Origin of the sequence: Paenibacillus sp. FSL W7-1287, assembly GCF_038004245.1 — a bacterium.
Taxonomy (GTDB): domain Bacteria; phylum Bacillota; class Bacilli; order Paenibacillales; family Paenibacillaceae; genus Pristimantibacillus; species Pristimantibacillus camelliae.
This window is the reverse complement of sequence record NZ_JBBORD010000001.1, coordinates 2195001-2252671: the sequence shown is the minus strand read 5'-3', so window position 1 is coordinate 2252671 and position 57671 is coordinate 2195001. Positions and strand designations below refer to the sequence as shown.

Sequence of the window (57671 nt, the reverse complement as noted above, 5' to 3'; positions counted from 1 at the left end):
TAATAAGGAGTACACATTATGTCACAGCAAATATTATTTGATCTTGATGATACTTTAATCTACTGCAATCGTTATTTCTTTCGTACAATTGATAGATTTGCTCATCAGCTAGTTAACAGGTTTAACGATCCAAGCGTTACACTCGATGCGGTTAAAGCGAAGCAGAGCGAATTTGACAGTGAGCTGATCGGACAGTCTGGCTTCAAGAGTGAGCACTTTCCACAATCATTCATTGAAACTTACGTTCATTTTGCAGATCTTCTTGGAGTAGCTGTTTCATCTTCCGAAAAGGATTCGCTATGGAAGCTCGGCATGGAGGTTTATGCTCATGAGACGGAGCCTTATCCGTATATGGAGGAAACATTGCAGCAGCTTCAGCATCAGGGCCATGAGCTCCACCTCTACACCGGCGGTGAGCATAGCATTCAACTCCGTAAAATCCATGACATGGATCTAAAGCGTTACTTCGACGACCGAATTTATATCCGACAGGTTAAAAATATATCTGCACTAGATGAGCTGCTTACAGAGCATGCTTTCGAACGCTCAAGAACTTGGATGATTGGTAATTCTATTCGTAATGATATCGTTCCTGCTCTTCATGCAGGCATTCATGCGATCCATGTCGAGGTACCTGATGAATGGAACTATAACATTATACAAGTTGATGTTAAGCCAAAGGGACAATATTTCTCCGTTCAATCGTTGCAGCAAATTCCATCTACATTCGTTCCCGCTATATAAAAAGCTATCCAGAGCAAGCGCACTTACGTGTGCTCACTGGATAGCTTTTTCGCTTTATGCCCATGTAATTGTTTTTCCGCGAAGATTAGCGACTTAACACTCAATCAACGTCATTGATATCTTCAGCAGTCTGCTCACGATCGAAGCGGTTCGATAGCAAGCGTTCCCGTATTGCGATCAGTCAGCAGAAGCTCAGCCTGAATGGTATCACCGTTGTCCCGCTTTAACGATAGAGGAGGTGTTTTCCCTTGATGCACAAGTGACTGAATATGCTGTGAAGACAGCTCTGCACCATACGCATCTCTCCAAATTACAAAGCCGCAGCCTTGCTTGTAGTGTGAGCATCCATATCCCTTTTTCCCCATAATAAGATGTCCACCACAGCCTTGACGTGGACATGGCGCAATGCTCATTACTGTCTGTCTAGCTGTTGCTTCCTCTAGTCGCTGACTGTTAGGCATGCTGCTTGTACGAATGCTTTCAGCAGCTGCGTTCACACGTTGCTTACTCTCATCAGCCGTTTTTCGAGTAGAACGTGTCCGCTTCTCAGCGTCAGCCCCCTTTGCCGCAGAAGCCTCTGTCTTCGCTTTGCTACTACTTGTCCGAGCTCGAGACGTTTTACCCTTTTGTTGCTTTTCAAATTCAAATCGAACAGCGGGCTGAACTTTCACTTTATCAACGATCATCGTTGCGAATTTCTTGACATTCTCCATAAATTGCTCACTAGAGGCTCTGCCCCTCGCAATATCATTCAATCGTTTTTCCCAGATCCCAGTCATCTCTGGTGAGGTTAGCAGCTCAATACCTGCTCCACGTATCAGCTCAATCGCTGCTGTCCCTTTGCTTGTAATCGTAATTCTTTTCCCTTGCATCGTAATATAGCCTACTTGCTTCAAACGCTCGATCGTAGCTGCTCGAGTTGCCGGCGTGCCGAGACCACAATCCTTCATCGCCTCTCTCGCTTCATCATCCTCGATTTGCTTTCCGGCGCTTTCCATTGCCTTTAGCAAGGTACCCTCTGTATACGACTTAGGAGGCTTCGTTTCTTTTTCCTTTGCAGCAGCCTGACGGCAATGAACCGGAGCGTTAGCATCAAGCTCGAAGCCTTCCTGCTGCTCAACAACGTCTTCCTCTTCTTCCGCACCCTTTTTCTTTCGTTTATTGTTAGTTTCCTGCTGGTCACCGTATATCATCTTCCAACCTAGATCGACTAATTGCTTTATATTCGTCTTGAATAAATGCTCTTCTACCTTGGTAAGTACAACATGGCTAATATACTGAGCAGGTGGATAATATTGCGATAAGAACCGCTTCACAATTAAATCATACAGCTTCTGCTCGTCAGACGACAGAGAGCTCGCTCGTTTAGCTGTCGGCAATATCGCGTGATGATCCTCGACCTTGGCCGGGTTACAAATGCTTTTATTGCCAGCATGGACAAAGGAACGATTGGCTCCTGCCACCCACTCACCATATTGCGTCCCTTGCAGGGCATGAAGTGCTTTATGCATCTCGGCAATATTTTGCTCGTTCACGTAGTTTGAATTCGTTCTCGGGTAAGTGATTACCTTATGCTTCTCATATAGACTTTGCGCAATATCTAATGTCTTCTTTGCTGAGAAATTCAATTTGCTATTCGCTTCACGCTGCAGAAGCGTTAAGTCATATAGGCGATGAGGATATTCCTTCACTTCCTTCGCCTCATATTGGTCAATGCTTCCTTGCTTGCCTTTAACCTGACTAGCAATAAGCTCCGCCTTGGCTTGATCGGTCATTCGATCTCCTTGCCATAAGCCCTTATAGGTCGTTTCACCTTGCTTAAAGCTAGCCTCAACAACATAATATTTTAACGAGTCGAACTTCGCGATCTCCGCCTCTCGATCATAGATCAATGCTAACACGGGCGTCTGAACGCGACCTACCGACAGCAGCTCATTATGCTTGGTTGTAAATGCGCGCGTTCCATTCATGCCAATTAACCAGTCTGCTTCACTTCGTGCAGATGCTGCCTTCGTTAAATTATCATACTCATGACCTGGCTTTAGCTCAGCAAAGCCTTTACGAATCGTTTCCACCGTTAAATCTGAAATCCATAGCCGTTCAACTGGCTGCTTAAGCTGCAAGTAGCGCTGAATCAGCGAGAAGATATATTGACCTTCCCGCCCAGCATCACAAGCATTCACTAAAGCGTTGCAACGGCTTGCCAGCTCCTTAATGACCTTCAGCTGATCGGCTGTTCGTTTATTCGCAATAAGCTTAAACTGCGATGGAATAATTGGGAGATGGACAATGCTCCATTTCTTATAACGGTCATCGTAGGCATCTGGTTCAGCAAGCCCAACTAAGTGCCCAATCGCCCACGTAATAATATAATGCTCACCTTCAATATAGGTTCGCATATTTTTTGCTTTAGGCTCGATAGCAGCAGCAATATTGCGGCCCATATCCGGCTTTTCGGCAATAATTAACGTTTTCATACAAACTCCTTTTATAATTAATGCCATTAATTATTTATGTAGTTAGTAATCGTTTGAAATATGCTGGTCACGCCTTTCGACCAGTTTGGATCCTCTGCATACTTTCTATTAATCCATACGATAGGCTCAATATCTTCAGGTCGATCCTTACTTAAATTAACTAGTGTTCTAGCTGCGATCGCTGTAGAGTCTTCAATTGTTGTATTATAATCCTTCCAGCTATGAAACACATTAAAAGGGTTGTTAGCAATTTCTTCCGCTTGCTCGTGCTCACGATGAACAAAGCCTTGCTCTTGTCCAGTAATGGCAAACAAAAGCACCACCGAAAGATTGAACTCCTTGGCGGTCGCGATAATCGTGCTAAAGTATGGTTCATCCGCAAGCTTTGATTCTCTAGATTCCAAGAACGACTTTAGCTTATCGATGTCTATCTGTTCATACTGATACAATGCAGGTAGCTCATTGAAAGGCAAGCTTTCTTGTTCTATTGTCGAGGTTTGTTCCACGATGGGAATAGAATCGGCCTCTTTCGGCTGCTCAACTGGCTTAACGAAATAGGCTATAAGTACAATCAAAAGGCAACCAACCGCATACAGTAGTGATTTTCGTAATCGCTTAGATTGGTACAGCTGCTGTAGCTGCTTGGTAAGCTTGTCCAGCCAGGTCCGCTCAGCAATGACCTCGTCGATGCCATGGTCCAGTCTCCATTCTCGCCATAGCTGCCGAGCTTCAACATCCTGCGAGGCGAGCTGTTCACATGCATGATCAATATCATCCAAGCTTACAGGCCGCTGCTCGCGAACTACCACTTGCTTAATCAGCTCATTACACAGTTTTTGTCTTAACTCCTGCTCGAAGGGCGGTAGCTGACGTTCGATAATTTTTACGATGGCATCTGCAACAATCTCTGCATGCTTCTCTTTCGGCAGATGCACATATTTATGCTTGACATATCCACGAATACGATCAACAGAATCTAGCGATAATACATCCCGTTGCTCCACAGGGTTCGCCTCACTTTTCCATTAATGCCGTGCTATAGATTACAAGCCATGCTATGTCATTTCAAGCCATACTATATCACATCTGAGCTGCTGCCTGCTTGATTTGCTGTTGAACTGCCTCAGATAGGATAAACGACTTGATTTGCTCTTTTTCTAGAAACGTAAGCTGATATTCACAGTCACAGCCAATATCCTGAGGCACCATTTGAGCAATGATACCTCCATGATTGCAAATGACTAAAATCGTAAAATCTGTGAGATCTTTAGGTACCGTCGCACTATCCGTAGTTAGCTGAGGCTTCAACGTAATATCGATCCATTGATGGTCACGGCACTCGATGCTCATATGCAAGCTAGAAAACTTCATTTCCTCAATATGATCCGATCCATATCTTATCACATGTATTCACCTTCTATTACTCGCTAGTTAATTCTATTCTATCATAATTGACGAAACCATAATAGAATGAAGGCTTTGTTAAACATTCAAAAATAAATATTAGCTGCAGCACAGGCACATGCCCAATACACGGACATCCTGCATGCATAGGCTAAATGGTAAATAAATGAGAAAGTGGTGAAAGCATGCCCACAAATTATTTAGTTCCACCAGCTACACTTCAACAATATGTTGGTCAAATGGTTCAATTTCAAGCAGGAAATCAGCATTATACAGGTCTGCTAACGAATTTTGATACGGGATCAGGAATGGCAACCTTCCTAATTTATGCACCTAACGGTCAACAATATACGATGCAGTTCCATAACAGCGATATTATCGGTATCGGACCAGCAACATATAATCCTACTCAGCCGGGTCAAGGTCCGCAGCACCCTCAACACCCTCAGCATCCGCAGCATCCACAATATCCCGGCGGAGTTATGCAATTTCCTTGGTGGTTGCTTGGAAGAGCTTATACGAACCAATTCGGACACATTATCATTACACCAGAGCAAGAGGAATAGTAGCAAAAGGACCCATAGTATAGACACCTTAAACAAGGTTCTATACGATGGGTCCTAGCTTTTCACTACGTTAACCATACATCACTCGTCTATGGGAGCATTGAGCTGCCCATTAAATATTTATCTACCTCGCGTGCAGCCTGTCTGCCTTCATTTATTGCCCATACGACAAGACTTTGGCCTCTGCGAACATCTCCTGCAGCGAACACACCTTCAATACTCGTACGATATTCACCATAGCGCGCTTTTATATTCGAACGCGTATCCGTAGCAAGACTCATTTCATCAATGATTGCAGCTTCTGGCCCCTCAAAGCCGATAGCAACAAGTGCTAGATCAACTGGCCACACTTCCTCCGTGCCTTCGATCTCCTTATACACTTTACGTCCTTCTTCATCGATGTAACGTTCGATTCGAACGGTGTGAAGCTCTGTAATGTTCCCTTGCTCATCTCCAACAAATTTCTTTGTTAAGATGGAGAATTGACGTGGGTCTTCACCGAATATCGCCTTGGCTTCCTCATGTGCATAATCCAAAGTATACACATTAGGGAACTGTGGCCACGGATTAGAGATCGCATCACGTGTAGCAGGAGCTTTAGCTACTGTACCGAATTGAACAACTGACTTACAGCCGTGTCGCAGCGCTGTTGCCACACAATCCGTTCCAGTATCCCCGCCACCGATGACAATGACATTTTTGTCCTTAGCACTAATGTAGTTACCATCCTCAAGATTAGAGTCCAGATAGCTTTTTATTGTACTGTTTAGATAATCCATTGCAGGGTAGATACCGTTCAATTGAGAGCCCTCGATTTCGATTGAACGTGCTTTGGTCGCACCTAGAGCTAGTACAACAGCATCATACTGCTTGAGCAGCTGGGCTGCAGCAATATCCTTCCCGATTTCGGTATTCGTAATAAATTCAATGCCCTCTTGCTTTAACAGATGAACACGGCGATCCACAACATGCTTCTCCAGCTTCATCGTAGGAATCCCATACGTTAGCAACCCACCAATGCGATCCGCACGCTCATAAACGGTTACGGTATGACCAGCCTTGTTCAGCTGAGCAGCTGTAGCAAGACCAGCCGGTCCAGAACCTACAACCGCAACCTTCTTTCCTGTACGAGCCTTTGGAGGCTGAGGGACAATCCAACCTTCAGCAAAGCCGCGTTCAATAATTGCTTCCTCGATAGATTTAATCGTTACAGCATCACCGATCAAGCCCACCGTACACGAGCCTTCACAAGGTGCTGGGCACACTTTACCAGTGAATTCAGGAAAGTTATTCGTTTTGTGTAGGCGATCCAGTGCTTCCTTCCACTGACCGCGGTAAACAAGATGGTTCCATTCAGGAATTAAGTTGTTTAACGGACATCCTGATACCGTACCGCCAAGCTCAATCCCAGTGTGGCAATAAGGCGTACCACAATCCATACAACGAGCGCCTTGTGTTTGTAGCTGTTGCTCTGATAAATGCTTATGGAATTCTCTCCAATCGTTTACACGTTGAAGAGGGTTACGATCACTAGGTACTTCTCTCTCGAAATCTAAAAATCCAGTAGGCAATGACATGACTATGTTCCTCCATTTACAAAAAGAAGATTAGCTAATTAAAGCTAAAACGGTCGAATGTATACATCCTCAAATGAGGCAATGGCTTCGTAAGTTATACCAATATGCTACCATTCGAGCTGTACTTTCCGTAATGGATTATCACCATAATCATTTGCACTATTTGCACTAATTTATTCAGGCGACTTAACGAGATAATTTGTACTAAAACACATATTTATAGTAATGTGACAATAGCTGAACTCGACCACATCCCAATGATATCAGTACTTATCAACGATTTTAACAATGTCCACAATCAAATCTGAACATATATTATACCTATTCACTTGTAATATTCGCACGATTTCTAAACTCCATCAATCGAGTTTAAATTGCATAAAAGAGCTTATCGATTGCCAAGCAAGCACAATCAATAAACTCTTTAGATTTACATTAACTATTCACTTATTAAGGATTATATAGCTTCACTACATTTGTATAGTTCATCGTTCGCTTTGGCCATGACAGTTTGGATAACTCGTCCTGCAGCTTGCTCCCTACGAGCGATAAATTACTTTCAATTATTCTTTTGCCTTCTTCCTTCGACGTAGCACGAGGATCATCTCCCCAAATCCCTACCATCGTCTCATCTGACAGTTCTTCAAGATCAACAAGCTCTGGATATAGTCCTAGCATTAGCGATGTTTCATTAAATGCTGCATGATCGGTCATTATCCCTTCATTGCCTTTTCCACCGAGCTGCCAAAGCTCAAATAGCTTCAAGTCAAACTGCTTCTCGAATTTAGGTATAAACTTCCTAAAGATATTCGTGGAAGGACCATGTCCATGCGCTACGACAATCTTGAAACCAGCACGTGACAAATTCTTTAGCGTTGCTTCCAAAATATTAATAAATAATTCATCTTCGATATAATAAGCTGAACCATCTAATTGTTGAAGGTTTTCTCGCTCAAAGCTATGAACATCCATCCCAATATAGTCGAATTCCTCTTGACTAATCTTCGTATCTGGACCAAGGAACAACGTCGGCAATACAATGCCGCCTATTCGTTCAGCCAATGCCTTGAAGAATCCTTTTGATTGTAAACTATCTGACCCTAACGGAAGATGCAATCCATGCCATTCCAATGTACCAAGTGGAAGGTACGCTATAGGACAATGATTCAATCGTTCAAGAAATTCATCGGGTCTCATTTCTTCATACAGAACATTATTCTTTTGCACAAGCGAACCCTCCAAACCGATGATGGTTGTAAGAGATACCTCTCTCCGTTCATCTAGCATACATGAACTTAATGAGATCGTGGAAAGGAAAAATTTACTTTAGCTCCTTACTTTACACGATCATAGACGCATATCGTAAAGCTGTATTTATTTTTTTCATCACTCTCTACGAATTCAGAGCTAGTAAGCGTAAATTCCTGCTCGTCAAATTCAGGGAAGTACGCATCCGCATGTGCAATATCAACCTCTACCTTCGTTAAGTAAAGACGATCAGCGATAGGTAAAAACAGCTCATAGATTTCTCCCCCGCCTGTAATCATTAACTCTTCATCCCCATACTTTTGCAATGCCTCTTCTATAGTATGGACAATCTCACAGCCTTCAATATGCAGATCCTGTTGTCTCGTTAGTATGACATTGCGTCGGTTTGGCAGCGGTCTTCCTAGCGACTCATAAGTTTTTCGTCCCATCACGACTGTTTTATTAAGCGTGGTGCGCTTAAAATGCGCGAGCTCCTTAGGTAGATGCCACAGCATTTGATTATTGGCACCGATTGCTCGCTCCCTGCTCATCGCAGCAATTAATGAAATGGTCATGTTACTCCTCCTAGACTGCTACAGGCGCTTTAATCGTCGGATGCGGGTCATAGCCCTCTATCGACAGGTCCTCAAGCTCGATATCAAATACAGAGGTCTTGTCCGTATTCAACACAAGCTTAGGCAATGCACGCGGCTCTCTCGACAGCTGAGTTTGTATCTGCTCAACATGATTCAAATAAATATGTGCGTCACCAAGTGTATGAATAAAATCCCCAACCTCAAGTCCACATTCATGTGCTATTAAATGCGTTAGAAGCGCATAGCTTGCAATATTGAATGGTATGCCAAGGAAGATATCACCACTGCGCTGGTAAAGCTGACAGCTTAGCTTGCCGCCCGATACATAAAACTGGAACATCGTATGGCAGGGTGGCAACGCCATGCTCGGTATATCCTCAGGATTCCAAGCGGAAACAATCATTCTACGTGAGTCTGGATTGTTTTTAATGGTATGAATAACATCTGCAAGCTGATCGATCACATCGTTTTGTGTTGTGCGCCATGCACGCCATTGCTTCCCATATACGTCGCCAAGCTCGCCATATTTCGCTGCAAACTCATCCTCATTCAGCACTCTTTCCTTAAATATAGCAAGCTGCTCCTCATAGCTGCGAGCAAACTGCTCGTCGCTTTGTGAGCGTAGACCAAAGTTCGTCATGTCAGGACCATTGTATTCACTGGATTCCACCCAGCGCTTAAATGCCCATTCATTCCAAATGTTATTATTATTTTGAAGCAAATATTTAATGTTCGTATCGCCTTTAATAAACCAAAGCAACTCACTTGCTACAAGCTTAAAAGGAACACGCTTTGTCGTTAATAAAGGAAAGCCTTCTGCTAGCGGAAAACGCATCTGATAGCCAAACATAGAGATCGTGCCTGTTCCCGTTCGATCTTCCTTGCGCTCTCCTTTCTCCAAGCAATCTTTTAACAGCTGGAGATAGGCCTGTTCACTAGTTTGCACATTATTCACTCCTAAATTTGTTTCATTTTTCGAGTTATTTCATTCGAAACATTATACCATATCACGACATAGAATCCTATCATCATCGCAACATCGAGAATAACTGTATACATTGCGGAGCTGCTAACGATATCGACGCTGCAGCTCATTCGATCTGCTGTAAACTACACGAAGTATTGGAGGTACATATCAATGAATAAACAACAATCATCTCGACTTTTTATCGCGGTACCCGTGTCTCAACGCGTAACGAATACGCTGTCTGATTGGGTACAAGGACATCAGCAAAAGCTTCCCTTTCGGAAATGGACACATCCCGCTGATTATCATATCACTCTGCAGTTTCTAGGCGAGACTTCACCACCCGTCATCAATAAGCTTATCGAAACGCTTCAGCATGTAACATTTGAACCATTTTCACTATCGCTTGGCCAAATTGGCGTCTTCGGTCAAAAAGCCTCTCCGCGTATCTTGTGGGCTTCCGTTGTTGATTCCACTCAAGCTCTAAAGGAGCTTCAGCGACAAATTGTAAAGAGAACAGAATTAGTAGGCTTCGAAACAGAAAAACGAGAATTTAGAGCTCATTTGACCCTTGCACGAGACTATCGAGGTGATCGCAGCTTTCAGCTATCTGACATTTCCGATCAGCCTGATGCTAGCTCGTGGGAGGTGAATCATTTTACCGTCATGAAGTCGAATGTAAAAAGCACGCCGATGTACGAAGTGGTGCACACCTTCCATGTCTAAGCTTCATAAAAAATTCATGCTGAAATCATGTTTTATACAATGTTTTCAGCATATTCACTAGTTCCTTCTTCATATGGTTAATTAGTAACGATGAAAGGAGATTTCTATGAGCGATCAAGTTCGATATTTTGAAGTATTTGCGGGCCCTTTCGATCCATGTCCTCCGATTGGGTTCAAAAGCTTCCAGGTTCCGCCAAATCAATTTATTACGTTCCAGCCACCGAATCTTCCACAATTTCAGCCTTATGAAGCGTTAAAGCTTGGCACACTATGGCAGCCGTTGTACAGCCCATATGGCAGTCAGTAAAGGAGTTGATCAATTACGATGAGCATTCAGCTTGACGAAGCCTATTACAGCCTGCTTCACGAATTGCAGGCCATTGACTTTGTCTTAGTCGAACTACAATTATACCTCGATACCCACCCGAACGATGCCGCAGCACTCCAGCAATTTAACCAGTTTGTCGAATTACGCAAACGTGTAGCCCACCACTACGAGACAACATACGAACCATTACTACAATTCGGACGCAGTAATATGCCGGTAAGCAGCTGGCAATGGATTGAAGCACCTTGGCCTTGGCAGGTTTAAAGTTAATTTGACTGGAGGTTAACTATGTGGATTTATGAAAAAAAGCTGCAATATCCTGTTAGAGTTAGCAAATGCGACCCTATGATGGCAAAGCTGCTCATGGAGCAATATGGAGGGGCTGATGGTGAGCTCGCAGCTGCCCTTCGCTATCTTAATCAGCGATACACCATCCCTGACAAAGTAATCGGGTTACTTACCGACATTGGTACCGAAGAATTTGCCCATTTGGAAATGATTGCAACGATGATCTACAAGTTAACGAAGGACGCTACACCGGATCAATTAAAAGCAGCCGGCCTAGGCCCGCATTTTGCTGCACATGACAGTGCATTATTTTACACCAATGCCAACGGTGTACCGTGGACTGCCTCTTATATTCAAGCCAAAGGTGATCCGATTGCGGATTTATATGAGGATATTGCTGCTGAGGAAAAAGCAAGGGCTACCTACCAGTGGTTGATTGATTTAACAGATGATGTCGATCTGCAAGATAGCTTAAAGTTTTTGCGGGAGCGTGAGGTTGTACACTCCCTTCGTTTTCGTGAAGCGGTGGAAATTCTTAAAGAAAAGCAATCAGAGAAAAGGTTCTATTAACATTATTATTTCAGGTGCTTATTCAGCTTTATTATCATTGTTGTTATTGTTATCTTTTTAGAGAGTATAAAATATTATGTGTAAATGAATAAATGCAAAAGGAAGACCTTTTCTTGTAGAATTGAGTTACCACACAAAATTCACAGAGAGAGGTCTTCCCTATGAATCATTTTACAACAGATTTAGTCCAAGCTCTAGTTACAAAACAAGATGTGACTGAAATTTTTCGTATTCACCTCGAAAGAGCGATGAATCACTTGTTAACAACCGAGTTAACCGCCTTCCTAGATTACGAAAAGTATGATCGTGCAGGCTTCAATACAGGCAATTCTCGTAACGGCAGCTATACACGTACGCTCCATACGGAATACGGCGATCTGCACCTTCAAATCCCTCGTGATCGTAATGGAGAGTTCAAGCAGCAGACCGTAGCGCCCTACAAGCGATCCAACGACACGTTAGAATCGTTTGTCATTCATATGTTCCAAAAGGGCGTAACCATGACTGAAATCGCTGATCTGATCGAGAAAATGTATGGGCATCATTACACACCACAAACCATATCTAACATGACGCAAGTGATGGTAGAGCATGTTGATGCGTTCCTAAAGCGCCCATTAGCCCAGCGCTATGTCTGTGTCTATTTGGATGCAACCTACATTGCTGTAAAGCGTGAGACTGTTTCGAAAGAAGCCGTTTACCTAGCTGTAGGCATTCGTGAAGACGGTTCTAAGGAGGTGCTTAGCTATGCCATCGCTCCAACTGAGTCTGCCTACGTATGGAAAGAGCTTCTGCAAGACCTTCGAGAAAGAGGCACAGAAGAAGTGCTACTCTTTATTTCTGATGGGTTAAAAGGTATGGTTGATGCCATTTTCGAGGTCTTTCCAAGTGCCAAATACCAAACCTGCTGTGTTCATCTTGCTCGCAATCTTGCTCATAAAGTGCGTGTGTCTGATCGTGCTGAGATCTGTGATGATTTCAAAACAATATACCGCGCAAAGGATGAGCAAGCTGGTCGTGAAGCGCTAGAACGTTTCTGTGATAAGTGGAAAACTGCTTATCCTAAAGCAACGAAAGCTTTAGTGGAGAATCCGTATATCTTCACGTTTTACAGCTTTCCACAGTCGATTTGGAGAAGCATTTACTCTACGAATCTTATTGAATCTTTTAACAAGCAGATCAAGAAATACACGAAACGGAAAGAACAATTTCCTCACGAAGAAGCACTAGAGAAATTTTTAGTTTCACAGTTCGAAGGCTATAACCAACGCTTTGCTACAAGATGTCATATTGGCTTTGACCAAGCTCGTGCAGAACTACAAGCCATGTTCAAAAGCAACACGTAATTCAACTGCTACAAGTAAAGGTTATTTTTATTTACACAAAATTCTTGACGCTACCTCTTTTTATCTATTAAGCTCCATCATTGGAGCTTTTTTATTTGTCGGATTGTTAAATAATGAGCATTACTCACCCAAGCAGCTCATATGGTCAAGCCGTATACTTTATCATATTAGCTTTGTCAGTAAAATATGAATAGAAGCAACCCATTGAAGCTGAGGTTACTGTTGAACTCAGTTAAGTTCAGCACTTCATAGAAAGTTTATCTTATCTATCAATAAAAAATCGTTTGTCTCATCACAAACGATTTACTATAAGATCTATTTATTTACTGTTATTCCTCACTTGCATCCGCTTGTTTACGCTCCTGCCTTCTCTTTCTTCTTGCCTCGTGACGCTCTGGTGCGCTAGCAAACAGCTTTTTCTCGAGCTTTGTTTCTGGCTCAATCTCTGCGATCGGAGTTGGTTTTCCGTCCTCGCCAAGCGCTACAAACGTAAAAAACGCTTGAACATTTTGCTTCTTATCTCCACTATTCAAATTCTCACTCGTTACGGTTACATAGATTTCCATAGAGCTGCGATGTGTCCAAGATACGAACGCCTTAACCTCAATTACTTCACCGATCATAATCGGAGCTAGGAAGTCAATACTGTCCATTGAGGCGGTTACTGATCTTGTACGCGCATGACGCATAGCTGCTATCGCTGCAGCCTTGTCCATATATTCCATTAATCTACCGCCGAACATCGTATCATAATGGTTCGTGTCTGACGGAAAAATAAGCTGGGTCATTAGCGTAAAGGAGTCAGAAGGCTTCTTTTTTTCATTAAGCATGAATACGTTCACCTCTTCATTGTATTTATGTATTTTCATTTTCATGAGGATAGGTTCGTCTTAACGTAATAAAAAGGCTTCAGGCCGTCTATGCAATGCATAAACAGCCTGAAACCAATAGAATCAACCGATTGGACTAGCTAGTCGATTGAATTATCTTTTTTTAGCAACCGCATGGATCGGATGTCCAAGTAGCATTTCAGCTGCATCTAGAACGATCTCGCCAAGCGTTGGATGCGCATGGATAGTAAGAGCGATATCTTCAACCGTAGCACCCATTTCGATTGCAAGAGCAAGCTCAGCAATCATATTTGAAGCTTCGATACCAACGATTTGTGCACCTAGCAATAAACCAGTGTCAGCATCGCCGATTAATTTAACAAAGCCTTCTGTAGCGTTCAAGCTCATTGCACGGCCGTTAGCACCATAGTTGAATTTACCAACTGTAATGTTAAGACCTTGAGCTTTTGCTTCAGCCTCGCCAATACCAACGCTGCCGATCTCTGGATCAGAGAAGCAAACAGCAGGAATTGCTTTATAGTCAACAGCAGAAGCTTCACCAGCGATATGCTCAGCAGCAACGCGGCCTTCATACATCGCTTTGTGTGCAAGTGCAAGACCAGGAACGATATCACCAATTGCATAGATATGCTTATGGTTTGTACGTCCGAACTCATCAACCTTAACAAGACCACGATCAGTCATCTCGATGCCGATTAGGTCAAGACCTAGCTCACCGTCAGTGTTAGGACGACGACCAACTGTTACTAGCAGGTAATCTGCAGTAACAGATTCTTCTTTATCGCCAACAGTATATGTTACTGTTACATCTTTATCTGTTTGAGTAGCGGATTTAGCTTGCGCTCCAGTAATAAGGTTAGCACCTTTACCTTTGAATTTCTTAGCAACAACTGCAGAAACGTCGCTATCGAAACCAGGAAGAATTTGGTCAGAGCCTTCGATCACTGTTACTTGTGTACCGTAGTTAGAGAACATTTGGCTAAGCTCGATACCGATATAGCCACCACCGATAACTACGATGCTTTTTGGAATTTCAGGTAGAGACAATGCACCTGTAGAGGATACGATGCGTCCGCCAAATGGGAATGCTTTAAGCTCAATTGGACGAGAGCCTGTAGCAATGATACAGTTTTTGAAACGATAACGAGGAGCTTCTGCATCGTTAAATACGCGAGCTTCGTTTTCGTTAATAAACATTACTTCGCCGTTGAAATATTCAACTTTGTTCGCTTTAAGCAAACCAGCTACACCGCCAGTAAGATTAGAAACGATTTTGTTTTTGAACTCTTGTACTTTGTTCCAGTCTACTTTTGGTTTGCTGATTTCAATACCGAAAGTTTCTGCATGCAATGCATTCTCATATTGATGAGAAGCAGAGATCAAAGCTTTAGAAGGGATACATCCAACGTTAAGACATACACCACCAACATTTGCTTTATCTACACAAAGTACTTTTTGACCAAGCTGTGCTGCACGAATTGCTGCAACATAACCACCAGGACCAGCACCAATGACTAATGTATCAATATCGAGAGAAGCGTCTCCTACTACCATATGTTACACCTCCATAATGAATAGCTCAGGCTGTGCCAAAAGCTTTTTAATGTGGTTCATGAAGTTTTGTGCTGTCGCGCCATCGATTAGACGGTGGTCAAAGCTTAGAGAAAGCGCCATAACTGGTGCTGCTACTAGCTCGCCATTGCGTACAACAGCTTTTTCAGAGATACGACCTGTACCAAGAATAGCAACCTCTGGGAAGTTAATAACAGGAGTAAAGAACATACCACCAGCAGAGCCGATGTTAGAAATTGTAATTGTGCTGCCTCTTAGCTCGTTAGCAGCAAGCTTACCATCACGACCACGAACAGCTAGATCTTTAATTTTGTCTGCAATGGCAAACAAGTTTTTACGATCTGCATCTTCAACTACAGGAACAATCAAGCCATTCTCTGTATCTGTCGCAATACCGATATTGTAGTATTTACGGTAAACAATCTCTTGGTTTGCTTCATCAAGCGTAGAGTTCATAATTGGGAACTCACGGCATGCAGATACAAGAGCTTTTACGATAAATGGCAGATACGTAAGCTTAGAGCCACGTTGTTCTGCATATGGTTTGTATTTTGTACGTAGAGCAACTAGCTCAGTTACGTCTACTTCATCCATAATGGTTACATGAGGTGCAGTGTATACAGATTTAGACATTGCGCCTGCAATAATTTTACGGATACCTTTGAATGGAACGCGTTCTTCTGGACGATATGCATCGCCAGATGCAACTGGAGCTGCCGCTGCTGCAGGTGCTGCTGCTTCTTGAGCTGCTGGTGCCGCTGCTGCAGGTGCTGCACCGTTAAAGCCAGCAATATCTTCACGAGTTACACGGCCATTTTTGCCAGTGCCTGATACTTGTGTAATATCAACGCCTTGCTCACGAGCGAATTTGCGTACGCTTGGTGTTGCAAGCACTACTGCAGATTCAGCCACTGGAGCTGCCGCTGCTTCTTGAGCACTAGATGCTGCCGGAGCTGGCGCTTCTTCCTTAGCCTCTTCAGCTGGAGCACCAAAGCCTTCAGGAATTTCACCTTCAGCTTCAATAATCGCAACAACCTCGCCAACTTTTTTAACGTCTCCGTCCTTCATTAGAACTTCAACAACTTTACCATTAACAGGACATGGAACTTCAACGACTGCTTTATCGTTTTGAACTTCCATAATAATGTCATCATCGGTTACGGCTTGACCTGGAGCGATCAATACCTTAACAATTTCACCTTCGTGAAGACCTTCACCTAGTTCTGGGAATCGGTATTCGAATTTAGCCACCGATATTTACCTCCTTGTAGTACAGCCTGCGAAGCGCAGGCTGTCACAGTTCATTCAATTTCAGTATGTCATTGCTCTTAGAAGTTTATTACTTTATTAACTGCATCAATAATACGAGCTGGAGTTGGAAGCCATTGATCCTCGATTTGTGCGAAAGGATAAACAGTATCCGGGCCAGCAACACGTAGAACTGGTGCTTCAAGATGTAGAATTGCATGCTCGTTGATTTGTGCAATAATTTCTGCAGCTGCACCAGAAGTTTTTTGAGCTTCTTGAACAACGATGCAACGATTTGTTTTTTGGATTGATGCAACGATCGTATCGATATCAAGCGGTAGCAACGTGCGAAGGTCGATAATTTCAACATTTACACCTTGTTTTTCTAGTTCATCAGCAGCTTTTTTAGCTGTATGAACCATCATACCGTAAGCAAGAATAGTTACATCCTTACCTTCTTTTACAACGTTTGCTTTACCAATCTCAACTGTATATTCACCTTCAGGAACTTCATCACGGAATGCGCGATATAGGTTAAGATGCTCCATGAAGAATACTGGGTCGTTATCACGAATTGCTGAGATCATTAGACCTTTAGCATCGTATGGGTTAGAAGGAATAACAACTTTAATACCAGGTGTTTGCAATGCTAACCCTTCAAGAGAGTCTGTATGAAGCTCAGCTGCTTTTACTCCACCGCCGAATGGTGTACGGAATACGATTGGAGAATTGTAGCGTCCGCCTGAACGGTAACGCATACGAGCTGCTTGAACGAACATTTGGTCAAGCGCTTCAAAGATAAATCCAACGAATTGAATTTCCGCAATTGGACGGAATCCTTGAATACCCATACCAACTGCCATACCAGCAATTGCTGATTCTGCTAGCGGAGTATCGAATACACGATCTTCGCCAAATTCTTTTTGTAAACCTTCAGTTACACGGAATACACCGCCAACATGACCAACGTCTTCGCCGAAGATGACAACATTAGGATCACGTGTAAGTTCAATGCGCATCGCATCGCGAATTGCTTCTAACATATTCATTTGTGCCATTGTCGATTAATCCTCCCTATTACTCGAAATCAGCTTTTTGAGCTTCCAAGTGCTGTGGTGTAGTTTCGAACATAGAATCAATAAGACCAGCAACCGTCATTTTTTCTGTTTGCTCAGCTTTTTTGATATGTTCTGCAACAGCTGCTTTTGCTTCTTCTTTTACGCGAGCTGTATCTTCTTCAGTCCATAGACCTTTTTTCTCAAGGAATTTGCCGAAGCGAGTAAGTGGATCAAGCAATGCTTTTTCTGCTTCTTCTTCTTTCGTACGATATTTCGTCGTATCATCTGCAAGAGAGTGCGGACGATAGCGGTAAGTAATTAGCTCAAGCAAAGTTGCTCCTTCACCTTCGTAGCCGCGTTTTGCAGCATCTTGTACTGCCTTAATAACTGCAAGTACGTCCATACCGTCAATTTGCTGACCAACAATACCAGCTGCAACAGCTTTATGTGCAACAGAGAGAGCAGCAGTTTGTTTGGAGTAAGGTGTTGTGATTGCATAGCCGTTGTTTTGTACAACGAAAATTGCAGGTAATTTGAACGCGCCTGCAAAGTTCAATGCTTCGTAGAAATCACCTTCAGAAGAACCGCCGTCACCTGTATAGGTAATTGCAACGCGTTTCTCGCCTTTTTTCTTGAATGCCATCGCAACGCCCATTGCATGAAGCACTTGCGCGCCGATAATAATTTGTGGCATAAGCACGTTTACGTCTTCAGGAATTTGACCACCATGTTGATGACCACGAGAATATAGGAATGCTTGGTAAAGCGGTAGACCGTGCCAAACGATTTGTGGCATATCACGGTAACCTGGGCAAATAAAATCTTCTTTATTAAGTGCAAACTCACTACCAATCATGGAAGCTTCTTGACCAGATACTGGCGCATAGAAACCTAGACGACCTTGACGACCAAGGTTGATTGCACGCTCATCCCACGTACGTGTGAATACCATGCGGTACATAATTTCCTTTAATTGATCGTCAGTAAGTTCTGGCATGTACTCTGGATGTGCTACATCCCCTTCTAGTGTCAGAACGGATAGCGGTGTAACCGGCTCAGTTTGAACCTCATATGGCAATTTGCTCATTGAGAACGCTCACCTCATCTTAAAATATTTGAAAATTGTGTGTCTCTGTTATAGAATTATTATACCGCTGTTTATTACGTTTGGTCAAAGTAAAAAAGGAGAAATGTCGCTAATTTTAGCGAATTCTCATCTTTCAAGCCCAAAGTTGTAGTATAACAGCTACACAATATCAGTATAACAGCATGATACAAAGCTGTTTTTTGCAATCATTTTACAGGACATCTCTTATTTTACCTATTCGCAAGCTTTCCATACTACATTTTAAAGGAGATTTTCACTCATGACGGACAATCGCTTTCTTAAGCGCACCATTCTTAAAAGCACGATTAAAAGCAAGCATTTACCTGAAGGTGAACGAAACCTACGCATATATTTACCGCCAGGCTATAATGAGGTTTTAAGCTACCCCACCATCTATTGCCAAGACGGTGAAGATTTTTTTAATTTTGGAAGAATCGCTACTACAGCTCAGCAGCTTATCCTTGATGGTGGCATTGAACCATTCATTATAGTAGGCGTAGATGTAGATAAGTCGGTACGTACGGAAGAATATTCTCCTGACGGTACTCGTCACCAGGCTTATGTTGACTTTTTTGCTCAGGAGCTTGTCCCCTTTATTGAAAGCAGCTATCCAGTTCGAGCAGATGTAGAGGAACGAATTCTAGCAGGTGATTCATTAGGTGGGACGGTTTCGCTACATATTGCACTACAGAATCCAAACCTATTTACGAAAGTAATGAGTATGTCTGGTGCATTTTATGAAGCATCGCTACAGATTGTAGCTGCTTCAGGAGATTTAGATTGGCTGAATATATATATGATTGTTGGCCTGCAAGAAGAAGCTTTTGAAACCGATCGTGGTGTATATAATTTTGTAGAGCTTAATCGAAGCATGCACAAGCTGCTTCAGGAACGTGATGCTACGATTCATTATGAAGAAAAAGACGGTAAGCATCAATGGGGCTTTTGGCAGAAGGAAGTGCCGCAGGCAATACGTTATTTTATACGCGAATATTAATACCGAAGTTTCGGCTTTGATGGCGATGAGGTTTCGTTGATGTTTACTCGACGGTAAATATGGGGTTCAACCGAAAGGTTATGCTTCCGTAGTATGTTTTCTATGAAAACATTTCAGCTCACGTACCAATTACGTACGCTGCGCTTCTTGTTTTCTAGCTTCACTCCATCTTCTTGGTCCTGAAAGCCGAATCGGCTTTGATGACGATGAGGATTCATTGAAGTTTACTCGACGGTGAATGGAGTTCATTTGAATAAACGAACAAAAGGAGTGTAACAGCGCTGCAATGTCTCTTAGCTGTTACACTCCTTCTTTATACCAATATGTTTACTGAAGCTGTTGCTTTATTTCATTAAGCAATGTACGACAGCCCTGTTTTACGAGGTCATACACTTCATCAAAATTACCAGTGTAATAAGGATCCGGCACCTCTGTTACATGTGCTCCCGTTACTAGGCTCATAAAGGTTATCACTTTACCATGAGCGCCATCCCCTACCGAGCTACTGAATACACTTTGAACATCCTTTAGATTCTGATTATCCATACATACGATGTATGTAAAGTCATACAAGTCTTTGGCTGCCACTTGTCTTGCCTTCATTCCATTATACGATATCTGCTTTTCATCGAGCAGCTTACGCGTGCCTTCGTGTGGCGGTTTGCCAATATGCCAGTCGCCAGTCCCTGCCGAATCCACCTCAATAAGATGAGACAGCCCTTCTTGCTCCACATAGTGTCGCATAACCGCTTCAGCCATTGGAGAACGGCAAATATTGCCCAAACATACGAACAAAACCTTCTGTTTCAACGTATACCCTCATTTCATCATGAATAATAATTAAGATCGCATCTACTCTACTATAGCGAATTGTTAGTCCTTATTCAATGAACATCATATACTTCTAGTTGTTTATGATCCAACATCTTGATACGATAGAATAAGTAGAAAGTGATCTGATTATTCATATGCAGTACATATAGAAAGGAATTTGTGATGAAAGAACTTGTCATAGCAATATGTAGCGGAGGAACTTTAGGTGAATGGGCTATTCCCTACATTAAAGAAGCTAATTATGTTATAGGCGCTGATCGCGGCGCACAATTTCTAATAGAGCATGGCATTGTACCTAACATCTCTTTAGGAGATTTTGATTCAGTCAGCAGTGAGCAAGTAACGACGATCCAGCGTAATAGTAAGCAATTTATTGGATTCGATGCCATTGATAAGGATTATACTGACTCTCAGCTCGCTTATATGCACGCGCTTGAGCAAAAACCGAATAAAATAATATTCGTTGGAGCTCTCGGCAGCCGATATGATCATTCGCTAGCTAGCATTCAGCTTTTAGAGCTCTCGCTGAAGTATAATATTCCATCAATGATTATCGATCAACACAACACAATACAACTTATGAATGATACATTAAACGTGTCACGTAATGGCTATCGCTATGTGTCACTCATTCCTTATTCTGAGGAGGTCACTGGTATTACACTGCATGGCTTTAAGTACCCGTTGACAGATGCAACACTAACAAAGGGTCATTCGATCGGCATCAGTAATGAGCTCCTCACTGATCAAGCCACAGTAAGCATTAAAAGTGGCAAGCTGCTCGTTATTCAGTCTAACGATTAATACAGCTTACGAATAATTCAATTTTTGAGTAATGCAACAATAAATGAAGTACATTGCAGCATGATCTCTGGAATATGAACAGTAAAGCAAAAAGCCAAGGTAGCTGTATAGGCTCATGGATTAGTCCATGTCTATAAGCTCACTTGTCTTTTTTGCCTCTTACTCTACCTTCTCTTTCTTTTGCCGCTCCGCAAGTGCAGTTAGAAATGCAAGCGCTAAGCCTTGGCCCCAACCCTGAGCCCACTTTTTAGGAATGTTTAGATAGCCTTCAATATCGTTCATTACAGCCGTTCCTGCTGATACATTGAGGACCCTTCCGTTCTCCGTTATATTGTTTGCCATGCCATCAAGAGTCAGATTAATATATTTGCCGTGCAGTGGATTTCCATTCATGACCATTGCAGCAGCTATCCCTGCAGATGCGGAAACCTCACCGTAGGAAGGCCCGTAATCCAGTACGGTTCCCCAAAGTCCATCTTCCCTCTGCAATCGTTTTAAAGTGGCTAATTGATCTCGAAGTGATGAATCAATATGCATATACGGTGGATACAAATAAGGCTGTGGAAGCACTTTACCGACTCTTGACATCGTATACGCTGCCCAAGCATTAGCGCGTCCCCAGAACATTCCTGACATGTGATCCTTATTCACATGATTATAGCCGTGATACCACAGTCCAGTTTTCTCGTCCTGCAGGAAGTTAATATGCCAATAATATTGATGAAGTGCATCTTCAATTAACGATGAATCGTTTAACATCACTCCAACGCGCAGCTGAAAGTAAGCTGCCATAAATAAAGTATCCGCCCAGCATTGCTCAGGGAAATCATTATTCGCAGAGACGGTATGCTGAAGCACTCGATCAGCAAATCGTAGTGCATGGTTACGAATATAATCGATCTTGCTTAGAATCAGATCCAGATACTTCTGTTCGTTGGTATGCTGATATAACGTAACAAGCATATGCCCCATTGCACAAGTATTAACGGTCCATGTCGGTAATCCTGCCTCGATGTATTCATCGCACCAAGCAGCCATTCGATCCAAATAGCTTTGTTCCCCTGTCACCTCGAATGCACGGCTAACACCATAATAGGCTACTCCGCATGGCCAATCCCAGGTTAGATCCATGTTCAATGTGTAGTCTACAACGCGATCAATCGTTGTCTTAAGCTCAGTTGAGTCCATTGCCAATTTCAGCATGCTCTACCTCCAATAATAACCAAAGCCCAAGCAAATGCATGGGCTTTGGAAATGATGAATGTTGATCCTATCTAAAGTTGCCTCTATCAATAATTTCTTGTTTTTCGTCTAAAATCTCTTGATAGCCAGCATCTAGATACGTTTGTTTTGCCTCTTCATATAGCTTATCGAACTGATCCTCAGGTGCAGTTGCAACTTTAATATACAGCTCCTGGAACAACTCATTCAGATCAGCTTTATATTCACTAACTGTTTCAACAACCTCTGTGAACAATGCATCCGGTGTGCGGAATTCAGCTGTTTCTTCGTAATATTTAATGAGATCCTCAGCTAAGTATTCATAGCCAACGGGAGCCCAGTTACGAATTTGAGCCTTTCTGTTAATCTCTGGATCATCATATAATTGAGTTTCGATAACTAGCGCCCAATAGTCTTTATTGTTGTTTAAGGAAAGCACAGACTCTCCTGCAAAATCTGCATTGCGAATAGCTATACCGTCCGAATCAATCGTATAGTTCTCTCCTTCAACGCCATTTTGTAGGAAGAATAAATTATCTGGCTGACTCATCCACTCTAGGAACATCCAGATAGCAATACGCTCAAGCTCAGGCGTTTCATAGTTAATTCCCATAATGAAACCAAACGGCCAGTAGGCACGTCCTTGCGGTTTTAAGCCTTCAGGTACACCTGCATATGGTGGAATAACAGCAAATTCAGCCTCAGGATTATTCGCTAGCGTAGCAGCGATAACGTCGGAGTTGCTAGTTAGATAGCTTCCGAACGTACCTGTGCGACCTGCAACAAACTCTGCTTTCGCTTTGTTTTCATCATCTCTTAGATAGAATTCACGATCAATTAGACCATTATTGTATTGATAGTTTAAGTTTTTAAGCCAGCGCTCTGTTGCTACAGATGTAAAATCAGCGATGGATAGATCAGAATATAAAGCGCGATCTTTTGCATCAATCGGCCAATCACGGAATGCATAGTTGTAATTGAAGTTGTTACGAGTAAGTGTGCCACCTAGTACACCTAGACCAGCTTCCTTCCACTTCACAAGCATTTCATTATATTTCTCTAATGAGGTTAGATCTTCAACCTTCATCCCAACCTTCTCAACCCAGTCTTTGCGAATTAAGCTTACAAAGTTATCTGCAGAAGGACGATCTGCGTAGAAGAAGATCTTCTCATCATTGATAATACCGTATTGCTCGATTGTATCCCCTAGATTTCCCCAATAGGTTGGAGCATAATTTTCAATTTCTGCCCAGTCGATTGGCTGCAATACGCCTTCGCTATAATAAGCAATTTGCTGCGGCATATCGTAATGGAAAATAATATCCGGAGCTTTATGTGCTGCTAGCAGCTGTTGGAAGTCCTGTACTTCGTTAGAACGAGAAATTGGTACGTATTTCACCGTAACATTGTATTTATCGCCAAATTCTTTTTGAATCCATCTTGTGTAATAGTTATCTGCTACGTTCCAGCCTTCAAACGCACGATCATAAACGGGAATTTCAATCGTAACGTTTTCTGGAAATCCATTAGAATAGTCTTGAAAGCCGCCCTCATTTCCCTCATTCCCCTCATTCGTGGATGCTGTAGGCTGTGACGAGTTATTCGAATTTTGATTCGTATTGGAAGGAGTATTCGTGTTGTTGTTTTTACTGCATGCTGCTAACACACTTAAAACCATCATCAACGATAATAAAACTATTGCAATCTTTTTAGATTTCATAGTAAATTGCCTCCTCGTTTAATATAATCTTACCCATGTCACCACTTACTCTTTTACAGCTCCAAGCATGACACCGTTAACAAAGTATTTCTGAATAAAAGGATAAACAATAATGATTGGCAACGTTGCAAAGATGACGCATGCTGCTTTCAGTACTTCAGGATTAGTAAGCTGCACTGACGTCGATTCAAGCTGAAAGCTTTCAGATGCCGTTACCACCATGTAATACAGCTTTAATTGTAGAGGGCGTAAGTCTATGTTCTGTTTAATGTAGAACAAGGCGTCCTGGTAAGTATTCCAGCGACCAACTGCATAAAACAATGCCAGCGTTGCAATGATTGGCTTAGAAAGCGGTAGCACGATGTTGAACAGTACTCTAAAATGACCCGCTCCATCGATCCGTGCCGATTCTTCTAGGCTGACTGGTATCGAGCTATATATAGCACTTCTCATAATTAAAAAGTTAAATGCACTAAATGCAGGTGGTAGAATTAATGACCATAACGTATCTAACAGACCAAGAGAATTAAGAAGCATAAACTCAGGGATTATTCCACCACTGAAGATAAGCGTAAATACGAACATGAACGTAATGAATGAACGTCCTTTTAACTGTCTGCGAGAAAGCGGATATGCAGCACAGATCGTAACGATAAGTCCAAGTATCGTAAACGTAATCGTCACAAAAACCGAGACGTACAGTGAGCGAATGATCGAAGCATCAGCAAACACTTTGCTATACGCTTCGAACGTAAATCCCATTGGCCAGAGCAATACTTTATTGGCAAGCACATAGGAATCCTGACTTAGTGACTTTGCTAAAATATGAATTAACGGTAATAAACAGGCTAGCGATGCTAGGGCAACCACAATATTTATGATGACATCCCATGCGTCATAGCGTTTCATGCCTTTAACCGTCGTTAGGTTGCTAGATGCTTTCATCTCATGCCATCCTTTCTACAATAAGCCGTTCTCACCAAGCTTTTTCGCAATACGATCTGCCAGTATTACGAGAATAAGCCCGATGACTGCTTGGAATAAACCAATTGCAGTAGCACGACTAAATTGTCCAGATTCTATACCCCAACGATAGACAAGCACTTCGATAGTCGTTGTATATTCTGTCGTTGCCTTATTCGCAAGTGCGTACACTCGTTCAAAGTTGCCTCCCATAATTCTACCTAAATTCATAATTAGCAAGGTTACAATTGTCACCCGTATACCTGGGAGCGTAATATGCCATATTTTTCTCCAGCGCCCAGCACCATCCACGTATGCAGCCTCATACAGCTCTGGATTGATCGAACTAATGGAAGCCAGATAAATGATTGTGCCCCAGCCCATACTCGCCCACACACCTATGAGCAAGTAAGACATTAGCCAATGCAGATCTTCCTGCAGAAATGGTATTCGGTTACCGCCAAGATTCTCGATAAGATTATTCACTAAGCCATTACCTACACTAAATAGCTGATAGGCTAATGCACTGATAATGACCCAGGATAAAAAGTGTGGTAAGTAGAGCAGCGTCTGATTTACACGCTTAACCCTTACGTTTTTAATTTCATTAAGTAATATGGCAAGTAAGATCGGTGCTGTAAAGCTTAATATAAAATCTAACGTATTAAGCAATAATGTATTTCTGATAGCACGACCAAAATCTCTTTTTGCAAAGATCTCCTGAAATACCTCAAATCCAACCCATTCGCTATCCCAGAAGCCTTTCGCGATCTTAAAGTCTTTGAAGGCGATGACTAAACCAAACATCGGAAGAATCTTAAACACAAGTACGAAAAAAATTGGAACTAATAGCATTAAATAAAGCTGATTGTCACGCTTTAAATAATAGAGAAAACTACGATTGTCAGAATCACGTTTCATTAAAGCGTTTACAAGTTTCACATCTACACCTTCCCTCCTTTTATTACATCCCCTTTTCAATTTTCAAACCTTCATTTCTAGGAAAACGTCTGATTGATCGGAGAAGCTGATTCTCATATTAACCGCCCTATTAAGTAAAGTAAATTGTACGTTTTGATTATGTTTATCAATTTTGACAGTGCCCGCAATCCCTTGCTGCACAAGGATTTTCTATCTAGCAAGCACGTGTTTCGGTGCAGCCTGGCATATGCTATACATGTAGCTTAGCAAGCAGTCTGCACCTATGATATAAAGGAATCAGTATTGTTCATTCTAATCAAAATCAACCATTAAGCTTCGACGCTTTGTAGCTGCTCGGTGTAATCCCCTCGAATTTTCTAAAGAATCGATTAAAGCTTTGAATGTTGTTATACCCAACCTCTGCTGCAATTTGAGCGACATTCAGGGTTGTTTTAACGAGTAACTGCTTTGCCTTTTGTATTCGTTTTTGATTGATACACTCCATTAAGCTTTTTCCGGTTAGCTCATAAACAATTTTTCGCATATACGAATAGCTGATGCCAATTTCTTTTGCCATATCTTCAAACACGATATCCTCTTTATAGTGTTCATCTAGATATGCAAAGATTTTTTCTAGATAGCCTACCTCATGACAGCTTTGATCAACATACATACTAACCTCTGCGAATAGCTGCTTAAAATATACGTCTAGCTCATCTAATGTTTCCATTGAAGCCATAACCGAATAGATATTTCCTCGGTTAGCGAAAATAGCTGAAGTATTGATGCTTTTCTCATTGAGATGCTTGATCATGACACCGAACAACTGATTATAAATAAACAATATATTGTCATAGGAAATATACGTTGCCGCTTCAATCTGCTTACGGATGAGATCCAGTTCCTCTGTTATGCTGCTAAGATCTCCGGTATCGATGTAATTCACTATTCTTCGCTCACTATTGCTCGGGTAAATATACTTATTATTGACTCGTAACTGCTGCTTCGAAAAGATTAAACGTCCATTCCCCTCAATCATTCGATGCTTTACAAGCTCTAGTGCTTGTAGCAATTGACTAGAAACGTCCGATAAAGCTTCGACAGTATCGCTTATGCCTATCGTTACAGTGTGACCAAAGTTCTCCAAGGCAGCAGCTTGTATGTTATGCAAACTGCTTAGCAGCTCTTCTTGCTCCGCAGTATGATAATTCATGACAATCGCAAATCTGCCCTCTCCATAATTAACGCTTCGTATACGAATCCTGCTTGAGCTTAGCTTCTCAATCTGCGCTATGAATAAATAAAAATGGTAGGAGCGCGTTTCTGGACTTGTTTTATTGATGTATTGACTATATTGATCAAGTGCAGCAACTGAGATGTGATAGTTTCTCTCAGGAAGCATCTCAAGCAACAGCTCTTTCTTTTTTCGATCCAATGCTTCACCTTGCAATAATTGGTGAATCGCAAGACTGTATGAATCCTGCTCTTGTTCCTTAATAAGCAGTGTAAGCTTTTCTTCCTCATCCTGCATTTTCCTAAATGCGCTTCCAAGGAAATCGAGCTCATTTTTCCCTGCAGCACTAGAGATGTTACGTGCACGAATATGCTTAGTTAGTTCTCGCAAAGGCTTAGACAGCCATGTTGCTAGCAGTACAGCTAGAACGGAGCCCACTAAAAAAATGACGATAGAAAAGATAATCATTCCGTGCTGAACTGAACGAGTTTGAGACATTAGTGTATCCATAGAATAGGAATGAATATATAACCAATCATTTAGATTAGAGGTGTTCCAGGTATACAGAAGTCGTTTCCCGTCTACTTCATTAAATTGATAGCCTTGTGCGGCACCTGTCTTTATCATTTCTGAAATAATTGGGATTTGCGTCACATCAGTGAGCAAAGCTGATTTATCGTTATGCGATATGATCGATTGCTCCTTCAAATCAATGAGATAGTAGCTGCTATCCTTTTGATTCGAAGCATCCATATACTGAGCGATTTGTGATTCCTTTAAATTAACAACGAGCATACCCTTCGTTGAAGTAGATAAACGGTTAAGCGGTAATATATAAGAGAAGACCATTTCATTGTCAGCTAGCATGCGCGGAGTCCAAACCCCGGATATACCATCCTTCTGAAGTAATGCTTCATCGATCCATTTGAGCGATTCATATCGCTCGAGCATTGTAATCCCTTTATCTGAGGAGACGATATAATCAGCATCCTGTAAATAAAAAAACGCAGAATATATTCCTTCATTGCTTCTTATTAATCGCTGAAGATCCTTAAGCAGTGATAGACCAATTTCTACGTTTGTATAGTTTTGATTCAGTTGTTCGTAGGTTTTATAGTGACGGAGACGATCAAATATATTAGAAGAGGCTAAGCGGATCGTATCTTGAGCAATATAATTTAAAGCGTTTTCATTCAGCTCCCTATTCGATTCCAAGCTATCCAAAGAAGACTCTGCTATAGCTTTTTCTGAATAACCTAAAATTTGAGTACCACTGTACCACGTTATTATCGTCGTAGGAATCAACATCACACAAAATAAAATAAACACGAGCTGCAGCATCATAGGAAGTCGTTTCATCACACATCACCCTTCTTCCATTGTTATTGCACATTTAAAATTTCAAAGCGTTATCTTTGTGTATATTGATACTAGAACAATCTAATGATAAGCCGATTATTGTAACTTTCAACAGGCAGTAACGATCGCTACTGCCTGTTGAGAATTACAATGATAATTTCAAGCCTGTTTTAGCATAATGAACATAATGCGGTAACAACTCAACATGACGTACATCAATATCATGTGACATATGTGTAATCCAAAGCTCTCTTGGCTTCCACACCATTGACCTTTCAACAATTTCGGTTACATCGTAAAGTGAACGTGTTTCGAATGGATGAGGTTCTTTATAGAAGCTCGCACCTATAATTAGCATATCCACGTTATATAGCAATTGCTGCTGATCTTCAGAAAGTGCGATGCAATCTGGACAATAAACGATACTTTTTCCGAATGGACGATGATCGAAGCGAAAAGCATAGGAATATCCATTGCGTCCATGATTAACTCTCCATATCCGTAACTGCCAGCTGCCTAGCATTAGACCCTCATCTAGCGAGTTAAACTCAATCAATCCTGAGAGCCAAGGAAATCTTGCCTCTATCTCTTGTAAAACCTCTGTTGCAGCATACAGCTTTGGCTTTACTTTCGCATAACGACACTGATCATACCATTGAGGCAGTCCGCCAATATGATCATAGTGAGCATGTGTAATGAGCATTCGTGACACTACTCGCTGCTGTGCTTGCTCCATCTGTATGTGCCAATCTGGTCCACAGTCGATCCATATCGATTCCTCATCCTCTATACAAAGCTGAATGGACGGTCGGTATCTTCGGTTTACACCGGATAACCGCGCCTCCTCACAAACGTCACATTGGCAATAAATCCTTGGAACACCTAACGCATCACTCGTTCCATGAAATACAATATCCATTTCGTTAACCACTCCTTCTCGTTGCTAAAACCCATTACTGCTCTCATTGTTTAGCTTTAAGATTGCATTAGCTTTCATACGGAATGTGCTCGCTGCTTCTTCTATCGATATTTGTTCATATTCCATCTGCTCCCACAGCTCTCTTAGTGTATCAATAATTTCAGCAGAGCCAACAGGATCGACCGGATCACCTGGCGAGCTGTTCTGTTCTGCCCAGTTTACATAATCCATAACCTGTTGCTGTGCTGCTGTTAGATAAGGTTTAATACTTTCTTGAACAACGGATGAAACCGGCACTCCTCGTTCACCTAGTATGAGCCTGTTCGCTTCAATGTCATTTACCCAAAAATCTATAAATTTTGCAGCCTCTGCTTTAACCTTTGAGCTCTCAGCAATCGAAAAAAACATACTGGATTTTAAGAACAGAGCTTGCTTCATATTCGGCCCCAGCATCGGTGCAATCGCCATTGTACGATTCGTAGCCTGCTGCGTCGCCACATACTGATTGGACCATTGCCATATTCCAATCTGCTTACCTTCCGATAAATAATTGTCCGAGAAGCCTTTAATTGCTGCCTTCTCCTCTGAGGTAGGTGTTGCTCGCGAATGGACAAGACGTACAAGTCTTCCAAAGAAATCAACAAAAAATGCATCATCTTCATAGCCAAGAGCTGTCCCCGTTGGATTGTAAAGGGTTTCACCGTTTGTGCGTAAATAGTAGGCGAAAAAGATTTCTGGACGCATGCCATCATCAAAAAACACGCCTGATTTTTGTGCTTGTAACGCTATCCGCTCATAATCATCCCATGTCCATCCTTCTGGTATGTGACCAATACCCATTCGATTCAATATCTCAGGGTCATATTGAAACCCAAGTACATTGATACCGAGCGTCATCCCATAATTTCCGTTGTTGTATATCCCGGCCTTCAAAATATCATCATTGATATTCGCAGTATTTATTTCATTCCCGAAGTATGGATTAAGATCGGTCAGGAGCTGTTTACCTGCATATTGTGCATAATAGCTTGTATCAATTTGAAGAAGATCTGGCAGCTCACCAGCAGCTGCTTGTGGCGCCATTATTTTCCAATAGTCATCGTAGCTTGCATATTCTTCTATATCAATCGTGACATGCTCATTCTTTTGCTCGTACAGCTCTACAACCTGTTTCGTATATTCATGACGGGCATCCCCACCCCACCAGGCAATTCGAATCGTAACAGGCTTTAGCTCTTCACTACGATCAGCTATTCCTCTTAGCTTCGAAGGTGTTACACTGCCAACACTAAAACTAATAGCCACGATGAGAGTGAGCAGAACGCCGATTGCGACAACTACTGTCTTTTTTGAGTATTTCATCCTGACTCCCCCTTACGTGCAGACTGCTCCCTTTTAATAGGCTTGCATTATTATTATATTTTGTCAGTGCGTTTACTGAAATATAAAAAACCGATATGTTTGTTAAAAAAACAGAGGAGCCGTGCTGTGAACAGCCCGTTCCTCTGCAACATGATCATTCGGATATACTCGGTGATTTGCGATATTCCGTTGGTGTTTGGCCTGTGTGCTTCTTGAAAACCTGGCTAAAATATTGCGGATTATCACCAAAACCAAGCTGCTCAGCAAGCTCAAATACTTTGACGTCATTAGAGGATTCTATGATGTTAATGGCCTTCTCGATCCGCAGTCTCATCACGTAATTCGAAAACTTCTCGCCTGTTTCTTTTTTGAACAGCTTCCCTAAATAATCAACATTCATAAACAATACATCATTAGCAATCCAATTAAGAGATAATGTGGATTGATCTAAATGCTTCTGTACAATATCAATGACACGTTCAACTATAGACGAATGCTTTTTCTGCTGAATTTGCAAATTTGTCGTTGTAATTTGTTGAGCAACCTCTAGTATATATTGCTCGATCGCTCGCAGCGTGTGCAGCTCCTCAAGCTTTGCAATGGTAGGCATATAATCATTACTTTCCTCCTGCATACTGTGTCTCGTTATCGAAACGAGCAAGGAGAGCGCATACGACTTGGACATTGCTGTATCAAGGCGGCATTCTGATAGTTCCTGAAAATATCGATTTATTTCACTTTCAGCTGAATGCCAGTCTCCTGATTTCATAAAAAACGATAACTGACCTTCTTCGAAATAAAATGACGGTGTATCAGATCTCAAATTGATCAGATCATTAGTTGTAATGATCGCACCTTCGCCTAGATAGAAGCGATAGTTTAAGCATTCAAGTGTATCATGATACATATTCCGTACCCTACTTATTGTTGCTGTATCGCTAACCGCAATCGTTAAATCTAGCCTGTAATATTCGTGATAAGTCCTTTTTATCTGCTCAAGCCTAGTAAAGAGCCATTCCTTAGCGTAGCTTGCCTTAAGTAAAAGTAATACTTGACTTCCAATCGTTGTACCGAGCTGGACGATGGATGAACCGAGCACATCCTCCGCTATATTTTTAACAGCAAACAAATGCTCATATTCGTAGCTTCCCTCCAGCTGAAGTAAAATGAGCTGAATATAGCCAAGGTCCTCTGAAATGTGGAATAAACGACGATATTCCTCCCAATCCCTCTGCCCATACATTTTGTTCGTCACCAGCTCCTTCAGAAACTGCTCCTTCGCATGTGGCAGAGCCTTAGCTAGCTCTAGCTCCATATGACGCATGAATTGCTCTTTCTTACGAGTTTGCTGAAGGTCGCCTATTACTTCCTTTAAGGCGTCAATGATAAGATTCTCGTTGCACGGCTTTAACAGGTAATGCTTTACGCCAAATTGCATCGCTTTCCTTGCATAATGAAAATCATCAAAGCCCGAAAGCATAATAAAAGCTAACTCAGGATACAGACCTCTAGCTGCCTCAACAAGCTGAAGACCATCCATACCTGGCATTCTAATATCCGAAATAACAATATCTGGTTGCTGTTCTTTAATGAATTGTAATGCTTCAATCCCGTTGCGTGCCGTTCCAATTAATTGAGCATCGAAGTCATTCCATTGAATTAACGTAGATATTCCTTCAAGTATTATCCGTTCATCATCAACAAGCAGCACTTTATTCATACTCATCCCTCACAACATGTGGCAGTTTTAATGTAACCTTCGTACCTGCTCCAATCGTGCTGTCAATGTGAAGTCCATACTCTTCACCATAAAGCATAAGTATCCGCTCTCTTATATTACCAAGCCCAAGCCCGGTTCCTTTAGTCTCTACCTCACCTTTTTTCAGCTGAGCAACGTAAGTCTCAGACATACCAGGCCCATTATCTTCAACAGCAATCATTAGGTATTTGTTAACGACAGATGCCGAGATCCGTATTGAACAAGGCTCAATCATCGGCTCCAATGCGTAATTGACTGCATTCTCAACAAGCGGCTGTACAGATAGCTTTGGAATTCCACTGCTTAATAGATGCTGAGGAATATGAACAGTAAACTCGAGCCGTTCCTCAAAGCGTAGCTTTTGAATAACGAGATAATGGTTAATGATCTCTAGTTCTCGTTCTAGTGTAATGATGGAATCTTTATCGTTAATGGATAATCTGAGTAAAAATCCAAGTGATTCGACCATTTGAGAAATGCGACTCTGATTGCTCATCTTCGCCATCCAGTTAATAGATTCCAACGTATTATATAAGAAATGAGGATTGATTTGAGCTTGTAATGCCTTGAATTGAGTATCCTTAATGACAAGCTGCTTGACATAGTTTTCTTTTATGAGCTCATTAATACGCTCAAGCATAATACGAAAATGCCGCTGAATTTGACCAACCTCATCCATCGCAATCACCGTTGGCTCCTCGTCCTGATAATCAAAGTTACCGAGCTGTACCCTTCTCATTTTTATCGTTAGTTTCTCTAGTGGGTCGGTTATGCGACGAGAAAATTGAAATGCGACGATTACAGCAATGAAGAAGAGGATGATATAAACGGCTAAAACAATATTTTTTGCATTGACGATACTGTGGAATATTTGATTGTAGGGCATGATTGTGACATATGTCCAATCTGTATATGCAGATAAACGATAGGAAATAAAATAAGCATTATTTTTCTGTCTAACGATTTTATATCCTTGATCGTAATCACTAATATCAGAAAGCGCTTGCATATCAAAATCTATCTTATCAGGATAAATCATCTCATGATTACTATTGATAATGATAAACTGCGCATCCTTACGATCCAAGCCTGTAGCATAATCAGAAAACAAACGATTAACATCGATACGAACGGCTAGCATTCCTAAGCTCTCCAAAGAAAGATTCTGAAATCTTCGTACACTTCTAACCGCTGTTAATGTTCGGTCATTCTCGTCTGGTGTCGTCCATGCGATACCGCCCTTTTCATTCTGTGCATCGAGCTTCAAACGTGCTAAGCGAGGTTTATTGAGGGTGATTGGTCTTGACCCTACGGTGTATTCTTTATCGTTAATGTCGTAAAGATTAAAGGAAAGCACATATTTATCTAACGCACCTAAATCAACCATACGCTGTCTAATCTTAGTAAATAGAACATAGCTGCTATAATTGGCCTCTTCGTTCCTGATGTCCCACAAATAGTCTTGTATATCTGGATCAGTAACAACGTTAAAGGATAGCGCAGCGATTTTTTTGAGCTCATTCTCCATCCCTAACGAAGAAATGCTGATTGCCTGAGAGGATTGCTCATACATTAGCTCGTCATATGCGTAAAAAGCATAGCGGTGCACTAGATTCGTGATTAGAATGACACTAGCCATTAACAGAGCTATCAATATAAATATTTTATATTTGATCTTTAGATTAGAAAATATCGTGCCCCAGCCAATCATATCTCTCCTCCTACAAGCAATGCTCACCTACCTAAAAGATGTCATCCCCTTCCGGTTAGAAGGAGATGACATCTGTTTTTACAAAGGAGTATTCATTATTTCTATAGTGGCATTAACTCAACATCAGTCTTACTCTTAAGCTTATCAACCATATCTAGCCACTGCTTAGGCTTATTAGGCAATGCAGAGTAATAGGTTTCAAGAAAAGTAGCAATTAGGTTAGCTGGGAGCTTCTGCAGCTCTTCGTCTGCTGGCAGGAAGCATAGATCCAGCTCAGAAACAGCGTTGCCTTCGTGATCCCACGATGGATGTACATACGTGAAGTTAAGACGTTTATAGCCCATATGAGAAAGCACTTCACGACGAACGATCGGATTCATCGGAGACACTCCACCAAATTCATGGCTTTGCGCACGATACGGATCATATATTTCAGCGAACATCCCAATTGGCGTATTTCCTGCTTTAGCAGCCAGCTTCTGTAGATCCTTTTCACGCTGGCGCATTAGAAAACGTCCAATGCCCATATTAGGCTCACCAATAATCGTGAAATCAGTCATTGCCACCTGCATATCAGCATAATATCGATATTCTGTCGCTCCTACCACCTTGCCATCATGTAGTGCAACATAAACGTGAATGGTAGGGTCCTCAAGCGGCTCCCTCCATAGCTCATAAGCAAGTACCTCTTCAGGTGGAAATATCGTCCCTAGCAATTGGTGCATAGCAGGAAACTGAGGGTCATCGATCGATTGTATACGATGATAGGTTAACATAACGATTACCTCCTAGTAATAATCCAATAATGTATACAACTATGTTATAAACGGATTTCTCCATTGCATAATGGTTCCATAATTGCATGACTCTTCGTCTTCCAAATAATTTTCAGCAACAGCGACAGGCACCCGACCACAGCGCAGTAAAAAAGTAATAACTGGATCCTTCAGCTCTCCTGCCATCACCTTGTCTACATACTGCTCGGCAGAGAGCTGATCAGCATGCTGTGAGTATCCAGGCATTCTCCCGCCACCCAATAAAGCTGATAGCCCCAGATGTACGACCGTTTCATACATCGACTGCATAAGCCATTTGCCAATCCCCGACTTACGATAAGAAGGAACAACACATATGTCTACGACATACAGTGTGTCTCCTTGTGGATTATGGTTTCGAATATAGCCTTCATCTGTAATTTCACTCCATGTATGCTTATGACCATATTGCTCCAGCTGAACGATTAGTCCAGTCATGGAGCCAACGATGGTACCGTTCACTTCCGCACATAAAGCACCTTCAGGAAAACGAGTGATATGCTCCTTCAGCTGCTCCTTGTTCCACCATAGCTCTTCAGGAAATGGGGGCGGAAAGCTAAGCCGTTGGACATCGATCAATCCTTCGATATCAGCCAGTGTATAGTTACGAATCGTAACAAGCTCCGGCTTTCCGTCCTGAATGACGTACAGCTGTTTATTCACGGCAACTCACCCCTTATATCGACATTATGAAGATGACCAATCGGTATATAGGTCGGTACGTCGATCACGCCAAGTCATGACTGAGCCCTTTGCTCGAACGTCTTGCAGCAGCGCTAGGTCAAGGTCGCCAACAACGAGCATATCGTCATTGATTACACCTTCAGCGATGATGCCTCCTGGTGGGAAAGGGATATCATTGGGCGCCAGAATTGCAGCCTGACCATAGTTAGCACGCATAAAATCTACGGAGCGTAGTGCACCAACTGTACCCGTTGTAACGACATAAATTTGATTTTCAATCGTTCTCGCGTGGCAGCAATAGCGCACACGATGAAAGCCGTGGCGATCATCTGTACAGGATGGGCAATAAATAACGTCTGCCCCCTGCGCGCGTGCCATTCGTACGATTTCAGGAAATTCAATATCGTAGCAGGTAAGCATTGCAATTTTACCGAAAGGCGTATCGAACACAGCAACACCATCTCCAGCACTCATATCCCACTCCTCCACCTCAGTCGGTGTTAAGTGGATCTTGTGCTGTATCTGAATATCTCCTTGAGGAGAAAAATAATGCGCGGCATTACGACGCGTTCCATCCGACATAGCTACGACATGTGTCCCGCCAATTAGATGCATGTGATAAGAAGCCGCTAATGACTTAAAAAGCTCAATATACGCGTCCGTATAATTCGGCAGCTTGTCGATCGTTTGTGCATTCCCTTGCTCATCTGGAATAGAAAGCAGCTGGGTCGTCATAAATTCCGGGAACAGCAGCAGCTGTACTCCATACTCCGATGCGTTACGGACATAATGCTCCACCTGATGAGCGAATTGCTCAAATGTTGTAATATCCGCTAATTTATATTGAACCGCTCCTACACGATATTTCACAGTATGCCTCCTTATTTTCGCTGTCTGAATTGTAGCGTAATCGTAGTACCTAGATCAATCATGCTGAATACTTCTACTTTACCTTCATGCAAATCAATAATACGCTTAGCAATGGCAAGTCCAAGACCAACACCGCCAGTCGTACGGGCACGCGCACCATCGACGCGATAAAAACGTTCAAATAAGTGTGGGATTTCATTCTCAGGTATGCCAATCCCTTTATCCTTCACTTCCAATCTAACGATGCCCTTTGACTGTGATACGGAAATATCAATGGGCTCCTTAGAGTACTTAATCGCATTATCTATCAATATAACGAGCAGCTGTTGAATTTTATCCTTATCACCAACCATTCGTACATTATGAGACTTTGCTTTCACTCTTATCGAACGCTGGAACGTTGTTTCCATCATCGTTGCAATTTCTTCAACGACAGGAACAACATCAAACGTTTCTAGCTTTAGCCAATCCTCCTGCTCCGCTTCTGTTAGCGTAAGCATCGACTTCGTTAGCGTTTGTAGTCGAGTCGTCTCTCTCGCAATCGCATCAATCGCTTCATTACGAACATTCTCATCGTCTGATCCCCAGCGCTTTAGAATGTTGGCATAGCTTGAAATAACCGTTAGTGGTGTTTTAAGCTCATGAGATGCATCGGCTACGAAAAACTTTTGACGCTCGTATGTTCGATCTAATCGATCGATCATTTGGTTAAACGCACGGATTAGCTGCTGTAGCTCTGCAGATTCCTCACGCTCACCAAGCTCAATCTTTCTCAGCTTCCCGCTTCGGTCAATTTCTCGCATAGTCGTTACCATCTGCGATATAGGCTCTGTGAGTCTAGATGTAAACCAATATGTACCAAAAATAGCGAATAGTATCGCGCCACCGCTCGTTACGCTTAATGCAGCAATCAAAATTTGAAGGTAATCATCAAGCTCATCGAGAATTCTTGTAACCTCCAGCATTGCGATAACTTGACCATCCTCAAACAGAGGAACGCGGGAATAGATAATTCTCTCCCCGCCCTTTGTCATAATGCCATTGTTTTGATATGAGCTATATTCAGCTGTTAGCTCAAGTAATATCTCATTAGACCCTGATATGTTCACGACACGATTGTTAGGACTAATAATGCGAATCATTTCGTTCACATTGTAATATTCATTCAGTAGATCTGCAGTATTCAAGCCTCTTCCACTTTGAATCCTCGGATTCTCGAGAAGAAGCTTGACTTTGTTCGCAATAATCTCTTCTTCACTTTCTGTCGTAATCTTGATGACATAAAAATAAACAAAAATATTAAAAAAGATAAGAATTAATATTAACCAAAAAATCGTAAATAACGTAAACCGTTTTCGCAGTGTCATCAATCTGGCTCCTTGATCATATAACCAACGCCACGCACTGTATGAATTAGCTTGTAGCGATAACCCTTGTCAAGCTTTTGACGAAGATATCGGATGTACACATCCACTAAATTGGTTTCACCAATAAAGTCATAGCCCCATACCTCCGATAAAATTTCTTCTCTTGATTTTTCCTCGTTGACATGCTCAATAAGAAAAACCAACAATTCAAATTCACGCGGAGTTAACTCGATCACATTGTCCTTCCTCGTTACCTTACGAGTTCTTAGCTCAATGGTCAGATCTCCTAGCGTTATAACATCAGAGCCATCTTGATCCTTAGGCTTCTGCTGAAAAATACGTAATATATTCCGAACACGAGCAAGCAATTCCTCAACCGCAAACGGTTTTGTAATATAATCGTTCGCTCCGTGCTCAAAGCCACTCACTTTATCTGGTACTGTGTCGCGTGCCGTCAGTAAAATGATTGGAATTAAATTGCCGGCTTGTCTTACTTGACGAAGCACTTCAATGCCACTCATCTTCGGTAGCATAACATCTAATAGAACAAGCTGATACTCTCCGCTGTTAATCATCTCATAGCCCTGCTTACCATCAAATGCAAGACCTACTTCATAGCCTTCATGCTCCAGCTCCAGCTGAAGTATTCGCGCTATCCCCGATTCATCTTCTACGACTAATATTTTATCGCCCATTATGGTGCACCTACCTTTATATAATCGGTATATTCATCATAATAGAAGAAAGGACATTATTGCAAGCATACATGTCACTTGATTAATGACATTAAATATTTCTTAATTTGTCTTGTTATATCTTGGTACGGCGGATAGCTGTTTTGCATACATATACTTTTCAATATTTGCTTAGCAGGAAGCTCAGGTATGCGAAACGACGCAAGCTCTCCAGCTAAGCTTTTCCAGGATGATCGGCCATGGAACGATTGATCTCGATTATGAATCCATCGTACGGTAACGTTAGAGCGATTCGCCTGCTGTAGCAATTGATGTATTCGATATAAGCTACGAGGCGATTGCTTCAAAGTCCAGGGGCTATCAACAAGTAGAATGAGATCAGCATGCTGCACGATATAGTCAAGCTCGTTTTCGTTCCAATACGAGGAATAATCAATAATAACATCATGCTGTAATGCTAAGCTTGCAGTTAGCTCTACAGTATGCTGCAACCGGTCCTCCGCTCGGTTTTCTTCGTTAAGTGGATTAATCATAAATATTCTACCTGCTCCAACCGTTACACATTCGTACGCTTCATCAATGAGTTCTAAGCCGCTGCCGCTATGCTCACTTTGCTTATATTGATCGTAGTGATAGCATAGCTCTCCTTCGTCTAAGCGATGCTCAATCAATGAGTATGGCCTGTCTCTATCCTGGTACAGCTCACGCAAGGAAAGACTGACAAGTGTGGCGCCTGCACCTTTATGCGCTGACAGCACAGCAATCCTTTTGCCAACATAGTAAGCATTATTCCCACTCTTGTTCTGAAGCTCTCCCCCATGAAGCAGCTGTAGCTTCTTCATTCTGTGTAAAACGTCGTCTATACTTTGCGGACGGTGCAGTGGTTGCTCCTGAATGCAATCCACGATGAGCTCTCTCAGGCCTTTTGGAAAAGCCAATAGCTTGCGAAGTAAGGATCGCTCTACTTTCCCTCCTTTTATCCATTTGGTTGGATCTAGCCCTAGCATTCTCAATAACAGCGCTCCGAAGCTGTAAATATCTGTACGTTCATCTGTCGGCTTGCCGCTAAGCTGCTCAGGAGAGGAATAACCGCGCGTGCCAAACATTACGGTACTGCCATTGTTTTTCCCAAGCTGCTTGCTGATTCCAAAGTCAATTAGCTTAATGGTTCCATCGTTTGCCAGCATTATATTTGATGGCTTCAAGTCACGGTGAATGATTGGCGGCTGCTGTGTATGCAAGTAAGCCAAAGCCTCCAACACATCGATTAGCACATAGAAAATATAGCTTAACGGTAATGGCTTAGATTGCTCGTTCAAAAGCTGACCGAGATGAATGCCATTAATCCATTCCATAACTAGACACGGCCTTGATTGATGCGAGGTGTAATCATAAATAACTGGTAAACAGCGGTGCTGCAGACGAGTTAGAATTAATGCTTCTTGCTCTAGCCCCTGCTCGAGCTGTACTTCAGTATGCTTTAATATTTTTATCGCACGCGGCGCTCCGTTTAACTTCAGATCTCGTGCGAGATAGAGCTCCCCCATCCCACCTTCCCCTGCTTTATGTACGGTTTGATATCGTTCTGCAATTAAACCTTGTAAGCTAGCGTTCATCCTGCGATTTCCTCCTCTCAAATAAAAAAAGCATTCATGGCCATGCGCTAGGGCATAGCTCAGAATGCTTTTCTGATCCATTTATTAGATTATACTTCGATTATATAACAGCAAAGGCTGATGTACTATTTCTTCTTCTGTAAAAAGAGCGTAATTTCCTCTCGATTGTGAAACAGCTGCTTCGCAGCAATAATAGTAAAGGCGTTGCTTAGTCGCTCCTTTACTTCTCGAATACTTTGCAGTCCTTTTTTATGCATTAGCTTAACCGTAATTATCGCTAACGATTGAGGCTTAAGTGCTGGCTGCAGCTTTAAGATCAGCTTACTCATTTCAATAGGACTCCAGCTCATATCGCATACAAGAAGGTCATGACTTCCAGCTGGCAGCTTAACCGCTGATGCATTCATCCTTAGATGTGTAAGCGCAGGATGATCCTTAATGCGAGCATCCAATGCTGCAGGATCAATTGCTGTCACCTTTAAGCCTCTCTCGAGCAGCAGGCTCGTCCAGCCTCCAGGAGCAGCTCCTACATCGATTGCGGTATGAAAGCTGCTGTAATCTAGTCCAAATACCTTTTCGGCTTCCAGAAGCTTGAACTTTGCTCTCGAGATTTGACCTTCCTCTTTTTGAAAGCGAATAGCGCCACCAGGCCAGTCAGAGCCCATCTCCTGCACCGTTCCAAAGCCGATAAGCATCTCATCCTTATGTGCGAATAGCGCAATAATTAAGTCAGGCTGCTGCAGGACTGGTTCTGCCCCGACAGCTAGCAGAGCTTCGTCCATTGCTTGCTTGAGCTGCTGCTTCGTTGCAGTAAGCTGGTGCATTTTACTCATACGAATATGAGTAGCAACTCGCTTTCCAGCAAGCGAGCTGTCTATATAATGAATCATCTCTGCCAAGGAACGCTGGTCGCCAGTGATATCACCTGTAATCGTCACCATTCGATCTATAGGCTGTATGTGTCGTACAAATATTAATTCTGATGTGTTCAGCTTAGCTTGAACCTCATCATTTTCGAGTGGAACCTCGAACTGATACACTTCACCAGGAATCAATTGTACGAATGTAATTTGTGAAAATATTTTGCGCAGCTCCTCCATCCCATAGGGAGAGAAGCCTTGATTGGATGTTGCGATCCACTTACTCATTCTGTTCCTCTTTCACTTGTTTTCGCTTTAGCGCTTCTTCAAGCTCTTCCTTTGTCATTGGTCGTGCATACAGCTCATAGGAAGCTGGTACTTGCTGTCGTAATGCTTCGTACATTTGTTGCTTTCCATACATGCTCGAAGTATGCAAATAGATGCATCTTGGATATTTTCCAGTCTTCATCAGATGCTTTACTACTTCGTAGCCTGTCGGTTCATTCCAGCCCAAATCGTAGTCAAGTGATAGAATGTCAATTTGCTCATGATCAATGAGCAGCTTGCACTCCTCGGCATTTTTGGCAAGCACAAAGCCTTCAGGGCAGTAGCGGAAGTCATCTAGGTATACATGAATCATACTCCAAGGCTCCTTATTTATATAGAGGTTGTTCAAAAAAATTAGCTTTGATCACGATGCATGTCTGAACGCTTATTCGACTTCGAATCTTGAATTCAGCCGAGCCTTCCGATGCTCACGTACCAATACCGTACGCTGCGCTTCTCAGTCTCTAAGCTTTATTCAACCTTCTCGGTGCTGAAAGCTAAACCTTTTGAACCCTTATTGAATTGGTTGTTCATAAAGTCCAGCTTTAATCACGATGCATATGCTGAACGCTTATTCGACTTCGAATCTTGAATTCAGCCGAGTCTTCCGATGCTCACGTACCAATACCGTACGCTGCGCTTCTCAGTCTCTAAGCTTTATTCAATCTTCTCGGTGCTGAAAGCTAAACCTTTTGAACCCTTATTGAATTGGTTGTTCAAAAGATTCAGTTTTGATCACGATGCATATGCTGAACGCTGTTTCGACTTCGAATCTTGAATTCAGCCGAGCCTTCCGATGCTCACGTACCAATACCGTACGCTGCGCTTCTCAGTCTCTAAGCTTTATTCAACCTTCTCGGTGTTGAAAACTAAACCTTATGAATTATTTTTTTACTGTTCGTTTAATTGCTTCAAAGGGCTAATATAGCATTTCTGCTTTGCGACAACGATAAGCTCTACTTGCTCATTCTCTGTATCAAGAACGAATTTCCCATCTCTACCATAAACGGCTAGTCGCTCAGCGTAGCTGCCCGTCAAAGTGTCCTGAGCATACAGCGGCTCAGTTCGAACACCACCATCGGCGATTGCTGATCTCATCATATTTCGAATCGTCTCATACAAATTCGTTGCTTCCTGTTCATTTAAACTATTCACTTTTCTTGCCGGATGCAAACGCGCTGCGTATAATATTTCATCACTATAGACCGGTCCAATACCAGTTACAACGGAGGCATCAAGTAAAAAGGTTTTCAACGAGCTGCGTTTTTTACTAAGCTGTTCTCTAAAGTAAACCTCTGTAAAGCGTCGATCCAATGGATCCGGTGCACAAACCTTTAGCTGGTCTTCAACCTCTCTTACAGTCGTTAACTGAACAGCTTGCTCCTCTAGCTTGCTAAACGACATAAAGCGTTCACCGAAGTATAGCACGAGGTCTGGGCTTCCTTTTGCCTTCTCTCCCGCTTCTCCGCCATAAAATGAAGATTGATCGCTTAAGTAAATCATTAGTCTTTTTCCCGTATCAAGATGAAGCACGAGATGACCAGCTCGACGTTCAACAAACCAAATGGTCGTATTAATAAGCTGCTCACAGAATGGTGATTTTTTTCCTGTGATTACTTTAGCGCCGCATTGAATTTTTGTAATGGCGACACCGGTATATTTTTCAGCTATTATCGCTCGTATGACTTCTAATTCAGGTAATTCGTACATTGCCATATGCCTCCTGTGTATCAACGTTTCCAAACGGACGTTGAAAGCTGTAACTATTAATAATATTAATCTTATATATTAACTTATATTAGCTGATCTTGTCATGTTAGCATATCAGCCTTGAGAAATGCACTTCTGATTGCTGTTGTTCACACATTAATCTAGCTCATCAATGCTTGCTTGAGCTCATATAAATCCGTATAGCAATACGTAGGCTCGCATTCAGCAAGCTTACGATACTCCTCTACATTAGCTGGTGTTGTAAGTCCTGTATATAGCAGCACGGTATCACAGCCTGCTTCAACACCAGATCGAATATCGGTTAGCATATTATCTCCTACAACGAGTGCTTGCTCAGCTGCGCAATTGAGCTTATCAAGCGCATATTGAATAAGGATGCGCGAAGGCTTGCCGATGATCACAGGCTCCTTGCCGCTCGCAGCTTTAAGCATCGCCCCAATTGACCCCGCGCCTGGAATAAATCCGCCATTCGCAGGCAACAGTAGGTCTGGATTCGTCATAATAGATGTAGCTCCGTCCCTAATCGCTTGAACAGCCTTTATTGCTTTCTCATAGGTAAACGACCGATCGATGCCTTGAACGACGATATCTGGTTGTTCATCGGTAATCGTTATTCCTTGCTCTAGCAACGCTTGCTGCAGACCATACTCACCGATCATCATCACACGTGCCTTCGGCATGTGCTGCTTAATATAATAAGCAGTAGCCTGAGCAGAGGTACAAACATCGTCAGGCTCTGCGTCTATCCCCATATTATTCAATCGCTCAGCAACCTGCATCGGCGTCGCTGAAGAATTATTTGTCACAAAGCGGTAGCTCCACTCCTGCTTGCGCAGGAAAGCAATGAGCTCAGCGGCTCCTTCTATCGGCTTATCGCCATGATATATCGTTCCATCTAGATCTATTAATAAGGCATGGTAGCGTAATTTCAACGTTGTCAACTCCTACGAAAACTATCTTCATTACAACATATCATACATTTTACATTCTATACAGACAGTCTGCACTTCTTTTTTATTCGTTCTATTCGTTTATTTAGCTCAGAAAGCTCTTTTTCCTTCTGCTTAGTCTCTCTTCTCGATACACTTTGCAGCTGCAGCTGAAACTCATAAGCAAGCGAAGCGTAATGTAGTGCTTGAAGTGGCTGCTTTGCTTTATGCTCATAGTACATCGATAGCTCAATTGCGGCTTCGACCTGAGTTCGACTAGCAAATGCCCCGCTTGTCATTACGATTTTTTCCCAAAGCATTAGTGCACGCTGCATTTCATTGTATTTTTTATCGCGCATCGCCAGCATCATAATCGTCTGACTGCTTTGCTGTGGAATATGTGCGGCTAATTGGAATAGCTGCTTCGAATAAAGGAAGCGTCCCATTTTCTCTAGCCATAAGCCAGTGCGAACAAGCTCCTCTGGCTCGCTTGGCTGCTGAACGATGGTACGTACATCCTCGTTGCTTAATAAATGCCCGAATCGGATAGCGAGCGTAACGAGAGACATCATATCAATTTCATTATGCTTGTAGACATCTTCAAGCTCACTCGGATCGCCACTTGATAAAAAATTAAAGTAGCGTGCTGGCGCCTCTGATCCAGGTAGATCATCCACTCTGATAATACCGAGACGCATTTTTTCAATATGACTGAGCTTACATGACTCTAGTGTGTTCCGCCATATCGCGCGCGAAGGATGCAGTAGATCAATATGCAGCGGCTGCCATATCGTCTCTCGCATACCGTTCAGCATATATCTACTATGAAGCAACGGCCAATCAAAGCTCTTACCATTATAAGTAACGAGATGGGAGAAATGTGCCGTTAAGCGATGTAAATAAGCTAGCATCGCTCTCTCCTCAGCAGGATGGCGGATTAACGCTTGCTGCACAACAAATTGCTCGTTCTCCCAAAAAGCGAGCCCAACCATAAATGGAATATTGCCAGTGCCGCTGCCTAGACCTGTAGTTTCCAAATCTAAAAACAAAAAGTGCTCAAGCTCTGCCTCCTGCTCAGGGTAGAACGCATTGAGATGCCATCCAGCTTGCTGCCATTCACCGAACTGATGCATTCCAATTGCTTCATCACAGCGATAGGTACGCGTCCGCATAAGAAACGTACCAAATTCGTTTTGTGCCAGCTGGACATGCAGCTGATTCCATTTATGAGCATGTGCCTCCTCATCATGAAGGGGCACGAGCTTTAACAAGTTCGCTAATTTCGAAGCTGATACTAGCTTCGCATCTGACTCCAATAGGTTAGCTTCAGGAGGGAACGTAGGTTGGCTTATAGCTGCTTGAGCTGCGTAAGAGCTGCTTCCTTCTGTATAGCTGCCATCTTGATATAAAGCCACTTCTTGTGCTGTTGACTTCTTCTCTACAGCAGCTGTGTTGTGGTTATCCATCTCCTCAGCAGCTTGAGATGGCTTAATTCCTTTCAGACGCTCTAGCCGCGCCCTCAGCATGCTCATCGCTCTCTTCCCCTTTACTTATTTGTATGTGTTCTTCACTTTTTAGAAGCTGCAGCGCTGTTTGCTTGCCCCATATGCCTACCTCTTCTATAGGTCCGACACACGCAGGACAGCCGCTTACACAGCCGCATTGCTGTATTAACTGCTCGGCGTTATCTAGCAGCGTCTCATGCAGCTCATATAGCCTCTTGCTAAGCCCAATGCCACCTGGATAACGATCGTAGAAAAATATCGTTGGCTTCCCCGAGTGAACAGCCTTCACCTGAGGTACGACACGTATATCGAAGGGATCACACATTAAGTAAAGCGGCGCCACATTACCAAGCACATTGGCAAGCCCCATTAATGCTGATTGCATCTGATCCTTCGTTAGCTTTGAGGTTAGCTCGTCAGAAAAAGTAAACCAATAGCTTGACGTATGCAGCTCTTCCTCCGGCAGATGAATCGGACCTGAACCGATGTTCTCATGCGTGAGCAAGCGAATCTTTTTGAAGATCGTTGGCTGCGCATTTACCGTTACCTCTCCGTAATACTGCTCCAGATGACCCAAAGTTTTTTCCTTATCGATATGAAGCACCTTAAGCTCTACAGCTAGATTCGCATCCGTATAATAATCGACATCCACCTCACGCACATACGCCTTCTTCTCCTCATAATCCAGCATCTCTACCTGATACTGTACACCCTCATGGATATAAATCGCTTCCTCATGAATTAGGGTAGGTGCGCTAAAGCGGTCGACTTCTCCTATAACCTTATTACGATTGCTAATATCGATAATGATAAAGTTCTCTCCTGCTGCTGTGCGCAGCGAAATATTGTGCGCTGGGAACGATTGCTCCATCCAATACCAAGTGTCACCTACATGGTGCAGCACCTTCTCTTCGGTTAAAAACTCCATCATATCCTCTAAGCGCTCGCCACCAAACTGCTCCCCTTGCTTGAACGGAAGCTCGTAGGCAGCGCATTTGACATGGTCGATTAATATAAGCAAATTATCTGGATCAATTAAAGCCTGCTCTGGCGGTCGATTGAAAAAGTAATCTGGATTTTGAATCATATATTGATCTAGCGGGCTACTGCTCGCAACAAGAAAAGTAACAGATATCTCGTTGCGTCTACCGGCGCGCCCAGATTGCTGCCATGTGCTCGCAATCGTTCCAGGGTATCCATTCAATACACAAGCCTGCAGCTGCCCGATATCTATACCGAGCTCTAGTGCATTCGTGCTCACAACTGCTTTAATCTCACCTGAACGAAGACCGTGCTCAATCTCTCTGCGCAGCTTCGGCAGATACCCTCCACGATAGCCGCGAATCGTGCGATCGTTCACCTTATGCTCCGTCAGCTCCTGCAAATAAGTAAGCAGCAGCTCAACGCGCACTCGGCTTCGAGCAAATACGATCGTTTGCAGCCCTTGCTTAATTAATGAGCTGGCAAGCTTTTTCGTCTCGATTACGCTGCTTCTACGGATGCCAAGCTGGGCATTGACTACTGGAGGATTGTAAAAGATAAAGTGCTTCTCTCCAGCTGGTGCACCGTTGTTGTCTACGACATGAACGGGCTTGCCAATTAACCTTGATGCATGCTCACCAGGATTATCAATCGTTGCAGATGCGCATAAAAACTGCGGGTTCGAGCCGTAAAACTGACAGATTCTTAGTAGCCGACGCAGTACATTCGCAACATGTGAGCCGAATACACCTCGGTACGCATGAACCTCGTCGATGACGATATATTTTATATTTTCAAAAAGCTTAACCCACTTCGTATGGTGTGGAAGAATAGCAGAATGCAGCATATCAGGGTTTGTTACAACGATATGACCTGCGTTACGGATCGCTGTACGTATGCTAGGAGCTGTATCTCCGTCATATGTATGTGTTTTAAGCTCACAATCCATTAAATCTGCAAACTGCTGGAGCTCAGCAACCTGGTCCTGTGCAAGCGCCTTTGTAGGGAACATATACAGCGCTCGCGACTCTGGATGACTAACAATCTCCTGAAGCACCGGCAGATTATAGCAGAGTGTCTTACCCGAGGCGGTAGGCGTTACAGTGACAACATGCTCTCCACTCTGCGCCGCAGAAAAAGCAGCTGCCTGATGACTATACAGCTGATCCATTCCTTTCGCATGCAGCGCTTTAAGAAGCTCTGGATGAAGCCCCTCAGGAAGTGGTGCATAGACCGCATCTCGAGGTGGAATCGTTCTCCACTCCGTCACATTGTCCATAATTTCCCGCTGCTGCTTCAGGCTCTTAAGCCACTCTGACATATCCCTTGCTTTCCCCGTCCACTCATTCATTTTCAATCTCCTCTTTCTTACACCGCTTCTCTTTTCCTCTCTATAGTGTATCGAATGCATGTTCGATGTTCAATACTGGATTATGGAAATACGTCATGGCAAAAAAATGCTGCTGACCAAAGGAGCTACAACTCCTCTGACCAACAGCATCTGAATTAAGCTTTATCTACATTGAAATATTGTGCTTCTGGATGTGCGAATACCATGGCTGAAACCGAAGCCTCTGGCTCCATCATAAAGCCTTCCGTCAGCTCAACACCGATATCCTCTGGCTGCATCAGCTCGAACAATGGCCCCTGATCCTCAAGATTCGGACAAGCTGGATAGCCGAACGATACGCGAATCCCTTGATATCTTGCTCCAAAGCGCTGCTTCATCGTCATCTCTGGCGGATCTGGATAGCCGCATTGCTCACGCATCATATGGTGAATCTTCTCAGCTAAGCCTTCTGCTGTTTCGAGCGCGCAGGCTTGCAGTGCATGAGAGCGTAAATAATCTCCTTTTTCCTTCCATTGATTGGACAGCTCACGAATCCCGCTTCCGGCAGTAACAACTAAGAACCCAACATAGTCCATCACACCACTGTCCACCGATTTTAGATAATCGGCTAAGCAAAGGAACGGCTCCACCTGCTGTCTAGGGAAGGAGAAGCGTTTAATTTCCTTCGTATGATCATTCGGATCGTAGATAATGACATCGTTGCCGGATGATTGAGCAGGGAAGAATCGATACATCCCATTTGCTTCTAAGAAACCTTCCGCCATTCCTTCACGATAAATCTGATCAACCATATCCTTCAGCTGCTCCGTTCGCTCGTCTCCGGCAGCCAACAGCTTGTCGACTTGACCTTTGACACCTAGGTGATGGCCAAGCAGCATTTGCATATTAACGTACGGTAGCACTTGACCTAGTGGAATGTTCCGTAAAATATGGCGCTCTGTATCTGGCGGCATAAATACCGGTGCATCAGGTGAGATGCTCGAACGCGCTGCTCTCGTCATCGGAGGCAGCTTTTTCTTTTCCTCCGCTTCGTTAGCAAGATTAGCACGCTGCTCCGCAATTTCCTGCTCCAGCTCTGTTCTCAGCGTAGCAGTTGTGAGCTTATTCGCAAGCTCCAAGCCATCCATCGCATCCTTCGCGTAGATAACCATTCCATCGTATTCAGGTAATATTCTAGTTCTTGTAAATTTGCGAGTTAAAGCTGCACCGCCAACAAGAATTGGCGCGTCAATACCTGCATTGCGCAAGTCCTGTGCGGTTAAGACCATTTGCTGGGCGGATTTAACGAGAAGTCCTGATAGACCGATAGCATCAACCTTCTCCTCACGATACGCTTCAATAATGCGATCTGGCGGTACCTTAATACCGAGGTTAATAATTTTGTAGCCGTTATTCGATAGAATAATCTCAACGAGATTTTTACCGATATCATGCACGTCGCCCTTAACAGTTGCCAGCATAATTTTACCCTTCGTTGCTGTTTCCGTTTTCTCCATAAACTGCTCAAGATGAGTAACAGATGCCTTCATGACCTCAGCGCTTTGCAGCACTTCTGCTACGATCAGCTCGTTGTTGTTAAACAATCGGCCGACCTCTTCCATCCCCTTCATGAGCGGTCCGTTAATAATATCAAGCGGCGTATATTTCTCACGAGCTAGATCAAGGTCGGCGATTAGACCTTCCTTCGTTCCTTCAACGATATAGGATGCCAGACGCTCCTCTAGCGTCAGATTCGAAAGCTTTTCCTTTTTCTCGACCTTTTTATTACGGAAAGCAGCGACAAAATTAGCTAATGTATCATCATTCGTATTATAGATCAGCTGCTCTGCCAGCTCTCTCTCCTCCGCTGGTATAGAGGCATAACGCTCCAGCTTCTCTGTATTGACAATGGCGTAATCAAGTCCCGCCTTCGTCGCGTGATACAGATAAACCGAATTCAGCACCTCGCGGCCAGCATCAGGTAAACCGAATGATATATTACTTAGGCCTAGAATCGTCTTCGTGCGAGGGTATTTTTCCTTGATCATGCGAATGCCTTCCAATGTTTCCACGGCAGATCCAATGTATTGCGGATCTCCTGATCCAATCGGGAACATATTCGGGTCAAAGATAATATCCTCTTCATTCACGCCATACTTATTAACGAGAAGATCATATGCACGATCAACGACTTCTAGCTTGGCTTCACGCGATACAGCCTGTCCACGCTCATCAATAAGAATCATGACCACAGCCGCCCCATACTTATGAATAAGCGGCACGATTTTTTCGAATTTTATTTCGCCATCTTCGAGATTAATAGAGTTAATAACGGCTTTACCTTGTGAATATTTTAGACCAAGCTCAATAATATGATCGTACGTTGAGTCAATCATAATCGGAGCTTTAATTTTCTTCATTACCTGCGGTAAAAATTGTTGTACCGCATAGGCTTCATCAATTTCTGTATCCTGCAAATTGATATCTATAATATGCGCACCGTTTTTCACCTGTGAGCGAGCAATCTCAGATGCTTCATCATATTTTTCTTCTTTGATGAGGCGTTTGAACTTTCTCGAGCCAGAAATATTAGTACGCTCACCGATCATAATCGGACGGTTGTCTGCTTCGATAAATACAGGCTCTATCCCTGACACAGCATCGGCATGCTCACCTAGCTGAGTGCGAGGCTTATATTGTGCCATCGTTTCAGCCATTGCGCGAATATGCTCTGGTGTTGTTCCACAGCATCCGCCTGCAATATTAAGCCAACCATTTTCTGCGAAATCAGCGAGCTTTCTCGCCAATGATTCTGGACTTTCGTGATAATGTCCATTTTCATCTGGTAGCCCTGCGTTCGGGTAGCAAGACACGCTGCTTCGTGCGATATCGCTCAATGTACGAATATGATCTCGCATAAACTCTGGACCCGTTGCACAGTTCAAGCCTACCGATATCGGCTTCAGATGCTCTAATGAAATATAAAAGGCATCAATGGTTTGGCCCGCGAGCGTCGTTCCCATTGGCTCAATCGTACCTGAGATCATAATCGGCAATGTTTTGCCGGTTGCTTCAAAGGCATTACGCACACCGATACTGCCTGCTTTAACATTTAGCGTATCCTGTGAGGTTTCAAGCAAGATTACATCAACGCCTCCTTCGATTAAGGCTACAGTTTGCTCATAATAGCTTTCTACTAGCTGATCAAAGGTTACACCGCCAGTTACAGACAATGTCTTAGTCGTTGGACCAAGAGCACCTGCTACGAATCGAGGCTTGTCCGGCGTACTGAACTTATCTGCTGCATCACGTGCTAGCTTAGCTGCAGCCAGATTAATCTCTCTTGCCTTTTCAGGAATATCATATTCAGCGAGAACAACACTCGTAGCGCCGAACGTATTCGTTTCAATAATATCTGCGCCCGCTTCAAGATATTGTTCATGAATGCGCTTGATAACATCGGGTCTTGTAAGAACGAGCATTTCGTTACAGCCATCCAATTCAGCTCCACCAAAATCGTCTTCCGATAAATTCTCCTGCTGAATCATCGTACCCATTGCACCATCTAAAATAAGAATGCGCTTTTCTAGCTGTTCTTGCAGCTTACTGGTTACCAATATCATACACCCTTCCCAAAATCACTATTTCAAAGTTTATCAGATATTCACACAACTTAAAAGGATTATAATCGACAAGAATGAGAATTTGAATTATAATAGTATTACTATAACAATTTAATTCCGATTGGAAAAGGTGGAATAATAGATGGCAGAGATAAGAATTCGAAACACAAATGAACGCATCAAGGGTGAACAAGCAGTTAGAGAGTTTCTTGCTCAATATGAAGTTATCTATGAGCACTGGGATACGAGCAAGCTTCGTGAGGACCTAAAAGAAAAATTCGTACTTACTGATGAAGAAAAACAAGAAATTCTAGATACATTCGATGCAGATATTCGCGATCTAGCTAGTCGTCGCGGCTACCTAACTTGGGATGTCATCACATTATCTGAAGCTACACCTAATCTTGAAGAGCTTCTTGCAAAATTCGAAAACGTTCATACTCATACTGAAGATGAAGTTCGCGCCATTACAGCAGGTCAAGGTATTTTCATTATTAAAGGCAATGATGAGATCGGCTACTTCGATGTCGAGCTTGAAGCAGGAGACGTTATCTCTGTACCAGAGCACACTCCTCACTTCTTTACATTGATGGAGAACAAAAAAATCGTTGCAGTACGTCTATTTATTGAAACAGAAGGCTGGATTGCTCATCCGCACCACGATCCTAGCTTCGTGAAATAATACTTAACTATATTAATAAAGCGAATGTCACTATTATCGTGATCATTCGCTTTTTTACTACAACAATTAAGCTATTCGGCTGTTAGTTTTATCGTTATAATTTCTGGTGGATTGAATACGCGTAATGGGAAGGCTGAGTTCCCAATTCCTCGACTTACAATCATACTCATCGAGCCATTTTCAAACTCCCCACTCGTATATTCTGGGAAAAAACCTTGATTAGGCGCATAGAGACCACCCATGAATGGGATTCGAATTTGCCCCCCATGAGCGTGACCGGTTAATACTAGATCTACCGCGTATTGCGTATACATCTCATAATACTCAGGGCGATGCGACAACAGCACCGTATACAAATTGCTGTCGATCGTTTCTGTAGCTCCCATTAGCATCGCCTTCATAATATTGTCACCACCACCGAGACCTACAAAGCGTTCTTCCATAAACGCCGTTGTCGGATCTGAGATGCCCACTACATTTATCGTTTGCTCATTATAGGTTATCGTTGTCTGTTTATTATTTAATATAATAACGCCCTTATCAACTAATGCTTTTAGAAAGGGCTCGTCCATGTTATCGAAGACTCGCTCATGATTGCCAAACACATAATAGACTGGAGCAATTTCCGTCAGCTCATCGACAAACTCAACGGTTTTCAAGTCTAAGACTTGAGTACCTTTCTCTTCTTGCATATGCTTGTCTCTTAAGTCAGTGTAGTACGTATAATCGATCAAGTCTCCAGTAATCACAATGATATGAGGCTCTTCCTTCCTCACCTTTTTTGTAATGTACTCTCCTGTCCGTTCATTGCGGATGGAGTGTAGATCGCTAAGCTGTACGATCGTAAAACCGTCTAGCGAGTCGTTTATTTTCGCATGAGTAATATGATATGTTGTTGTGCTCATTGATTTATTCATTACAAAATTAACAGTGAGTAGAACAATACACAGTACGGCAAGTGCACCGATCCATTTTAATAGCTTCTTACGTTTTGATTGTTTTCTTTTAACGGTTCTCATCGTTTCTCCTTTAGTATAAGCATTGTCGACATATCATTTAAACGAAAAAAGATGATGATTTGTTTCAGACTACTTATATTTAGCGGCCCATAGAAAAAAGAAAAAGCCTGAACGAAGGAGATTTCCTATCATTCAGGCTTTAATGAGTGATCAATGAATAACGATTCAATAAGTGCTAGGGTTCAATAATGTTAAACAGCTCTTGCAGGCTCTTGATCGTATGTGTAGGAATAATGTCATCATTGCGGTCTACGCCATGACGATTAATCCATACAGAATCAATTCCTGCTGTATTCGCTCCAAGAATGTCAGTTGTCAGCTTATCACCGACCATCACACATTGTTCGGCAGACAGTTCTAGCTTACTTAACGCATATTCAAAGATCGTAACGTCGGGCTTTCCTTTACCAAAGTCTCCCGAGATAATGATATGATCAAAATATGTAGCAAGCTCAGGTACTCCTGCAAGCTTTTCTTGCTGCAGATCAGGCGAACCATTCGTAAGCAGCAACAGCTTATACTTTCCTTTAAGCTGATCCAGCACCGCAAAGGTTTCCTCGTATACGAGTGGACGCTTGCGACGTTCTGCAGGGAACATCTCTCCTAGCTCTTTACCAAGCTGCTCATCGTGTACTCCAAGTGCAGCTAACCCTCTCGTCCATGCATCCGAACGATAGCTAGGCACAAATTGCTCTAACTTGCGGAACTCCTCTTGCTTCCCTTCAGCAAAACGAGCCCAAAGTCCTTCGAACGGATTAATACCTATCATTTTCGTAAATGGAAATGCTTCAAATGCTTCATATATCTCTCTTGCTTCACGTCTTACCGCTTCCTCTAGCAATTCCTGATCTACTCCTGCTTTTTCTGCGGCATAGTCACAGGTTGCACGAAACGCTTCCCTTACACTACGCTCATCCCATAATAGCGTATCATCAAGATCAAACATTACAGCTTTTTTCACGATGGTTTCTCCTCCTAGATTGAATTTAGCCTTCTGTCCAAGTAATGTTGAATTTGTCAGCAAACTTCTTCAGCTCAACAGACATCTCATCGATTGGGAAGCGATTAAAGGTACGATTAAAAGCCCAGCTGCTTCCATGACTCGGAACGATGAATATATATCCGGCCTGTACCTTTATCTCCTTAATCGCTACAGCGAAAAGCTGCTTGTCCCCCATCATTCTACGAGATTGAATATAATCCTTACCAATGGTTAGGTATGGCTTACGAAAGAAAAATAACGCAGCAAGCGCCACATATGCGATAATTGTCAACCAGTACATCGCAGAAATCTCAAATTCCGGATTCATCAAGCTAATAATATTGTACATACCAATAAAAAATATTAATACGATAGGTAAAACGTAATTTCTACCTTTGAAGGTCAGCTCATGTTTTTTCTCCGTGTTGAGCACGAGATTGCCAACTCCAGCTTTTTTACGCTGTTTGTTGATTTGATCCATATTCTTTTTAACTTTTCTTTCCCAAGAACGTGACAAATGAACTCCTCCTCAAATATAACTATCGTTAATGCAACGGCTTTGTATCTGACTGTTCATCCTCAACATATTTGATACTATCAAGCTGTTGCTTAAAATTAGACTTAAACGTAGCTAGATATTTTGCTCTAAGCTCTGCACGCTCTGCTTGTTCAGCTGGAGTCAAGCCTACTGTTTTATTTTTTTTAGCTAAAACATTAATTCGAGCTATTAATTTATCCATATCCATTAAATCCACTCCTTCCCAATCTAGAATATATTGCTACATGCTGCTGTTGGCAGATTAACTGAATACCGACAAAAATGTACAACAAGCCTATTATAACAAAAAAGCCACTAAAGTAACATCACAATTCCATGTACTTTAAACTCAAATGGAGTAAATTTGAATCGCAAACCATCTTCTAATTTTAACAATTACATTTTTACAAATTAACATGCTATGTCCGCACAACAAAAAAGCCTACTGCATACGCAATAGGCTTCCTTCGTGCTTGGCAACGGCCATTCCGCACCGGTTGTTTAACATCGTGACTACACACACTGATTAGCATCATGTTCTAACCTCAAGGTCGGCGTCTGAATCATCCTATACTACCGCTGCCTCATCTTCGAATATACGTCGAACAGATTCAGACACTCTCCTGAATTACTGCAATGACTTCCTCAGCAAGACAGTTTTATTAATAGATACTGGTTATAGGTCTATAAATACAAACAAGCTTATACCAGCAACCTGTTACTGCAATGCACATCACACACGTTCTATTTTAGCTCATTACTCTAAACCTCACCGACTGAGCTCTACGCAATTACTATACATCACCACTTTATCCGTGCAACAAAAAAAGCCTACTGCATACGCAATAGGCTACCTTCGTGCTTGGCAACGTCCTACTCTCCCAGGACCCTGCGGTCCAAGTACCATCGGCGCTGAAAGGCTTAACGGTCGTGTTCGAGATGGGTACGCGTGGTTCCCTTTCGCCATCGTCACCAAACGGATGCTCACATTCTTTTAATACGCTCGAACATTCCTGCGGAATGAGGGTCGCTTTATTAAAAGATTGTTCGCTTGTGGCTCAAAATATAATTGAGCTCTTCAAGGTTTGAACCTTGAAAACTGGATATGAAAGTTGTGAATCTCCAAAGTGTGAATCATTTAGGATAAGCCCTCGACCGATTAGTACTGGTCAGCTCCATGCATTGCTGCACTTCCACCCCCAGCCTATCAACCTCGTCGTCTTCAAGGGGTCTTACTAATTGGGAAATCTCATCTTGAGGGGGGCTTCACGCTTAGATGCTTTCAGCGCTTATCCCTTCCGTACTTGGCTACCCAGCTATGCTTCTGGCGAAACAACTGGTACACCAGCGGTACGTCCATCCCGGTCCTCTCGTACTAAGGACAGCTCCTCTCAAATTTCCTACGCCCGCGACAGATAGGGACCGAACTGTCTCACGACGTTCTGAACCCAGCTCGCGTACCGCTTTAATGGGCGAACAGCCCAACCCTTGGGACCTACTTCAGCCCCAGGATGCGATGAGCCGACATCGAGGTGCCAAACCTCCCCGTCGATGTGGACTCTTGGGGGAGATAAGCCTGTTATCCCCAGGGTAGCTTTTATCCGTTGAGCGATGGCCCTTCCATGCGGTACCACCGGATCACTAAGCCCGACTTTCGTCCCTGCTCGACTTGTAGGTCTCGCAGTCAAGCTCCCTTATGCCTTTACACTCTTCGAATGATTTCCAACCATTCTGAGGGAACCTTTGGGCGCCTCCGTTACTTTTTAGGAGGCGACCGCCCCAGTCAAACTGCCCGCCTGACACGGTCCCTTCACCAGATTCATGGTGACAGGTTAGAACTCCGATACGATCAGGGTGGTATCCCAACGGCGCCTCCACACATGCTGGCGCACATGCTTCATAGGCTCCCACCTATCCTGTACAGATCGTACCAAAGTCCAATATCAAGCTACAGTAAAGCTCCATGGGGTCTTTCCGTCTTGTCGCGGGTAACCTGCATCTTCACAGGTATTAAAATTTCACCGGATCTCTCGTTGAGACAGCGCCCAATTCGTTACGCCATTCGTGCGGGTCAGAATTTACCTGACAAGGAATTTCGCTACCTTAGGACCGTTATAGTTACGGCCGCCGTTTACTGGGGCTTCGGTTCATAGCTTCGGGTTACCCCTAACCACTCCCCTTAACCTTCCAGCACCGGGCAGGCGTCAGCCCGTATACTTCGTCTTACGACTTCGCACAGACCTGTGTTTTTGCTAAACAGTCGATTGGGCCTTTTCACTGCGGCCCCCTCGGGCGATTAACCCTACCGGGGCACCCCTTCTCCCTAAGTTACGGGGTCATTTTGCCGAGTTCCTTAACGAGAGTTCTTCCGCGCGCCTTAGCATGCTCTGCTCGCCTACCTGTGTCGGTTTGCGGTACGGGCACCTAGATCTCACTAGAGGCTTTTCTTGACAGCCGGAGCTCATGACCTTCGCTACTGTAATTTTCACTCCCCATCACAGCCCAGCCTTATAGCCAGCGGATTTTCCTACTGACAAGCCTCACTGCTTGGACGGACTATTCCATCAGTCCGCGTCACTACCCTTCTGTGTCACCCCATTGCTCAAACAATCTTCGGTGGTACAGGAATTTCAACCTGT

General features: G+C 42.9%; 49 protein-coding genes and 2 rRNA genes (1 of these 51 only partly in view). 10 read left to right on the top strand and 41 right to left on the bottom strand.

Features of this window, described 5'->3' with window-relative positions:
* The first annotated feature begins 18 nt into the window (after positions 1-18).
* Positions 19-744: an HAD family hydrolase gene (locus tag NSQ99_RS10210; RefSeq protein ID WP_251665215.1), complete on the top strand. Its 726-nt coding sequence runs from the start codon at positions 19-21 to the stop codon at positions 742-744.
* Between the two features lie 134 nt (positions 745-878).
* Here NSQ99_RS10210 and NSQ99_RS10205 read toward each other — a convergent pair whose 3' ends face one another.
* The 3 genes from NSQ99_RS10205 to NSQ99_RS10195 form a co-directional block, all read right to left on the bottom strand.
* On the bottom strand, positions 879-3221 hold the full coding sequence (locus tag NSQ99_RS10205) for a DNA topoisomerase 3 (RefSeq protein WP_340836414.1): 2343 nt from the start codon (positions 3219-3221) through the stop codon (positions 879-881).
* A gap of 26 nt (positions 3222-3247) precedes the next feature.
* Complete coding sequence (locus NSQ99_RS10200) at positions 3248-4225, bottom strand: hypothetical protein (protein ID WP_340836413.1); 978 nt, start codon at positions 4223-4225, stop codon at positions 3248-3250.
* A gap of 76 nt (positions 4226-4301) precedes the next feature.
* Positions 4302-4625, bottom strand: coding sequence for a hypothetical protein (locus tag NSQ99_RS10195; RefSeq protein ID WP_340836412.1), 324 nt, complete (start codon positions 4623-4625; stop codon positions 4302-4304).
* 185 nt (positions 4626-4810) lie between these two features.
* On the opposite strand from NSQ99_RS10195, the gene NSQ99_RS10190 reads away from it, so the two are divergent.
* Positions 4811-5191 (top strand): hypothetical protein, encoded by a 381-nt coding sequence (locus NSQ99_RS10190; protein WP_340836411.1) that lies wholly within the window; start codon positions 4811-4813, stop codon positions 5189-5191.
* 89 nt (positions 5192-5280) lie between these two features.
* Here NSQ99_RS10190 and NSQ99_RS10185 read toward each other — a convergent pair whose 3' ends face one another.
* The 4 genes from NSQ99_RS10185 to NSQ99_RS10170 form a co-directional block, all read right to left on the bottom strand.
* On the bottom strand, positions 5281-6768 hold the full coding sequence (locus tag NSQ99_RS10185) for a glutamate synthase subunit beta (RefSeq protein ID WP_340836410.1): 1488 nt from the start codon (positions 6766-6768) through the stop codon (positions 5281-5283).
* A gap of 450 nt (positions 6769-7218) precedes the next feature.
* Complete coding sequence (locus tag NSQ99_RS10180; protein WP_340836408.1) at positions 7219-7995, bottom strand: creatininase family protein; 777 nt, start codon at positions 7993-7995, stop codon at positions 7219-7221.
* Positions 7996-8102: 107 nt separating this feature from the next.
* Positions 8103-8591: a dihydrofolate reductase gene (locus tag NSQ99_RS10175; RefSeq protein ID WP_340836407.1), complete on the bottom strand. Its 489-nt coding sequence runs from the start codon at positions 8589-8591 to the stop codon at positions 8103-8105.
* A gap of 10 nt (positions 8592-8601) precedes the next feature.
* Positions 8602-9558, bottom strand: a complete 957-nt coding sequence (locus NSQ99_RS10170) for a thymidylate synthase (RefSeq protein ID WP_340836406.1) — start codon at positions 9556-9558, stop codon at positions 8602-8604.
* Positions 9559-9750: 192 nt separating this feature from the next.
* On the opposite strand from NSQ99_RS10170, the gene thpR reads away from it, so the two are divergent.
* From thpR to NSQ99_RS10145, 5 genes are all read left to right on the top strand, one after another.
* Positions 9751-10305, top strand: coding sequence for an RNA 2',3'-cyclic phosphodiesterase (gene thpR, locus NSQ99_RS10165; RefSeq protein WP_340836405.1), 555 nt, complete (start codon positions 9751-9753; stop codon positions 10303-10305).
* 106 nt (positions 10306-10411) lie between these two features.
* Positions 10412-10612, top strand: coding sequence for a spore coat associated protein CotJA (locus NSQ99_RS10160; protein WP_340836404.1), 201 nt, complete (start codon positions 10412-10414; stop codon positions 10610-10612).
* Between the two features lie 18 nt (positions 10613-10630).
* Positions 10631-10897 (top strand): spore coat protein CotJB, encoded by a 267-nt coding sequence (locus NSQ99_RS10155; protein WP_340836402.1) that lies wholly within the window; start codon positions 10631-10633, stop codon positions 10895-10897.
* Positions 10898-10921: 24 nt separating this feature from the next.
* Positions 10922-11491, top strand: a complete 570-nt coding sequence (locus tag NSQ99_RS10150; RefSeq protein WP_251665202.1) for a manganese catalase family protein — start codon at positions 10922-10924, stop codon at positions 11489-11491.
* 161 nt (positions 11492-11652) lie between these two features.
* Positions 11653-12837 carry an IS256 family transposase gene (locus NSQ99_RS10145; protein ID WP_210178541.1) on the top strand — a complete coding sequence of 395 codons (1185 nt, stop codon included), beginning with the start codon at positions 11653-11655 and terminating at the stop codon, positions 12835-12837.
* Between the two features lie 329 nt (positions 12838-13166).
* Here NSQ99_RS10145 and NSQ99_RS10140 read toward each other — a convergent pair whose 3' ends face one another.
* From NSQ99_RS10140 to pdhA, 5 genes are all read right to left on the bottom strand, one after another.
* Entirely contained in the window at positions 13167-13667 is a 501-nt protein-coding gene (locus NSQ99_RS10140; RefSeq protein ID WP_340836400.1) for an acyl-CoA thioesterase, read from the bottom strand.
* Positions 13668-13820: 153 nt separating this feature from the next.
* Positions 13821-15242 (bottom strand): dihydrolipoyl dehydrogenase, encoded by a 1422-nt coding sequence (gene lpdA, locus NSQ99_RS10135; RefSeq protein ID WP_251665200.1) that lies wholly within the window; start codon positions 15240-15242, stop codon positions 13821-13823.
* Positions 15243-15245: 3 nt separating this feature from the next.
* Entirely contained in the window at positions 15246-16511 is a 1266-nt protein-coding gene (locus NSQ99_RS10130) for a dihydrolipoamide acetyltransferase family protein (protein ID WP_340836399.1), read from the bottom strand.
* A gap of 77 nt (positions 16512-16588) precedes the next feature.
* Positions 16589-17566 (bottom strand): alpha-ketoacid dehydrogenase subunit beta, encoded by a 978-nt coding sequence (locus tag NSQ99_RS10125; RefSeq protein WP_251665198.1) that lies wholly within the window; start codon positions 17564-17566, stop codon positions 16589-16591.
* A gap of 19 nt (positions 17567-17585) precedes the next feature.
* A complete protein-coding gene (pdhA, locus tag NSQ99_RS10120) occupies positions 17586-18653 on the bottom strand; it encodes a pyruvate dehydrogenase (acetyl-transferring) E1 component subunit alpha (RefSeq protein ID WP_251665197.1) in 1068 nt (355 codons plus the stop codon).
* 280 nt (positions 18654-18933) lie between these two features.
* Between pdhA and NSQ99_RS10115 the strand changes: the two genes are divergently transcribed.
* Positions 18934-19671, top strand: coding sequence for an alpha/beta hydrolase (locus NSQ99_RS10115; protein ID WP_340836397.1), 738 nt, complete (start codon positions 18934-18936; stop codon positions 19669-19671).
* A gap of 327 nt (positions 19672-19998) precedes the next feature.
* Here NSQ99_RS10115 and NSQ99_RS10110 read toward each other — a convergent pair whose 3' ends face one another.
* The gene (locus NSQ99_RS10110; RefSeq protein WP_285855539.1) at positions 19999-20481 is read right to left on the bottom strand and encodes a low molecular weight protein-tyrosine-phosphatase; all 483 of its coding nucleotides are present in this window, start codon (positions 20479-20481) and stop codon (positions 19999-20001) included.
* 186 nt (positions 20482-20667) lie between these two features.
* Here NSQ99_RS10110 and NSQ99_RS10105 point away from each other — a divergent pair, with 186 nt between their 5' ends.
* Complete coding sequence (locus NSQ99_RS10105) at positions 20668-21309, top strand: thiamine diphosphokinase (RefSeq protein ID WP_340836396.1); 642 nt, start codon at positions 20668-20670, stop codon at positions 21307-21309.
* 159 nt (positions 21310-21468) lie between these two features.
* Here NSQ99_RS10105 and NSQ99_RS10100 read toward each other — a convergent pair whose 3' ends face one another.
* The 22 genes from NSQ99_RS10100 to metH all read right to left on the bottom strand — a co-directional run bounded on the left by NSQ99_RS10100 (position 21469) and on the right by metH (position 51811).
* Positions 21469-22512 (bottom strand): glycoside hydrolase family 88/105 protein, encoded by a 1044-nt coding sequence (locus NSQ99_RS10100; RefSeq protein ID WP_340836395.1) that lies wholly within the window; start codon positions 22510-22512, stop codon positions 21469-21471.
* A 67-nt stretch (positions 22513-22579) separates the two neighbouring features.
* Positions 22580-24250 (bottom strand): extracellular solute-binding protein, encoded by a 1671-nt coding sequence (locus tag NSQ99_RS10095; RefSeq protein WP_340836394.1) that lies wholly within the window; start codon positions 24248-24250, stop codon positions 22580-22582.
* A gap of 45 nt (positions 24251-24295) precedes the next feature.
* A complete protein-coding gene (locus NSQ99_RS10090; RefSeq protein ID WP_432806897.1) occupies positions 24296-25159 on the bottom strand; it encodes a carbohydrate ABC transporter permease in 864 nt (287 codons plus the stop codon).
* Positions 25160-25210: 51 nt separating this feature from the next.
* The gene (locus NSQ99_RS10085; RefSeq protein ID WP_251666320.1) at positions 25211-26134 is read right to left on the bottom strand and encodes an ABC transporter permease; all 924 of its coding nucleotides are present in this window, start codon (positions 26132-26134) and stop codon (positions 25211-25213) included.
* A 322-nt stretch (positions 26135-26456) separates the two neighbouring features.
* Positions 26457-28727 carry a helix-turn-helix domain-containing protein gene (locus tag NSQ99_RS10080; RefSeq protein ID WP_340838772.1) on the bottom strand — a complete coding sequence of 757 codons (2271 nt, stop codon included), beginning with the start codon at positions 28725-28727 and terminating at the stop codon, positions 26457-26459.
* 145 nt (positions 28728-28872) lie between these two features.
* Positions 28873-29646, bottom strand: coding sequence for an MBL fold metallo-hydrolase (locus tag NSQ99_RS10075; RefSeq protein ID WP_340836393.1), 774 nt, complete (start codon positions 29644-29646; stop codon positions 28873-28875).
* Between the two features lie 24 nt (positions 29647-29670).
* Positions 29671-31008 carry an ABC transporter substrate-binding protein gene (locus tag NSQ99_RS10070; protein ID WP_251665189.1) on the bottom strand — a complete coding sequence of 446 codons (1338 nt, stop codon included), beginning with the start codon at positions 31006-31008 and terminating at the stop codon, positions 29671-29673.
* A gap of 154 nt (positions 31009-31162) precedes the next feature.
* A complete protein-coding gene (locus tag NSQ99_RS10065; protein ID WP_340836392.1) occupies positions 31163-32734 on the bottom strand; it encodes a response regulator transcription factor in 1572 nt (523 codons plus the stop codon).
* Positions 32721-34478 carry a sensor histidine kinase gene (locus tag NSQ99_RS10060; RefSeq protein WP_340836391.1) on the bottom strand — a complete coding sequence of 586 codons (1758 nt, stop codon included), beginning with the start codon at positions 34476-34478 and terminating at the stop codon, positions 32721-32723. The genes NSQ99_RS10065 and NSQ99_RS10060 overlap by 14 nt, the downstream gene beginning before the upstream one ends.
* A gap of 101 nt (positions 34479-34579) precedes the next feature.
* The gene (locus NSQ99_RS10055) at positions 34580-35254 is read right to left on the bottom strand and encodes a GNAT family N-acetyltransferase (RefSeq protein ID WP_340836390.1); all 675 of its coding nucleotides are present in this window, start codon (positions 35252-35254) and stop codon (positions 34580-34582) included.
* Between the two features lie 39 nt (positions 35255-35293).
* Positions 35294-35956 (bottom strand): GNAT family N-acetyltransferase, encoded by a 663-nt coding sequence (locus tag NSQ99_RS10050; protein ID WP_340836388.1) that lies wholly within the window; start codon positions 35954-35956, stop codon positions 35294-35296.
* Positions 35957-35980: 24 nt separating this feature from the next.
* On the bottom strand, positions 35981-36847 hold the full coding sequence (locus tag NSQ99_RS10045; protein ID WP_251665184.1) for a carbon-nitrogen hydrolase family protein: 867 nt from the start codon (positions 36845-36847) through the stop codon (positions 35981-35983).
* An 11-nt stretch (positions 36848-36858) separates the two neighbouring features.
* The gene (locus NSQ99_RS10040; protein WP_251665183.1) at positions 36859-38214 is read right to left on the bottom strand and encodes a sensor histidine kinase; all 1356 of its coding nucleotides are present in this window, start codon (positions 38212-38214) and stop codon (positions 36859-36861) included.
* Positions 38214-38909: a response regulator transcription factor gene (locus tag NSQ99_RS10035; protein ID WP_251665182.1), complete on the bottom strand. Its 696-nt coding sequence runs from the start codon at positions 38907-38909 to the stop codon at positions 38214-38216. The genes NSQ99_RS10040 and NSQ99_RS10035 overlap by 1 nt, the downstream gene beginning before the upstream one ends.
* A 74-nt stretch (positions 38910-38983) precedes the next feature.
* Complete coding sequence (locus tag NSQ99_RS10030; protein WP_340836387.1) at positions 38984-40525, bottom strand: serine/threonine protein kinase; 1542 nt, start codon at positions 40523-40525, stop codon at positions 38984-38986.
* A 125-nt stretch (positions 40526-40650) separates the two neighbouring features.
* Positions 40651-41673 carry an SAM-dependent methyltransferase gene (locus tag NSQ99_RS10025; protein WP_340836386.1) on the bottom strand — a complete coding sequence of 341 codons (1023 nt, stop codon included), beginning with the start codon at positions 41671-41673 and terminating at the stop codon, positions 40651-40653.
* Complete coding sequence (locus NSQ99_RS10020; RefSeq protein WP_251665179.1) at positions 41666-42025, bottom strand: cyclic-phosphate processing receiver domain-containing protein; 360 nt, start codon at positions 42023-42025, stop codon at positions 41666-41668. The genes NSQ99_RS10025 and NSQ99_RS10020 overlap by 8 nt, the downstream gene beginning before the upstream one ends.
* 578 nt (positions 42026-42603) lie before the next feature.
* Positions 42604-43422 carry a DNA-formamidopyrimidine glycosylase family protein gene (locus tag NSQ99_RS10015; protein ID WP_251665178.1) on the bottom strand — a complete coding sequence of 273 codons (819 nt, stop codon included), beginning with the start codon at positions 43420-43422 and terminating at the stop codon, positions 42604-42606.
* A gap of 161 nt (positions 43423-43583) precedes the next feature.
* Positions 43584-44375 carry a TIGR01457 family HAD-type hydrolase gene (locus NSQ99_RS10010; protein WP_340836385.1) on the bottom strand — a complete coding sequence of 264 codons (792 nt, stop codon included), beginning with the start codon at positions 44373-44375 and terminating at the stop codon, positions 43584-43586.
* A gap of 56 nt (positions 44376-44431) precedes the next feature.
* Complete coding sequence (locus tag NSQ99_RS10005) at positions 44432-45904, bottom strand: ribonuclease H-like domain-containing protein (RefSeq protein WP_340836384.1); 1473 nt, start codon at positions 45902-45904, stop codon at positions 44432-44434.
* A complete protein-coding gene (locus NSQ99_RS10000; RefSeq protein ID WP_340836383.1) occupies positions 45861-48209 on the bottom strand; it encodes a DEAD/DEAH box helicase in 2349 nt (782 codons plus the stop codon). The genes NSQ99_RS10005 and NSQ99_RS10000 overlap by 44 nt, the downstream gene beginning before the upstream one ends.
* Positions 48210-48364: 155 nt before the next feature.
* Positions 48365-51811 (bottom strand): methionine synthase, encoded by a 3447-nt coding sequence (gene metH / locus NSQ99_RS09995; protein WP_340836381.1) that lies wholly within the window; start codon positions 51809-51811, stop codon positions 48365-48367.
* Between the two features lie 142 nt (positions 51812-51953).
* On the opposite strand from metH, the gene NSQ99_RS09990 reads away from it, so the two are divergent.
* The gene (locus tag NSQ99_RS09990) at positions 51954-52493 is read left to right on the top strand and encodes a 1,2-dihydroxy-3-keto-5-methylthiopentene dioxygenase (protein ID WP_251665174.1); all 540 of its coding nucleotides are present in this window, start codon (positions 51954-51956) and stop codon (positions 52491-52493) included.
* A gap of 71 nt (positions 52494-52564) precedes the next feature.
* Here the strand turns inward: NSQ99_RS09990 and NSQ99_RS09985 are convergent, their stop codons facing one another.
* The 6 genes from NSQ99_RS09985 to NSQ99_RS09960 all read right to left on the bottom strand — a co-directional run.
* Positions 52565-53512 carry a metallophosphoesterase gene (locus NSQ99_RS09985; protein WP_251665173.1) on the bottom strand — a complete coding sequence of 316 codons (948 nt, stop codon included), beginning with the start codon at positions 53510-53512 and terminating at the stop codon, positions 52565-52567.
* Positions 53513-53687: 175 nt separating this feature from the next.
* Positions 53688-54476, bottom strand: a complete 789-nt coding sequence (locus tag NSQ99_RS09980; protein WP_340838771.1) for an HAD family hydrolase — start codon at positions 54474-54476, stop codon at positions 53688-53690.
* A gap of 22 nt (positions 54477-54498) precedes the next feature.
* Positions 54499-55011 (bottom strand): hypothetical protein, encoded by a 513-nt coding sequence (locus NSQ99_RS09975; protein ID WP_340836380.1) that lies wholly within the window; start codon positions 55009-55011, stop codon positions 54499-54501.
* A 28-nt stretch (positions 55012-55039) separates the two neighbouring features.
* Positions 55040-55240: a DUF896 domain-containing protein gene (locus NSQ99_RS09970; protein WP_251665171.1), complete on the bottom strand. Its 201-nt coding sequence runs from the start codon at positions 55238-55240 to the stop codon at positions 55040-55042.
* 652 nt (positions 55241-55892) lie between these two features.
* Positions 55893-56009: ribosomal RNA gene (rrf, locus tag NSQ99_RS09965) — 5S ribosomal RNA — on the bottom strand.
* A gap of 162 nt (positions 56010-56171) precedes the next feature.
* Positions 56172-57671: ribosomal RNA gene (locus NSQ99_RS09960) — 23S ribosomal RNA — on the bottom strand; it runs 1430 nt beyond the window's last position.

What these genes read in the sequence shown, in the direction of transcription:
- NSQ99_RS10210 (WP_251665215.1), top strand. Translation starts at nt 19, where the DNA reads ATGTCACAGCAAATATTATTTGATCTTGATGATACTTTAATCTACTGC.
- NSQ99_RS10205 (WP_340836414.1), bottom strand. Translation starts at nt 3,221, where the DNA reads ATGAAAACGTTAATTATTGCCGAAAAGCCGGATATGGGCCGCAATATT.
- NSQ99_RS10190 (WP_340836411.1), top strand. Translation starts at nt 4,811, where the DNA reads ATGCCCACAAATTATTTAGTTCCACCAGCTACACTTCAACAATATGTT.
- NSQ99_RS10185 (WP_340836410.1), bottom strand. Translation starts at nt 6,768, where the DNA reads ATGTCATTGCCTACTGGATTTTTAGATTTCGAGAGAGAAGTACCTAGT.
- NSQ99_RS10175 (WP_340836407.1), bottom strand. Translation starts at nt 8,591, where the DNA reads ATGACCATTTCATTAATTGCTGCGATGAGCAGGGAGCGAGCAATCGGT.
- thpR (WP_340836405.1), top strand. Translation starts at nt 9,751, where the DNA reads ATGAATAAACAACAATCATCTCGACTTTTTATCGCGGTACCCGTGTCT.
- NSQ99_RS10160 (WP_340836404.1), top strand. Translation starts at nt 10,412, where the DNA reads ATGAGCGATCAAGTTCGATATTTTGAAGTATTTGCGGGCCCTTTCGAT.
- NSQ99_RS10155 (WP_340836402.1), top strand. Translation starts at nt 10,631, where the DNA reads ATGAGCATTCAGCTTGACGAAGCCTATTACAGCCTGCTTCACGAATTG.
- NSQ99_RS10150 (WP_251665202.1), top strand. Translation starts at nt 10,922, where the DNA reads ATGTGGATTTATGAAAAAAAGCTGCAATATCCTGTTAGAGTTAGCAAA.
- NSQ99_RS10145 (WP_210178541.1), top strand. Translation starts at nt 11,653, where the DNA reads ATGAATCATTTTACAACAGATTTAGTCCAAGCTCTAGTTACAAAACAA.
- NSQ99_RS10140 (WP_340836400.1), bottom strand. Translation starts at nt 13,667, where the DNA reads ATGCTTAATGAAAAAAAGAAGCCTTCTGACTCCTTTACGCTAATGACC.
- lpdA (WP_251665200.1), bottom strand. Translation starts at nt 15,242, where the DNA reads ATGGTAGTAGGAGACGCTTCTCTCGATATTGATACATTAGTCATTGGT.
- NSQ99_RS10125 (WP_251665198.1), bottom strand. Translation starts at nt 17,566, where the DNA reads ATGGCACAAATGAATATGTTAGAAGCAATTCGCGATGCGATGCGCATT.
- pdhA (WP_251665197.1), bottom strand. Translation starts at nt 18,653, where the DNA reads ATGAGCAAATTGCCATATGAGGTTCAAACTGAGCCGGTTACACCGCTA.
- NSQ99_RS10115 (WP_340836397.1), top strand. Translation starts at nt 18,934, where the DNA reads ATGACGGACAATCGCTTTCTTAAGCGCACCATTCTTAAAAGCACGATT.
- NSQ99_RS10105 (WP_340836396.1), top strand. Translation starts at nt 20,668, where the DNA reads ATGAAAGAACTTGTCATAGCAATATGTAGCGGAGGAACTTTAGGTGAA.
- NSQ99_RS10100 (WP_340836395.1), bottom strand. Translation starts at nt 22,512, where the DNA reads ATGCTGAAATTGGCAATGGACTCAACTGAGCTTAAGACAACGATTGAT.
- NSQ99_RS10095 (WP_340836394.1), bottom strand. Translation starts at nt 24,250, where the DNA reads ATGAAATCTAAAAAGATTGCAATAGTTTTATTATCGTTGATGATGGTT.
- NSQ99_RS10090 (WP_432806897.1), bottom strand. Translation starts at nt 25,159, where the DNA reads ATGAAACGCTATGACGCATGGGATGTCATCATAAATATTGTGGTTGCC.
- NSQ99_RS10085 (WP_251666320.1), bottom strand. Translation starts at nt 26,134, where the DNA reads ATGAAACGTGATTCTGACAATCGTAGTTTTCTCTATTATTTAAAGCGT.
- NSQ99_RS10080 (WP_340838772.1), bottom strand. Translation starts at nt 28,727, where the DNA reads ATGAAACGACTTCCTATGATGCTGCAGCTCGTGTTTATTTTATTTTGT.
- NSQ99_RS10075 (WP_340836393.1), bottom strand. Translation starts at nt 29,646, where the DNA reads ATGGATATTGTATTTCATGGAACGAGTGATGCGTTAGGTGTTCCAAGG.
- NSQ99_RS10070 (WP_251665189.1), bottom strand. Translation starts at nt 31,008, where the DNA reads ATGAAATACTCAAAAAAGACAGTAGTTGTCGCAATCGGCGTTCTGCTC.
- NSQ99_RS10065 (WP_340836392.1), bottom strand. Translation starts at nt 32,734, where the DNA reads ATGAGTATGAATAAAGTGCTGCTTGTTGATGATGAACGGATAATACTT.
- NSQ99_RS10060 (WP_340836391.1), bottom strand. Translation starts at nt 34,478, where the DNA reads ATGATTGGCTGGGGCACGATATTTTCTAATCTAAAGATCAAATATAAA.
- NSQ99_RS10055 (WP_340836390.1), bottom strand. Translation starts at nt 35,254, where the DNA reads ATGTTAACCTATCATCGTATACAATCGATCGATGACCCTCAGTTTCCT.
- NSQ99_RS10040 (WP_251665183.1), bottom strand. Translation starts at nt 38,214, where the DNA reads ATGACACTGCGAAAACGGTTTACGTTATTTACGATTTTTTGGTTAATA.
- NSQ99_RS10035 (WP_251665182.1), bottom strand. Translation starts at nt 38,909, where the DNA reads ATGGGCGATAAAATATTAGTCGTAGAAGATGAATCGGGGATAGCGCGA.
- NSQ99_RS10030 (WP_340836387.1), bottom strand. Translation starts at nt 40,525, where the DNA reads ATGAACGCTAGCTTACAAGGTTTAATTGCAGAACGATATCAAACCGTA.
- NSQ99_RS10025 (WP_340836386.1), bottom strand. Translation starts at nt 41,673, where the DNA reads ATGAGTAAGTGGATCGCAACATCCAATCAAGGCTTCTCTCCCTATGGG.
- NSQ99_RS10020 (WP_251665179.1), bottom strand. Translation starts at nt 42,025, where the DNA reads ATGATTCATGTATACCTAGATGACTTCCGCTACTGCCCTGAAGGCTTT.
- NSQ99_RS10015 (WP_251665178.1), bottom strand. Translation starts at nt 43,422, where the DNA reads ATGTACGAATTACCTGAATTAGAAGTCATACGAGCGATAATAGCTGAA.
- NSQ99_RS10005 (WP_340836384.1), bottom strand. Translation starts at nt 45,904, where the DNA reads ATGAGCATGCTGAGGGCGCGGCTAGAGCGTCTGAAAGGAATTAAGCCA.
- NSQ99_RS10000 (WP_340836383.1), bottom strand. Translation starts at nt 48,209, where the DNA reads ATGAATGAGTGGACGGGGAAAGCAAGGGATATGTCAGAGTGGCTTAAG.
- metH (WP_340836381.1), bottom strand. Translation starts at nt 51,811, where the DNA reads ATGATATTGGTAACCAGTAAGCTGCAAGAACAGCTAGAAAAGCGCATT.
- NSQ99_RS09990 (WP_251665174.1), top strand. Translation starts at nt 51,954, where the DNA reads ATGGCAGAGATAAGAATTCGAAACACAAATGAACGCATCAAGGGTGAA.
- NSQ99_RS09985 (WP_251665173.1), bottom strand. Translation starts at nt 53,512, where the DNA reads ATGAGAACCGTTAAAAGAAAACAATCAAAACGTAAGAAGCTATTAAAA.
- NSQ99_RS09970 (WP_251665171.1), bottom strand. Translation starts at nt 55,240, where the DNA reads ATGGATATGGATAAATTAATAGCTCGAATTAATGTTTTAGCTAAAAAA.